Origin of the sequence: Rhizorhabdus argentea, assembly GCF_037861105.1 — a bacterium.
GTDB lineage: Bacteria > Pseudomonadota > Alphaproteobacteria > Sphingomonadales > Sphingomonadaceae > Rhizorhabdus > Rhizorhabdus argentea.
The window spans coordinates 1-56,243 of sequence record NZ_JBANFK010000004.1; the positions used below are offsets into that span (position 1 = coordinate 1).

Below are 56,243 nucleotides of genomic sequence, written 5' to 3' on the forward strand. Positions count from 1 at the left end.
TCGGCTCGTCTCCGCATCGTCGCGAAGATTGAATCAGACCCTCAACACCACTTCAAGGCAGTTTTTCAACAGAATCGGGCGCGAAGCGGACGTTGACGCTGGATGCATCCTCAAATCGTTGGCTAAACAGCGACTGCTTTGCCGATGATAAGGAGAGCATGGGGACACAGGGCGGCCGAACCGGTCGGGTAGAGCGATATCTTGCTTGCCGGCCTGGCGGATAGACCCACTCGACCCGGCAGCGGCTCTTGGCCCGTCCGAGACACAGGGTTGGCGCTTGCTCTCGAAGGAGGAGGGCTGAAGAACAGTACTCGCCGCTAATTTCTATTCGCGTCGCCAAGCTTCCCGCGCCGAATGTTCGCTTTTCGTTCTTGAATTTCGGGCCCGCTTTTGCTAAGCAATTCGGGTACCAATGACAAACCTCCAGCGCCATCTCAGCAATCCGACATTCCTCCCCGATGGGCTGCTACCCCCGCGGGTCCGGTGCCTGTCGGTCGCGCCGGTGCCGTTCTCCCCGCGCCGTTCGCCGGGCTGGCAGGAGGCTGGAAAACAAAAAAACAAAAAAACGAGCGAACAACCCCATGCACCCGGACTCGCTGTCACTTTTACGAGACATGTCCCGTCCGCCGATCTTCGCTATAGCGGCCCGATGACCGCCTATCTCACCCGCCCCGACAAGCCCGCGCTCGCCTATCGCTATCGGCCGGGCCGCGGGCCCACCATCGTCTTCCTGCCCGGCTATATGTCCGACATGGAGGGCGAGAAGGCGACGGCGCTCGATGCCTGGGCCGGGCGCGAGGGGCGGGCGATGCTGCGGCTCGACTATTCGGGCTGCGGGGCCAGCGAGGGGCGGTTCGCCGACTTCACGCTCGATCACTGGCGCGACGATGTGCTCGATGTCGTCGCGGCGTTCGCGCCGGGCGGGCCGCTGGTGGTGGTCGGCTCGTCGATGGGGGGCTGGCTGGCGCTGCTGGTGGCGCTGGCGCTGCCGGGGCGGGTGCAGGCGCTGGTCGGCATCGCCGCCGCGCCTGATTTTACCGACTGGGGCTTTTCCGAGGACGTCGTCGCGCTGCTGCGCGAGGAGTCCAGGATCGAGCAGCCGAGCGACTATTCCGGCGAGCCCTATGTGACGACCTACGCCTTCTGGGAGTCGGGCCAGGCCAACCGGCTGCTCGATGCGGAGATCGGCTATGACGGGCCGGTGCGCCTGTTGCAGGGGCAGCAGGACGATACCGTTCCCACCTCGATCGCGCTGCGGCTGTCGCGGGCGATCCGTTCAGCCGATGTGCAGACGATCCTGGTCAAGGACGGCGACCATCGCCTGTCGCGGCCGGGGGATATCGCCCTGCTGCTGGGCGTGGTCTCGCACGTGATGGAGCCCTGATGCTGATCCTGCTCGCCCTTGCCGCCGCTGCCGCCGTCCCGCCGCCGCCCACCCAGGCGGAGCATGATGCTCGCGGCGCGAAATGCGCTGCGCTAGCCAGGAACGATCCGGCCAAGGCGGAGAGCGAGGCGCGCAGCTGGATCGCCAGCGGCGGCGGCATGGCGGCGCGGCAGTGCCTGGGCGTCGCGCAGTCGGGCCTCGAGCAATGGCCGGCGGCGGCGGCGACCTTCGAGGGCGCGGCCAAGGACGCGCAGATCGCACAGAATCCGATGGCGGTGGTGCTGTGGATGCAGGCGGGCAACGCCGCGCTGGCGGGCGACGAGCCGGCCCGGGCGCGCGCCGATTTCGACAAGACGCTGGCGCTGCCGGGCCTGTCCGACGAAATGAAGGGCGAGGTCTATCTCGATCGCGCGCGCGCCGGCGTGTCGGTCAACGATCTGCCCGGTGCCAAGGTGGATCTCGAACAGGCGACCAAACTGGTGCCGCGCGATCCGCTCGGCTGGCTGCTGCGCGCCAATCTCGCCCGCAAGATGAAGGACATGCCGCTGGCGTTCAGCGCGATCCGCGAGGCCGCGACGCTGTCGCCCGGCGACCCCGCGATCAGCTACGAAGCCGGCAACATCGCCGCGGCGGCGGGGCAGATCGATGACGCCAAGGCGGCGTGGACCCGGGCCGCGCAGGCCGCGCCCGACAGCGACGCAGGCCAGGCGGCGGCGCTGGCGCTCAAGGGCGCGGCCGGGCCGCACCCATGAGCTTTATATGTTGTGGGCCCTCAGACGCCGGGCGGTCATCATCCGCTGCCCTTGGCTTCCTCGCAATAAGCGCGGGCGGCCGTTCGGCCTTGCGGGTCGCTGACGTGCCCCGACGCCGAGCTCTGCGTCGGAGCCTGTCGAGGCTCCGCAAGGCCGAACGGCCGTCGCGCCTTATTGGCGCGAAGCCAAGCAGGACGGATGTCCTGCGCCCGGCGTTTGAGGGCTCAACAAAAACCTCATCGGCCCGTCGCTCCGCCACCGGCAACGCAGCGTTCGCTCTACGGTTTGCATCGCCGATCTCGGTCCCTAGATAAGGCCGATGAAATATCTCCACACCATGATCCGGGTCTCCGATCCCCAAGCCACAATCCGCTTCTTCGAGCTGATCGGCCTGCGCGAGGTGAAGCGCTTCGACAATGACGCCGGCCGCTTCACGCTGATCTTCCTGGCGGCGCCCGGCGACGAGGGCGCGCAGGTCGAGCTCACCCATAATTGGGACGAGAAGGGCTATGACGGCGGACGGAACTTCGGCCACCTCGCCTATCAGGTCGATAATATCTACGAGACCTGCCAGCGGCTGATGGACGGTGGGGTGACGATCAACCGGCCGCCGCGCGACGGGCATATGGCGTTCGTCCGGACCCCCGACAATATCTCGATCGAGCTGCTCCAGGACGGCAGGCTCGACCCCGCCGAACCTTGGGCGTCGATGCCGAACACGGGCAGCTGGTGACGTGACGGTTGAGATCCTCCGCCTGCCCGTGCTCAGCGACAATTATGTCTGGCTGATGCACGATGCCGCGTCCGGCGAGACGGTCGTGGTCGATCCGGCGGTGGCGGAGCCGGTGCTTGAGGCGGCGGCGGCGCGCGGCTGGACGATCGGCCAGATCTGGAACACGCACTGGCACGGCGACCATATCGGCGGCAATGCGGCGATCAAGGCGGCGACCGGCTGCATCGTCAGCGGCCCCGCCGCCGAAGCCGCCAAGATCCCGACGCTCGACGTGCCGCTGCGCGAGGGCGACACCGTCCGGATCGGCGCGATCGAGGGGCATGTCATCGAGGTGCCCGCGCACACCGCCGGGCACATCGCGATCCATGTGCCGGAAGAGCGCGTCGCGTTCGTCGGCGACACCCTGTTCGCGATGGGCTGCGGCCGGCTGTTCGAGGGGACGCCCGCGCAGATGTTCGCCAACATGGCGCGGCTGTCGGCCCTGCCGGCCGAGACGCGGGTCTATTGTGCCCACGAATATACCCAATCGAACGGCCGCTATGCGCTGGTCGCCGAGCCCGACAATCTGGCGATCCGGCAGCGGATGATCGAGGTCGACGCCGCCCGCGCGGCCGGCGAGGCGACGGTGCCGAGCACGATCGCGCTCGAACGCGCCACCAATCCGTTCATGCGCGCCGCCAGCATCGAGGAGCTGGCCGGCCGCCGCGCCGCGAAGGACGTCTTCAAGGGCTGACGGCTCCGGGGCGGCTCAGTCCCGCAGCAGCTCGTTGATGCCGGTCTTCGAGCGGGTCTGCGCATCGACCCGCTTGACGATCACGGCGCAGTACAGGCCGGGGCCACCGTCCTTGCCCGGCAGCGTGCCGGGCACGACCACCGCGTAGGACGGCACCCGGCCGACGAATATTTCGCCCGTGGCGCGGTCGACGATCTTGGTCGAGGCGCCGAGATAGACACCCATCGACAGCACCGCGCCCTCCTCGACGATCACCCCCTCGGCGACCTCCGAGCGCGCGCCGATGAAGCAGCCATCCTCGATCACCACCGGCCCGGCCTGGAGCGGCTCGAGCACGCCGCCGATGCCGACGCCGCCCGACAGATGGACGTTCTTGCCGATCTGCGCGCAGCTTCCGACCGTCGTCCAGGTGTCGACCATGGTGCCCTCGCCGACGAACGCGCCGAGATTGACGAAGCTCGGCATCAGCACCGCGCCCTTGGCGATATGTGCGCCGCGCCGCACGATCGATCCCGGCACAGCGCGGAAGCCGGCGCTGCGATACTCGGTTTCCCCCCAGCCGGCGAACTTCGACGGGACCTTGTCCCACCAGCTCGATCCGCCGGGTCCGCCGGGGATCAGCTCCATGTCGTTGAGGCGGAAGGAGAGCAGCACCGCCTTCTTGAGCCATTGGTTGACCGTCCAGCCGTCAGGCCCCTTCTCGGCGACCCGACGTTCGCCCGAATCGAGCAGGCCGAGCGCCGTTTCCACCGCGTCGCGCACCGCGCCCTTGGTCGAGAAGCCGATTGCATCGCGCTCGTCCCAGGCCTGTTCGATGGTGGTCTGCAGGTCGCCGCTCATTCCATACCCCCTGTGATTTCGTGCAGCCATTGGCCGACATCATGGATCTCATAGTCGATGAAGCTCAGGTCGGCTTCGTGGTTGCCGAGCTCGGAGCCGTTGTTCACCCACACCGTGGTCATGCCGATCGCCTTGGCCGGCTTCAGGTTGCGCGCCATATCCTCGACGAACAGCGACGTGGTCGGCTCGATCCCGAACGCCTTCACCATCGACTCGTAGCTCGCGACATGCGGCTTGGGCTGGTAGGCGCAGGCGTGGATGTCGTGGATCGCCTCGAAGCTTTTCGACAGGCCGAGCCGTTCGAGCACCCGCCCCGCATAGACGGCATCGCCATTGGTGAAGATCAGCTTGCGTCCGGGCAGCTTGGCCACCGCCTCGACCAGCCGCCGGTCTTCCTCGAGCGCGTCCATCTCGACATCGTGGACGAAGGCGAGGAATTCATGCGGATCGATTTCATGGTTCTTCATCAGCCCGGACAGGGTGGTGCCATGCTCGCGAAACAGCCGCTTCTGGATCTGGTGCGCCTCGTCGGCATCGACGCCGAGCAGCCGCTGGACATAGAGCCCCATCCGAACGTCGATCAGCCCGAACAGATCGGCCGTCGCGGGGTAGAGCGTGTTGTCCAGATCGAAGATCCAGGCGTCGATATGATCGAGGGCGGCAAGCATGGCGGGCGAGTAGACGTTGGGGGAAGGCGAGGCAACCATCCCGGATCGTCATTCCAGCGAAAGCTGGAATCTCAGGAGATCAGGAGCCGTCCTTGCCGCACGAGATCCCAGCCTGCGCTGGGATAACGAGGCGCATCCGTCAGACCGTAAAGCTCTCGCCGCAGCCGCAGCTGCCCTTCGCGTTGGGGTTCGCGAACACGAAGCCGGCCGAGAAATCATCCTCGACCCAGTCCATCTGCGATCCGATCAGGTAGAGGATCGAGCCGCCGTCGACATAGAAATCGCCGCCTGGCGTCACGATCTTCTCGTCGAACGGATCCGCGGTGCTGACATAGTCCACCGAATAGGCCAGGCCCGAGCAGCCGCGGCGCGGCGTCGACAGCTTGACGCCGATGGTCCCCTCGGGGGTGGACGCCATCAGATGCGCGATGCGCGCTTCGGCCGAGGCTGTGAGCGTCAGCGCGGCGGGACGGGCGCGGGTGGTGGTTGTCGTGGTCATTCCATCAACTCCATCTCCGCTCATCCTGAGGAAGGACTGAGCCTGGCGAAGGCCCGTCTCGAAGGATCCTTCGAGATGGCATTTCGACTTCGCTCAATGGCTCCTCAGGATGAGCGGATATCAAAACCTTAAAGCATTCCAAGTTCCAGCTTCGCCTCATCGGACATCTTCGCCGGATCCCATGGCGGATCCCAGACGAGGTTGACCTCGGCCGATCCGACCCCTGGCACCGCGCCGACGCGCAGCTCGACTTCGCCGGGCATCGATTCGGCCACCGGGCAATGCGGCGTCGTCAGCGTCATCGTCACGACGACATGGCTGTCGGGAGTGACGTCGACGCCGTAAATCAGGCCCAGTTCATAGATATTCACCGGAATCTCGGGATCGTAGATTTCCTTGAGGGCATCGATCACGCCCTCGTAGAGATCGCCACCCGGCTCGGCCGCGCCGGCTGCCGCCGGCTTCTGCGCCAGGAAGCCTTCGAGATAGTCGGGCTTGTGGCCCACATCGTCGAGATCGACGCGCGCCTTGGGCGGCGCCGCGACGGCGGTGACCTCCTCGATCTCGATCTTGCCCGGTTCGTTCATTGGCTGGCCCTGCTCGCTATCTGGCATCATCCGAAAATCCGCGTCACCCGTTCGATTCCCCGCAGCAGCGCCGCGACATCGCTTTCGTCATTGTAGATGCCGAAGCTCGCGCGCGCGGTCGCGGGGATATCGAGGTGTTCCATCAACGGCTGGGCGCAATGGTGCCCGGCCCTGATCGCCACCCCTTCCTCGTCCAATATGGTGCCGATGTCGTGCGGATGCACCCCCTCGATCGCGAAGGAGACGATGCCGGCGGAATCCTCCGGCCCGAACAGCCGCACGCTGTTGATCGCCGACAGCGCGTTGCGCGCGTGCGTTACCAGCGCGACCTCGTGGGCGTGGATCTCCGGCAGGCCGATCGCCTCGACATAATCCATGGCGGCATGGAGGCCGAGCGCGCCGACGATGTTCGGCGTGCCCGCCTCGAACCGCTGCGGCGCGGGCGCCCAGGTCGTCTTCTCGAATGTCACCTTGTCGATCATCGATCCGCCGCCCTGCCAGGGCGGCATCGCGTTCAGCAGCGCGCCCTTTGCCCAGAGCGCGCCGATGCCGGTCGGTCCGTAGAGCTTGTGGCCGGAAAATGCGTAGAAGTCGCAGCCGATCGCCTGCACGTCGACGGCGATCCGCGGCACCGCCTGGCATCCATCGAGCAGAATCTTCGCGCCCACAGCCTGGGCGAGTTCGGTCGCCCGCCGTGCATCGAGCACCGAGCCGAGCACGTTGGACACATGCGCAAACGCCACCAGCTTGTGGCGCTCGGTCAGCATCGCCTGGGCCGCGTCGAGGTCGATCCGGCCGTCCTCGGTCAGCGGGCAGACGTCGATCGCGACACCGGTGCGGTCCTGGATCAGCTGCCAGGGCACGATGTTCGAATGATGCTCGAGCTTCGACAGCAATATGCGGTCGCCGGGTCGGAGATTGGCGACGCCCCAAGTCTGCGCGACCAGGTTGATCGCCTCGGTCGCGCCGCGGACGAACACGACCTCGTCCGAGCTGTGGGCGTGGAGGAAGCGCGCGACCCGCTGGCGTGCGGCTTCATAGGCGATCGTCATGTCGGCCGAGCGGCGATAGACGCCGCGATGCACGGTCGCATAATCCTGGCCATAGGCCTGGTTGATCGCGTCTATTACCGCCTGCGGCTTCTGCGCGGTCGCCGCGGTGTCGAGATAATGCCAGCCCTCGGGGATGGCCGGAAAATCCTTCGTCCACGCGTTCATGCGCGCCCCTCCAGCCAGCGCTCGGCCTCGGCCTGGAACAGGTCGCGGGCCCGTTCCTCGCCAATCCGCGAGATGGCATCGGCGATGAAGGCCTGGGTCAGCAGCGCCCGCGCGCGATCGGGAGTGATGCCGCGCGACATCATGTAGAACAGCGCGCGCTCATCGAGCTCGCCGACGGTTGCGCCATGCGCGCATTTCACGTCGTCGGCGAAGATCTCGAGCTCGGGCTTCAGGTTCACCGTCGCGGTGCGCTTGAGCATCAGCCCGCGCAGGCTCTGCTCGCCGTCGGTCTTCTGCGCGTCGCGCGCCACCTCGACGCGTGCCGCCATGCTGACGGTTGCCTTGTCGTCGGCAACGGCGCGCCACAACTGGCGGCTGGTGCCTTCTTCGCGGGCATGGCGAATCACGATCGCCGCCTCGTGGCGCTGCTCGTCCCGCGTGAGCAAGGCGCCGCCATGCTCGGCATAGGCCCCCGGTCCGTCGAGCAGGATCGCCCCGTCGATGCGGCTGCTGCCCTGTCCTGCGCCAAGCACCGTTGTGACGAGGCTCGCCCCCGCCTCCAGTCGCGCTTCGTCGCGCAACGAGGTAAAGCCGGAGGATTGCGAAATGCGGATCGCCCGCATCAGCCGCGCCGAGCGGCCGAGCTCGATGCTGGTGAGCCGGTTGGCCCAGCCATCGCCGACATAGGTCTCGACGATGCTCGCCTGCGCATCCTCTGCCATGACGATTCGTGCGGGCAGGTGGTTCGCGCCGCCGGTCGCCACATGGACGATCTCGATCAGGTCCTCTGCCCCGTCCTCGTGGATCGCGAGCGTCCAGCCGGGGCCGGTGGCAAGTGTCGCCAGCGGATGCGCCGAACTGATCCCGGTCGGGCCGATCGCGGCGGGTCCGGGGCGGCTGCGTGCCTCATCGAACCTGCCGTCGATGAACAGCAGGCGTGGGCCATCGCCAATCCAATGTGCGTCGAGATCGCGGGCGCCGCCGGTGGCGGCAGCGGCTGCGAGCTCGGGCAGCGCCGACAGATCGGACCAGCGCCACGCTTCCTCGCGTTGAGAGGGGAGCGCCAGGTTCACGCCGCGATCGCTCCGTAACCCTCGCGCTCGAGCTCGTGGGCCAGTTCGGCGCCGCCGGTGCGGACGATGCGACCGCCGGCAAGGACGTGGACGAAATCGGGTTTCACATAGTCGAGCAGGCGCTGGTAATGGGTGATTAGCAGCACCGCCTTGTCGGGCTTGCGCATGATCATGTTGATGCCGCCGCCGATGGTGCGCAGCGCATCGATGTCGAGGCCCGAATCGGTCTCGTCGAGGATCGCCAGCTTGGGGTCGATGATCCCCATCTGCACCATCTCGTTGCGCTTCTTCTCGCCGCCCGAAAAGCCGACATTCACCGGCCGCTTGAGCATGTCCATGCTGAGGCCGAGCGCATCGGCTTGCGCCTTGGCGCGCTTGAGGAAATCGCCGCCCGACAGCGGCTCCTCGCCGCGCAGCCGCCGCTGGGCGTTCAGGGCCTCGCGCAGGAACTGGACATTGGAGACGCCGGGGATCTCGACCGGATATTGGAAGCCGAGGAACAGCCCGGCCGCAGCACGCTCATGCGGCGCCTTGTCGAGCAGATCCTCGCCGTCGAAGATCGCGCTGCCCTCGGTCACCTCATAGCCGGGCCGCCCGCTCAGCACATAGGAGAGCGTCGACTTGCCTGCGCCATTCGGCCCCATGATCGCATGGATCTCGCCGGGGTTGAGCGTCAGCGACAGCCCCTTGAGGATCGGCTTGCCGTCGACTTCGGCGTGAAGGTTTTCGATTTTCAGCATTCTTACTTCCCGGCGTCATGCCAGCGCAGGCTGGCATCCATGTCTCTTTCCACGAACGGCACCTCGAAAGGCGACAGCCATGGACCCCAGCCTCCGCTGGGGTGACGGTTTATCTTGTGGGAATCAGCCAACCGAGCCCTCCAGGCTTATGCCCAGCAGCTTCTGCGCCTCGACGGCGAACTCCATCGGGAGTTGCTGGAGCACCTCCTTGGCGAAGCCGTTGACGATCAGTGCCACCGAGGCTTCCTGGTCGAGGCCGCGTGACATCGCGTAGAAGAGCTGGTCGTCGCTGATCTTCGAGGTGGTCGCCTCATGCTCGATCTGCGCCGAGGGATTCTTCACCTCGATATAGGGCACGGTATGTGCGCCACACTTGTCGCCCAGCAGCAGCGAATCGCACTGGGTGTGGTTGCGCGCATTCTCGGCGGTCGGGCCGACGCGGACGAGGCCGCGATAGGTGTTGTCGCTGCGGCCGGCCGAGATCCCCTTGGAGACGATCGTCGAGCGGCTGTTCTTGCCGAGATGGATCATCTTGGTGCCGGTGTCGGCCTGCTGGCGGTTGTTGGTGACGGCGACCGAGTAGAATTCGCCGACGCTGTTCTCGCCGGCGAGCACGCAGCTCGGATATTTCCACGTGATCGCGCTGCCGGTCTCGACCTGGGTCCAGCTCACCTTGCTGTTCTTGCCCTGGCACAAGGCGCGCTTGGTCACGAAATTATAGATGCCGCCCTTGCCCTCGGCATCGCCCGGATACCAGTTCTGGACGGTCGAGTATTTGATCTCGGCATCATCGAGCGCGACCAGCTCGACCACGGCGGCGTGGAGCTGGTTCTCGTCGCGCATCGGCGCGGTGCAGCCTTCGAGATAGGAGACATGGCTGCCCTTGTCGGCGACGATCAGGGTGCGCTCGAACTGACCGGTATTCTCGGCGTTGATCCGAAAATAGGTGCTCAGCTCCATCGGGCAGCGCACGCCCTCCGGGATGTAGACGAAGGTGCCGTCGGAGAAGACTGCACAGTTCAAGGTGGCGAAATAATTGTCGTGCATCGGCACGACCTTGCCGAGCCACTTGCGCACCATCTCGGGATATTCGCGGATCGCCTCGCTGATCGACCGGAAGATGACGCCGGCCCGCTCGAGCTCGGCGCGGAAGGTGGTGGCGACCGAAACCGAATCGAACACCGCGTCGACCGCGACCTTGCGTGCGCCCTCGACACCGGCGAGCACCTTCTGCTCCTCGATCGGAATGCCGAGCTTCTCATAGACGCGCAGGATCTCGGGATCGACCTCGTCGAGCGATCCGAGTTCCTTCTTCGCCTTGGGCGCCGCATAATAATAGGCGTCCTGGTAATCGATCGGCGGCACGTTCAGCTTGGCCCAGTCGGGCGGCGTCATGGTCAGCCAGTGGCGATAGGCCTTGAGCCGCCAGTCGAGCATCCATTCGGGCTCGTTCTTCTTCGCCGAGATAAAGCGGACGGTGTCTTCGGACAGGCCCTTGGGCGCGAAATCCTGCTCGATGTCGCTGGTGAAGCCCCACTCGTAATTGGAGGCCTTGTCCGCGGCGTCGATCGCGGCGCGGTTCTTTTCGGTGCGAGTGTCGGTCATGCCGATACTCCCGTAGAATCACCCGACAGCATTGCAAGGCTGACTCCTCCGAGCGCACCGCGAATCGTATCGTTGACCACCGCCCAGTGCGGTTTGACCAGGCACGAGCCCTCGAGCCCGCAGTCGTGCCGGTGATCGTCGACGCAGGCGGTCATCGCGATCGGTCCCTCGACGGCCTCGATGATGTCGGCCAGGCTGATCTCGTTTGCCGGACGGGCGAGGCGGACGCCGCCGCCGGTGCCGCGCGCCGAGGCGAGCAGGCCTGCCTGCGCGAGTCGGCCCATGAGCTTCTGCGCGGTGGGCAGCGGCACGCCGGTTTCGTCGGCTATCAGCGTCGCCGTGAGCCGCTCGCCCGGCGCATGGCGCGCGGCGGCGGACAGCATCACGACCGCATAATCGGCTAAGCTGGACAGGCGCATGACGAGCTCGACTTTCAATCGGATTGATTCGGTCCGATTGGGCAGATGGCCCCGCCCCGGCCCGGCGTCAAGGGCCGCGGCCCGCAATGGGGTAGCCAGCGCGTACGATGTCCCGGCCGCGTTGGGCGAACACGACCGGGACATCTCGGGTCCCGGATCGGATCGACCTGGGGCACGATCGCGTACATTGCCTTCGGGGGGATGGACGCTGCAGGGGTAACGAGCAGCGGCGCCGGTTTAATCCCGCGCAGGCTTAATTTCGGAATCGGCAGATTGCTTGGTGCGGGCGCGCTCCGTTGTCAGCCGGGCAGCGCTGCTCTATGGCCCGCGCCGATATGACCGAGCAGATCATCATCGCCGTTCCAAAGGGCCGCATCCTGAAAGAGGTGCTCCCGCTGTTCGCCGCCGTCGGCATCCTGCCCGAGCCGGCGTTCGGCGACGAGGACAGTCGGCTGCTGCGCTTTGCCACCAACCGCGCCGATATCGGCCTGATCCGGGTGCGCGCGTTCGATGTCGCGACCTTCGTCGCGCATGGCGCCGCGCAGCTCGGCATCGTCGGCTCGGACGTGCTGATGGAGTTCGACTATTCGGAACTCTACGCCCCGGTCGACTTGAATATCGGCCATTGCCGGATCTCGGTCGCCGAACCGGTGGCGATGGCGGCCAGCGACGACGTGCGCGAGTGGAGCCATGTCCGCGTCGCCACAAAATATCCCAACATCACCCGCCGCCATTTCGAGGCGCGGGGCGTGCAGGCCGAATGCGTCAAGCTCAACGGCGCGATGGAGATCGCGCCGGTGCTCGGCCTGTCGAGCCGGATCGTCGATCTGGTCTCCACCGGCCGCACGCTCAAGGACAATGGTCTTGCCGAGGTCGAGAAGATCGCCGACATCTCGTCGCGGCTGATCGTCAACCGCGCGGCCTTCAAGACCCGCGCGGCCGAGATTGCGCCACTGGTCGAGGGGTTTCGCCGTGCGGTCGAAGCCAATGGGATGGAACGCGATGCCGCTTCGGCTCGATAGCCGCGATCCCGGCTTCGCGAAGGCGTTCACGGCGTTGGTCGAGGGACGGCGCGAGGTCGACGAGGACGTCTCGCGCGACGTGACCGCGATCATCGCCGCGGTGCGGGCGCAGGGCGACGCCGCGCTCGCCGATTACACGCGCCGCTTCGACCGGCATGATCTCGACGCGTCGGGTTGGCGAATCGACCGCGCCGAATGCGACGCCGCGCTGGCCGGGCTCGATCCCGAACTGCGCGCGGCGCTCGACCTGGCGGCGGAACGGATCCGTGCCTATCATGCCGAGCAGCGTCCCGCCGACAGCGCCCGCACCGACGCCGCCGGGGTGCGGATGGGTGCGCGCTGGGGCGCCGTCGAGGCGGCGGGGCTATATGTGCCCGGCGGCCGGGCGGCCTATCCCTCGTCAGTGCTGATGAACGCGATCCCGGCAAAGGTCGCTGGCGTCGACTGGCTGGTGATGGTGACGCCGACGCCCGATGGCGTGGTCAATCCGCTGGTCCTCGCTGCGGCGGCGCTGGCCGGTGTGGACGAGGTGTGGCGTATCGGCGGCGCGCAGGCGATCGCGGCGCTCGCTTATGGCACCGATCGGATCAGGCCGGTCGATGTGATCGTCGGCCCCGGCAATGCCTGGGTGGCCGAGGCCAAGCGCCAGCTTTACGGTGTGGTCGGGATCGACATGGTGGCGGGCCCATCCGAAATCGTCGTCGTCGCCGACCGCGACAATGATCCTGCCTGGATCGCGGCGGACCTGCTGAGTCAGGCGGAGCATGATCCGACCAGCCAGTCGATCCTGATCACCGACGATGCCGCCTTCGCCGATGCCGTCACCGTCGAGGTGGAGGCGCAGCTCGGCCGCCTGCAGACCGAGCCGACGGCGCGGGCCAGCTGGGCGGCCAACGGCGCGATCGTTACCGTCGCCAGCCTCGACGAGGTGCCGGCGCTGTCCGACCGGCTCGCGCCCGAGCATCTCGAACTGGCGGTCGCGGATCCGCAGGGCCTGTTCGACCGGGTTCGCCATGCCGGCTCGGTCTTCCTCGGCCGCCATGCGCCGGAAGCGGTCGGCGATTATGTCGCCGGGCCGAACCATGTGCTTCCCACCGGCAGGCGCGCGCGTTTCGCCTCGGGCCTGTCGGTGCTCGATTTCATGAAGCGCACCAGCTTCATCGCGCTCGATTCTGCCGCGATCGCGGCGATCGGGCCGGCGGCGGTGGCATTGGCCCACGCGGAGGGGCTGCCCGCGCACGCCGCCTCCGTCGCGGCACGACTGGAACGATAGAGACTATGGCAAAGATCAACGAACGTTCGCGCTCGCGCAGCGCCGCCCGGCTCGCCGCCGCGCAGGCGCTCTACCAGCAGGAAATGGAGCAAACCCCGCTCGCGAGCCTGCTCGACGAGTTTCACCAGCATCGGCTCGGCGCGACGATCGAAGATGTCGAATATGCCGCGGCGGAAGTCAGCTTCTTTGACGACCTGGTCAAGGGCGTCGATGCCCGCCGCGCCGAGATCGATGCCGCGATCACCGCCCGGCTCGCCAGCGGCTGGACGCTCGAGCGGCTCGACCGCCCGATGCGCCAGATATTGCGCGTCGGCGCCTATGAACTGATCGCCCGGCCCGATGTGCCGACCGCGACCGTGATAAGCGAATATGTCGATGTCGCGGATGCTTTCTACGATCGACGCGAGAAGGGCTTCGTCAACGGACTGCTCGACGGCATCGCGAGAGACGTCCGCGCTTGATCGAAGGCGCCGCGATCGTCCACGATCCGTTCTTCTGGCTGCTCGGCATACCGGCAGTCATCTTTATGGGCCTCGGCAAGGGCGGCTTCATCGGAGTCGGCACACTGGCCATCCCGCTGATGGCGCAGGCGGTGCCGCCGGTGCAGGCTGCCGCGGTGCTGCTGCCGCTGCTCATCGTCCAGGATGCGGTGGGCGTCTGGTCGTTTCGCGGGAGCTGGGACCGGCGCGTCATGGCCGTCATGCTGCCGGGGGCGGTGATCGGCATCGGCCTGGGCTACTGGTTCGCCGCGAGCCTGTCCGAAGCCTGGGTGCTGGTCGCGGTGGGGCTGATTTCCTTTCTGTTCGGGCTGCAACGACTGTGGGTCGAGCGGGGCGGGAAGGCGGCGCCGTCACACCGGTTGCCCGATTGGATGGGCGCGGTCTGCGGGTTCGGATCGGGCCTGTGCAGCCAGATTGCGCACGCCGGTGGACCACCATATCAGTTGTGGGTGATGCCGCAGCGGCTGGATCGCGACACCTTCGTCGGCACCACCGTGATCTTCTTCGCGGTGATGAACTGGATCAAGGTGCCCGCTTATGCCGCGCTCGGACAGTTTTCCACGGCGAACCTGCTCGCGTCGGCGGCGCTGCTGCCGGTCGCGATCGTCTCGACCTTCGCCGGCGTGTGGCTGGTGCGCAGGGTCGACGGCGAGCGCTTCTACACGATCATCTACTGGCTCACCATGCTGCTCGGAGCGAAGCTGCTGTGGGATGGGGCGGTTCAGCTTGCCGCTTGACTTGATACGGCCCGGGGTTTCTCCCGAGCATCGGTCACAGCGATGATGCGAACAGCCATGAGCGATGAGAGACGCCTGATCGATGCCCTGCGCGGCCTGGCCACGCATCCCGGCGCGCGCGCGCTGCTGGACGATGCCGCGGTGTTGCCTGCGCCGATCGGCCGTGATCTCGTCTTCACCCACGACATGCTCGTCGAGGGAGTCCATTACCTGCCCGGCGATCCGCCCGGCGACGTCGCGTGGAAGCTGCTGGCCGTCAATCTGTCGGATCTCGCGGCGAAAGCGGCCGAGCCGATCGGCGTGCTGATGGGCTATGGCCTGACTGGCGCACGCGACTGGGATGCGGCGTTCGTCGCCGGCCTTGAGCGCGCGCTCGCGCATTTCGGCGTGCCGCTGCTCGGCGGCGACACGGTCGCGCAGCCTTCGGGCGATGCGCGGGTGCTGGGGCTGACCGCGATCGGGCAGGTTGCCCCTGGCGGCGCGCCCGACCGGCGGGGTGCGCAACCGGGTGATCTGCTGTTCGTCACCGGTACGATCGGCGATGCCGGCCTGGGCCTGCGCATCGCATCGGGCGAGATCGAGGGACCGCGCCGCCTGCTGAAGGCTTATCGGCTGCCGATGCCGCGCCTCGTCGAGGGGCGGGTGCTTGGCGGCCTGGCTCATGCCATGGCCGACGTCTCGGACGGGCTGCTGATCGATGCGCAGCGCATGGCCGCCGCCTCGGGTCTCGCCGTCGAGATCGATCTCGATGCGCTGCCCCTGTCGGCGGAGGCGCGCGGCTTCGGCGAGGATCGCGGGGCGCGGCTCGCCGCGGCCACGGCCGGCGACGATTACCAGCTGCTCTGTGCCGTCGCGCCGGACGACCGTGCGACAGTTGCGGCCATTGCGATGGAGATTGGCCGTTTCGCGGACGGCGCGGGGCTACGCGTCCAGGATCGTGACGGTGCCGTGCCGCTGCCGGCCAATCTGGGTTACGAGCATGGCTGAACCGTCGCTGAAGGCCTGAATTACGGGCCTTGCGGCGCGCGGACATCCCGGACATACAAGACGCCCACGTGTCTCGAGGTCGAAAAAGGGCGGAAAAGCCCGATCCGAGCGCGAACGGGAGCGAAGGGAGTCAGGATGCTCATCATAGACGTCGCGATCGGCTGCGGGCTGCTCGCCATATTATACGGGCTGTTCACCAGCCGTCAGGTACTGGCTGCATCGGCCGGCAACGAGAAGATGCAGGACATCGCCGCCGCCATCCAGGAGGGCGCGCAAGCCTATCTCGGGCGGCAATATCGCACCATCGCCATCGTCGGCGTGATCGTTGCGGCGCTGGTCTTCTATTTCCTCGGCTTCACCTCGGCCACCGGCTTCGTGATCGGCTCGCTGCTTTCCGGTACTGCCGGCTATGTCGGCATGAACATCTCGGTGCGGGCGAACGTCCGCACTGCCGAAGCTGCGCGGACCAGCCTGCAGAGCGGCCTCACCGTCGCCTTCCGGGCCGGTGCGGTCACCGGCGTGCTCGTCGCGGGCCTCGCGCTGCTCGCGATCGCGGTGTTCTACTGGTATCTCACCGGGCCGCGCGGCTACGCTCCCAATGACCGGGTCGTCATCGACGCGCTGGTGGCGCTGGCGTTCGGCGCCTCGCTGATCTCGATCTTCGCGCGTCTCGGCGGCGGCATCTTCACCAAGGCCGCCGATGTGGGCGCCGACCTGGTCGGCAAGGTCGAGGCCGGCATTCCCGAGGACGACCCCCGCAACCCCGCCACCATCGCGGACAATGTCGGCGACAATGTCGGCGATTGCGCCGGCATGGCCGCCGACCTGTTCGAAACCTATGTCGTCACGGTCGGTGCCACCATGGTGCTGATCGCGCTGCTCGTTACCGGTGATGCGGCATGGATCGGCAAGCTGATGTCGCTGCCGCTGCTGATCGGCGGCGTCTGCATCATCACCTCGATAATCGGCACCTATATGGTCCGCCTCGGATCGAGCCAGTCGATCATGGGCGCGCTCTACAAGGGCTTCTGGACCACCGCGATCCTGTCGGTTCCGGCAATCTACTTCGCCACCGACTGGGTGCTCGGCGACATGACCGGCGTGGTCGGCGTTGGCGACACCAGCTTCCCGATCATCAACATCTTCTATTCGGCGCTCGTCGGCTTGGGCGTCACCGGCCTGCTGGTGTGGATCACCGAATATTATACTGGCACCAACTATCGGCCGGTCCGCTCGATCGCCAAGGCGTCCGAGACCGGCCACGGCACCAACGTCATCCAGGGCCTCGCGATCAGCCTCGAGTCGACCGCACTGCCGACGCTGGTGATCTGCGTCGGTATCGTCGTCGCCTATCAGCTGGCGGGCCTGATCGGTATCGCCTTCGCAGCGACCGCGATGCTTGCCCTGGCCGGCATGGTCGTGGCCCTCGATGCCTATGGTCCGGTTACCGACAATGCCGGCGGCATCGCCGAGATGGCCGGGCTCGACGACAGCGTGCGCGTCAAGACCGACGCGCTCGATGCGGTCGGCAACACCACCAAGGCAGTGACCAAGGGCTATGCCATCGGTTCGGCCGGCCTCGCCGCGCTGGTGCTGTTCGGCTGCTATACCACCGATCTGACGCATTATTTCCCGAATCTTGCGGTCAACTTCTCGCTCAGCAATCCCTACGTGATCGTGGGCCTGCTGCTCGGCGCGCTGCTGCCCTATATCTTCGGGGCGTTCGGCATGACCGCGGTCGGCCGCGCGGCCGGTGCGGTGGTCGAGGAAGTGCGCGCGCAGTTCCGCGAGAATCCGGGCATCATGGCCGGCACCAGCCGCCCCAACTATGCCCGCACCGTCGATCTCGTCACCAAGGCGGCGATCAAGGAGATGATCGTTCCCTCGCTGCTGCCGGTGCTCGCGCCGATCGCGGTCTATTTCGTGATCACGCAGGTCGCGGGACAGGCCAACGGCTTCGCGGCTTTGGGCGCGCTGCTGCTCGGCGTGATCGTCTCCGGCCTGTTCGTCGCCATCTCGATGACCTCCGGTGGCGGCGCGTGGGACAACGCCAAAAAATATATCGAGGACGGCAACCACGGTGGCAAGGGATCGGAAGCCCATAAGGCAGCTGTGACCGGCGACACCGTCGGCGATCCCTACAAGGACACCGCGGGGCCCGCGGTCAATCCGATGATCAAGATCACCAACATCGTGGCCCTGCTTCTGCTCGCGGCGCTTGCCCACGCGATGTGATCGGAAGCGGCAATTGCCGAAAGTGGCCCGTCCGGAGCAATCCGGGCGGGCTTTTTCATTCGTTCTCCCACTTGGCGAGCGGACTTTCGGATGTTGTTGCGCGATGAGGAAACCCGAGAGGACGGCAGCGAGTATAGGTCAGCCCCAAAAAGCCCGCCACCGATCGACAGTGAAGGAACCCGCTTGAGTTTTCGGGTGGTGCAGATTTCGATCTTGGGGCGTTTGTAGCCGGCGGTTGCAGTCAGCCAGCAGGTTTCCGCTTGTCACACAGGAAACCGCCCTCGACCGTCAGCATGGAGCCGGTATTATCGCCTGCGCCCTTGCCCGCGAATTAAAGCACTGCGCTCGCCAGGCCGTCGGGGCCGTCGCCGAGCGGCACCTTCTGCGATCTTCGGATCGTTGGTGCATCGCGATCGTGCGAGGAACACAAGCCACATATTGGACAAAGCGGACCATATACAGAAAACCGCGCGCCTTCCGACGCGCGGATCTGCTCTTCCAGATTGGTCTGGCCGAGTGGTCGCTATGCTGACAAACGTTCCTCGCGGCGTCGACGCGTCAAGCGCGTCGGGCGCCATCCGGCCGATGGAGGACTATGCTCCGGGCGCCAGCAGCTCGACGATGCGCATGTCGGTGCCGCCGCCCGGCGCCAGCGACTTTATGCAGACCTGAGTGGCACCCGCACTCAGATGCTCGTCGATGCGCTTGCGCAGCGCAGCCTCGTCGCCCCAGCCGATGACCGAGTCAATGAAGTGGTCGGAGCCGCCATCGACGAAATCCTCGTCCGCGAATCCGAGGGCTTTCCACGAGTTGCGGTAGTTCGGGAGACCAAGGTAAAATTGAAGCTCATTGCGAGCGATCGCCCGTGCCTTTGCGGGGTCGGTCTCGAGGACCAGCGGCTGCTCCACGCAGAGCAACTTGTCGGGACCAAGAATCGCGCGGGCCTGCGCGGTATGTTCGGGGGTCACCAGGTAGCTATGCGTGCCCTGCCCCAGCTCGCCACTGAGCGCGATCATCTTCTCGCGCAGACCAGCCAGAACGATCCTGGTCGGTTCAGCTGGCGGCAGGGCAAAATAAGGCGCCTTGGCGATCGCCTCCAGGTAGGAGCGCATCGCGGGAAGCGGCTTTTCATATTGATGGCCGCGCATGCCTTCCACCGCCTCGCGATGGGAAACGCCCAGGCCGAGGATGAAGCGCCCGCCTGATTGCTCGTTAAGCGCGTCGGCCGCGCACCGCATGGCGATCGGATCGCGGGAATAGATGCTGACAATGCCGGTCGCCACGTTCAGCTTGGTCGTGTTGGCGAGCAGCCACGACGAGGCGACCAAGGAGTCGCGTCCGAAGGCGTCCGGCATCCAGAGCGCAGAATAGCCAAGTTCCTCGACACGGCGGGCAAAGTTTGCGAGGCGCTCGGCTGACGCCGGCCCCATTTCACCCGACTTTTCGTTCTCGAAAAAATCGATCGGCCCATCAAGATGGGCCCAAACGCTAATGGTGCCAAGGGTCATTAATTTCTCCTAAAGATTTATGTTCGAAAATGTCCGAACGCCGCGTAGCACGCTGCGCTTTGCCTGAACAAGGGCACGGTGAAATCGGCTACTGCCGGATGGGTCCGGGCTCTTTATAACCAGCAAGCCCCCTCCCCGATCAGAGGAATGCCGGCAATACTCGCCTGCAATTAGCTGCGCATATCCAACCAAGCGCTCGGCGGGGAGGCGCGGCGGCATCATCATCATCGAGACGTGGTCGAGCGGCATGCGATCGATCGATCTTGTAGCAACAGTCTGGCTGCCTCGCGGTTCGCCTCCGCTATGGCCGGATCGCCCGTCGATTGTGCGATCACGATCGAGCCTTGGATGAGAGACAAGATCTGGACCACGGCTTTTTCAGGCTCCCGCAATGCCAAAGGCTCGATGAGCGACGCGACAAACTCACCTAAGCCCTTGAAATAGGCGGCGATGATTGCCTGTACATCCGGGGAGTTGGCGTCCGGTCCGAACTCGGCCAATCCCCTCACGAACGGACAGCCGCGGAAAGAATGCGCTTGAAAAGATTCCTCCAGCGCGTCGAAAATAGCGAGGACGCGCTCCAGCGGCGATAACCCGGCTCTTTCAGTCGAGGCCGCAAGCATCTGCAGCCAGGTGGTGTTTTTGTGACGCAGATAGGCAGCGACCAGTTTGGCCTTCGACGGAAAATGCTTGTAGAAGGTCATCTTGGCCACGCCGCTTTCGGCGATGATACGGTCGACCCCGACAGTGTGGATGCTGAGCCGGTAAAACAGGTCTGACGCTGTCTTCAATATGCGTTCCCGCGGGGCGAGTTCGTCAAGCGACTGCCCTTCCAGATCCACGAAATCCGATATGTCGCGCATTCCCATTGTGCCTGACTCAAATCACTCGCCGACGCATAGACAGACTAGTCTTTCCGTTTCCTTATTGCAAATACAGACAGGTCTGTCTACCTAGCCCCGACCCTTCAGAGAAGCGAAAGGATTTAGGATGAACGGAAAAGTCGTTGTCGTGACCGGAGCGAGCAGTGGTTTTGGGAAACTTACCGTGCTGGAGCTCGCGAGACGGGGACACACCGTGGTTGCGACCATGCGTGATGTCGAGGGAAGGAATAGTCAGGTCCGCAGCGAGTTGATCGATACCGCGAAAGCGGAAGGGAATGCGCTGCAGGTTCTTGAAATGGATGTCGCCGATGAAGCGTCCGTCAACACGGCGATCGACCATGTGATCAAGCAACATGGAAAGATCGATGCGCTGATCAACAATGCGGGAACGATGTTCGTCGGGGTGACGGAAGCCTACACCATCGCGGATGTCGAACGGCAATTTGCGGTCAACTTCTTCGGGGCCGTGCGCGCCGACCGCGCCGTTCTGCCGCATATGCGTGCCGCCGGCAGCGGACTTCTCGTCCATGTCACGTCATTGATGGGCCGCGTGATCTTTCCGTTCTTCGGTGTCTATTCCGCGAGCAAGTTTGCGCTCGAGGCCCTTGCCGAGTCCTATCGCTATGAACTGTCGAGTTTCGGCGTCGACTCGGTAATCGTCGAGCCAGGGCCATTCCCAAGCAACCTGCTCCCCTCCAGTCCTGAGCCATCCGACGAAGGCGTGCTGGCAACATATGGACCGGTTGCGGGGATCCCAGGCCAAATCAAAGACAGCTCGAACCAGCCACAAGATGCTGCCAATCCGCCACGACCCCAGTTGGTCGCTGATGCGATCGCACGGCTGGTCGAGGCGACCGAACGGCGTCCATTGCGGACCGTCGTCATGCCTGACGGCATGGATCTTGGCGTGGCAGGGCTGAACGAGGCCGTCTCTTCCATTCAGAATAACATGCTCAGCGCACTCGGCATGGGGAGCATGATCTGAAACGCCGACTGCGGCATGTGATGCCACCTGCCGCAGTCGCATGACCCTGACCGATCGCCAGCGCGAGGCGCTGCTCCGCCTGCCGGTCGGCCAAGGTGAATTTCTGCGGCATCACATCATTGGCAAGCGGATGAGTTCGGGTTCGCCTCGACACGGACGCCGTCATCAGACGATCGCGAGTCCAATCATAGATAATCCCTGAAAAAGGCCTGGATGTCTGGCAGAAGCAGATCGGGCTGCTCCAATGCGGCGAAATGGCCGCCGCGCGGCATCTCTGTCCAACGGCGGATATCATATTGACGTTCGGCCCAGCTGCGGGGCGGTCGTGCGGGGAGCAACTCTCCAGGAAATATCGCCGCTGCCGTCGGCACAGCGATCTTGTGCAATGGGCGAAGTGCCCCGCCGAGCTCGCGGATGAATCCTTCATAGAAGCGGATGGACGTGTCGATGGTGTCGGTGAAGGCGTATAGCGAAACGTTCGCGCAAAGCTGATCGAGCGTGAATGCGTCGAGAATATCGCCGTCATTGTCGCTCCACGCGTAAAATTTCTCGAGGATCCAGGCGGCAGTCGCCAGTGGGTTGCCTGCCAGCGCAAAGGCGACCGTGTTGGTCTTCAAGCTCTGCAGGTTCATGTACCCGAATTCTGCCGCCGCGACCTTGCCGCATTCCTCCGCATAGGCAGCTTCCTCGGCGCTCAGCTCGTCTTGCGGGCTCATGGCGACGGGAAAGGTATTGAGATGCATGGCAGCGACGTGAGCCGGGAAGCGCGCCGCCATATGGATGTTCACGATCGCACCGAAATCGCCGCCCTGCACTCCGAACCGCTGATAACCCAGGACATCGACCATGAGCGTTCGCCAAAGGTCGGCGGTCATCACCGGTCCCATGACATGACCATCCGGAAAGTCCGACGCCGCAAAGCCCGGTGCGGACGGGATAACCACGCTGAAGGCGTCCGCAGCGCGGCCGCCATATCGCGAGGGATGCGTCAGGGGTCCGATCATCGGCAGAAATTCGAGTACCGAACCTGGCCAGCCATGAGTCAGTAGCAAGGGGCGGGGAGCAGCGCCTTCACCGCGAACATGGTAGAAATGGACGTTGAAATCGCCGATGCCGACACGGAATTGCGGCCAGCTGTTCAGCTCGGCTTCCGTTTTACGCCAGTCATAGTCATTGGTCCAATAATCCACGAAGCGACGCATGAAATCATGGCTGACGCCAAAGCCCCATCCGCCATCGCCGAGACGGCGCGGCCAACGTGAACGCCGTACCCGCTCAAGAACGTCTTCGATGACGTCGTCTGCAATATGAAAGCTGAATTCTTGGATTGGCATCGACGGCTCCAGGGTGGCTGTTATAGGAAACACGCAAGGATTGCCGAGCCTAGGCAGGCAGAAGTCCTGCCTCGCGATAGCTCTCAATCGCCGAATCGTAAAAGCAGATATCTGACCGGCTCCTCGCCAGGAGTTGCGCACCGGCGATCGCCGCGAAAATAGCGCGGGCCCTCCGTTCGCTATCCTCGGCGGCAACGAGGGACGCGGCGGACAGATGTCTACCGATCCATGCGATATTGACCTCCGCAAAGCTTTGTACCTCCTTCGCCACGGCGTCCGGCAGGTCATCATATTCGGCGGCCATGAAGCTGCCGAGGCACATCCGGTTCTCGTTCTGAAGCGCCGTGCGGAACGTCTCGGGATACCGGCGCAGACATTCGATCGGATCGGGCGTTTCGTCCGACAGGGCTTGCAGAGCCGCCGCCGCATCGTCGCGATAACGCCTCGCCACCGCTGCACCGAGATCGGCCTTGCTGGGGAAATAATAGTGGATGCTCGCCGCTTTGATGCCGACATCCTTCGCAAGATCGCGAAAGTTCAGGCCACCATAGCCATGCGCCTGCGCCGTCCGCCTGGCAGCGCCCAGAATCAGCTCCCGGGTGTTCGTGTTCATGCCGATACCTCTCACGCTCCACTGCCTGCCAAAAGGCAGATAGCCATTGACGCGCCGATCACGATAGTCATAGTGCATCTATCAACTGGCAGATAGGTGACTTTGGTCATGAAGATACACGATACCGCCATGGGTGTTTATCCTGCGCGCGTGCGCATCGCTCTGGCTGAGAAAAACATGCAGTCGCGCGTTGAGTTCGTGCCGGTCGATCTTCTGAAGGGTGAGCACAAGGCACCGGAATTCCTGACCAAGAATTATTCCGGTACGTTGCCGGTGCTCGAACTCGAGGACGGCACCTTCATCGCCGAGTGCACGGCCATCACCCAATATCTCGACACGCTTGATGGCAGCCCCACGCTCACCGGCAAGACGCCGAAGGAGCAGGGTGTGATCCACATGATGAGCAAGCGGGCCGAACTGGAATTGCTTGATGCCATCAGCGTCTATTTCCATCACGCGACGCCCGGGCTCGGGCCGAATGTCGAACGCTACCAGAATGCGGAATGGGGCCTGTATCAGCGCGACAAGGCCTTGCGGGGTATGCGCTACTTCGACGGCTTGTTGCAACGTCAGCCGTTCGTAACCGGTGACGCTTTCTCCATGGCCGATATCACCGTCATCGCCGGTTTGATCTTCGGGGGCCATGTGGATGTGGCAGTACCGGCGGAGTGTGAGGCGCTTGTGGCATGGTATGCAAGGATGCAGGAACGCCCCAGCGTAAAAAACCGGGTGACGATGTCGGAGAAGGCAACGGCGTCCGCATGACGGGCAATCGATGGAGAACGAACGGTCCGCGGTCCTTCACTTCTCATCGACGTTTCACGGAGCCTTCTTGCGGATCAGGTAGCGGTAGACGCCGATCAGGTTGATCACCAGCAGGACGATGTTCTGCGTGCCGATCCCCTCTGCGTCCGGTTTCAGGAATCCCCAGGCGATCAGGGCGAGCGACGAGGTCACGAAGATCACGAAGGCGAAGCCGGTCCAGCGGCGGCCGAGATCGAGAGAGACGAGCAGCGCGGCGACCGCGCCGGCGACCGCTCCATACCACTGCAACATAGTGATCAGCACGATCAAAGCATCCTCTTGCCATTTGAAAGCGAACGGCCTCTAACCCGCGTGTTGCGGGTGCGTTCCAGAACCCGGTTCGACGGACCTCCCGGGCATGCACGACCAGCCGATCTTCTTCGATGCCTCCGGACGGCGGCGGCGGCGTTTTGCGCTGGCGCTGATCGCGTTCGTCCTGCTGGTGCTGCTGGCGATCGCCGCCTTCTTCGGCTCGATCGTCGAGGTCGAGCCGCAGCCGCCCTTGCCATTCGAGGTCGAGCGGCCGGCCATCTCTCCGGTCGCCGGGCACGACCGCGCGCTGGTCAAGACAAGCGCCCGCCCCATCAAGGATATGTGGCGCGATTTTCGCCACCTGATCGCAAGCGTGCGGCCCGCCCAGGGCCTGCCGCCGACCAGCTATGCCTTCCACGCGCCGTGGGACGACGCCTCCGCCGCCTCGCTCGCGCGGCATGTCGAGGATATCGACTGGCTGATCCCCGGCTGGATCTCGATCACCGGCCCCGATCACAAGGTGACCAGCTTCGCCGATCCGCGCGGCAAGGCGATCATCAGCCACGCCCGGCGCCGGCCGAAGCTGATGCCGATGGTGCAGAATGCCCTCGACGGCGCCTGGGATGGCCCGGGCATCGCGGCCCTACTGAGGGATCCGGCGCAGACCCGCGCCACGCTTGATCGGGTCGCGCAGCTGCTCGCCGCCAACCAGGCCAGCGGCATCTTCTTCGATTTCGAGGAGCTGCCGCCCGGCGCGCATCGCGCCTATCTCGCCTTCCTACGCCAGGCGCGGGCGCGCCTGCCCGGCATGACGATCGCCATCGCAGTGCCGGTCGCCGATCCGGACTGGGACCTCCGCGCCTATGCGCGGGTAACCGACCGGCTGTTCCTGATGGCGTATGACGAGCATTCGGAGCCCGGCGATCCGGGACCGATCGCCTCGCATGCCTGGTTCGCGGACTCGGTGGCGCGTGCGGTGCGCGGCCTGCCGCCCGAAAAGGTGGTCGTGGCGCTCGGCTCCTATGCCTATGACTGGGAGAAGAACGGCGACACCATTGCCCATTCGGTCGAGGATGCGTGGCTGACCGCGCACGAAAGCGGCGTGTCGCCGCACTACGATCCGGCGAGCGGCAACAGCAACCTCGCTTATGAGGAGGGCGGCGTCCGCCACGACATCTGGCTGCTCGACGCCGCGGCGATGCACGGCGAACTCACCACCCTGCGGACGCTCGGCCTCAACTCGGTGGCGCTGTGGCGGCTCGGGACCGAGGACCCGTCGATCTGGACCATGTTCGGCCGCAAGCCCGGGCCGACCCAGGCGAGCGCGATCGAGGCGATCCCCGCCGGCACCAATGTCGATATCGAAGGCTCGGGCGAGATATTGCGGATCGGGGCGGTGCCGGTGCCCGGCTATCGTCACGTCGCGACCGACAAGCAGGGCGCGATCACGAATGTGCGATTCGACCGGCTGCCCAGCCCCTACCAGATCCAGCGCACCGGCTATCGCCCCGGCCTCGTCGCACTGACCTTCGACGATGGCCCCGATCCGGTCTGGACCCCGAAGATCCTCGACATCCTCAAGGCCGAGAAGGTGCCCGCTACCTTTTTCGTGGTTGGCGAGAACGCGCTGACTCATCGCGCGCTGCTCGAGCGCGAGATCGCCGAGGGCCATGAAGTCGGCAGCCATACCTACACCCACCCCAACCTCGCCGAGGCGACGCCGGCACAGACCGCGCTGGAACTCAACGCCAACCAGCGGCTGTTCCAGGCTTATACGGGGCGTTCGCTGCGGCTGTTCCGCGCACCCTATTTCGGCGACGCCGAGCCTACCACCGCGGACGAGATAACCCCTGTCGCGGAGGCGCAGCGGCGCGGCTATCTGTCGGTCGGCCTGCATGTCGATCCTGACGACTGGAAACGCCCCGGCGTCGGTGAGATCGTCCAGCGCACGATCGACGGCGTCGAGGGTGGCAATCCCGATTTCTCGACTCAGATCGTGCTGCTCCACGATGCCGGCGGCGATCGCTCGCAGACCGTCGCGGCACTGCCGCTGCTGATTCGCGAGCTGCGTGCGCGGGGCCTTCGTTTCGTGCCGGTGTCGGAACTTGCTGGGCTTCCGCCCGCTCAGGTCAATCCTCCGATCTCGAAGGGCGACCGGTTCGCGGCCGAGACCGATCTCGCGCTGTTCAGCACGCTGGGCGGCATGACCATCGCCATCAAGTGGCTGTTCCTGGTTGCGATCAGCCTCGGCATCGCGCGCGCGGTGCTGCTGTCGGCGCTGGCGCTGGTCCAGGCGCGGCGCGAGGCGCGGACCGTCTTCCCGGCGATCGATCCCGACCGCTTCGTCACCGTGCTGATTCCCGCGTTCAACGAGGAGCGGGTGATCGAACGATCCGTGCGCCGCGTGCTCGACAGCCGCGACGTCGGCATCGAGGTGATCGTGATCGACGATGGGTCTAAGGACCGCACCAGCGCGGTCGTGCGGGAGGCGTTCGCCGATGAGCCGCGAGTGCGGCTGCTGACCCTGGAGAATGGCGGCAAGGCGCGTGCGCTCAACCGTGCGCTCGAACTGGTGCGCGGCGAGATCGTCATCGCGCTCGACGCTGATACCCAGTTCGAGCCGGCCACCATCGCTCGGCTGGCGCGCTGGTTCGGCGACGAGCGGCTCGGCGCAGTCGCCGGCAACGCCAAGGTCGGCAACCGAGTCAACCTCGTCACGCGTTGGCAGGCGCTCGAATATATCACCGCGCAGAATCTCGAGCGGCGTGCGCTCGCCAGGCTCGACGCGATGACGGTGGTGCCCGGCGCGGTCGGCGCATGGCGGCTGACGGCGATCCGCGGCGTCGGCGGCTATCCGCCCGATACGCTTGCCGAGGATCAGGACCTGACCATCGCGATCCAGCGCGCCGGTTGGAAGGTGCATTATGATCAATATGCGGTTGCCTGGACCGAGGCGCCCGAAAGCGTCCGCGCGCTCGCCAAGCAGCGCTTCCGCTGGGCGTTCGGCACGCTGCAATGCCTGTGGAAGCACCGCGCGGTGATGGCGAGTGGCCGGCCGCGCGGCCTCGCCCGGATCGGCCTGCCCCAGGCGATATTGTTCCAGATCATGCTCGCGGCAATCTCGCCGGTGATCGATCTGGCGCTGCTGCTCAGCCTGGTCGCCACCGGGTTCGAAGTGGAGGCGCATGGTTGGGCGCAGAACAGCACCGATATCGGCAAGATGCTGACCTATTGGCTGGTGTTCACCGCGATCGATCTGCTCGCCGGCTTCATCGCCTTCGCGCTCGAACGGCGCGAGCGTTGGCGGCTGCTGTGGCTGCTCGTGCCGCAGCGCATCGGCTATAGGCAGATCATGTATTATGTCGTGCTCAAGGCGCTCGCCCAGGCGATGCGCGGCCCGCGGGTGGGGTGGGGCAAGCTGGAACGGTCGGGGCGTGTCACCCAGAGCTGAGGCCGTGCGGCATCAACGCGCCCTGTTGGCGCTGCTGTGCATCGGCTTCGGTCTATTCCAGCTCTACGCCTTCCATTGGGGCGTCATCACGCCTGACACCGTCGTCCAGTACGGACAGGCGCTGAGCGGGCGCTATGACGACTGGCATCCCCCGGTCACCGCCTGGCTATGGCGGCAGCTGCTCCGGATCGGGCCGGGCGGGGCGCCGTTCCTGCTGCTCGACATCGCGCTCTACTGGGGCGCGATCGGGCTGATCGCGGACAGTGTGCGGGCGCGGCATGGCTGGCGCGCGGCGGCGCTGCCGATCCTGTTCGCGTTGCTGCCGATCCCGTTCGGACAGGTCGGCGCGATTCTGAAGGACCCGCTGATGGCGTGCCTGATGCTGATGGCGGCCGCGCTGCTGGTCCGCCGCGCTGCGGGCGGGCCGGCCTGGCTGGCGGCGATCGCGGTCCCGTTGATTCTGATCGCCGCGGCGACCCGCTTCAACGCGCTGTTCGCGGCGCTGCCGTTGCTGTTGCTCGCCCTGCCGACGCGCTGGACTGCGCATCCCCTGCGCCTGTGCGTCGCAGCGGCGGCCGCGCTGGCGCTGCTGTTGGCGAGCAACTGGGCGATCAACGAGGCGGCGCTGCGGCCCAGCCATTCGCATCCGCTCTATTCGCTGATCAACTTCGATCTGGCGGGGATCGTCGCGCAGGGTGGCGCCAATGGCTATCCGGGAATGAGCGACGCGCAGGCCCGCGCCGCCACTGCCCATTGCTATGAGCCTCGCAGCTATGGCCTCATGGACGAGGCCGGCTGCGGTGTGGCCGAGGACAGCCTCGCCGATCATGTCTCGCGCACCGGCGACAGTCCGATGGGTATCTGGCTCAATGCGGTAATTGCCGCGCCTGCTGCTTATACGCGGCATCGGCTCGCCCATCTCGACTGGAACTGGCGCTTCCTGCACACGCTGCCCGGCGATGCCGTCTATCTGATGAGCCAGCCCAACGATCTGGGGCTGCGTTTCACGCCCAACGAGGCGACCAGCGCGGTTGTCTGGGCGGCGCAATGGTTGGCTTGGTCACCACTGGGCCGCCCCGCCACCTGGCTCGCGCTCGCGCTGGGGCTGGTCATAGCAGCGCCACGCCTGCCCAGCCGGCGCATCGTCCTGGCGCTCGCAGCCTCGGCGCTGTTCTACGGCGGCGCCTATGGGCTGATCAGCGTCGCGCCCGATCTGCGCTATAATCTGTGGACGATGCTGGCCACCATGACCGGGCTGGCAATCGCCTTGGCGGAGCGGGCGGCGCTCGCATGGCGCCGGCGCCTTCTGGTCATCGTGCCGGTCGTCGCCGCCATGCTGGTGGAAACCATGGCGCTGCTGGGGATTAGCGGCTGATTTCGATTGCGGTATAGGGAGGCAGCGTGAACCTCTGGCGATCCAGTCGGTTCATGACAAGAATGGAGAGGATGGAACCGTGGACAATGACAGGCGAAAGCTTCGCGAAACCGTCGACCTGCTCGGCTTTCGCGCCCAGGCGACCGCAGTCGGGCTGGTGCAGCTGGCGGTGGAGCTCAAGGCCGTCGGCGTTCTCGACGCGGCCGCGGTCGGGCGGATCAAGGATGCCATTTGTGGCGATCTCATGCTGTCGCGCCCCAGCTGCGTCGAGCGTGCCGAATATGAACGGACGCTGCGACGCCGACTCGACGGATTGTTCGACGGCGGGGAGCGTATCGGCGCGGTGCCCCAGCTCGGGCAGAAGCAGGATGCGGCCTCTTAGCAAGTTGACTTCGCTCGCGCGATATCTGCAATTCGCCGATGCGCTTCTTCTCCGATAACGCCGCCAGCGTCTGCCCCGAAGTCATGGCGGCGCTCGTCCGGGCCAATTCGCCCGATACCGCCTATGACGGCGATGCGCTGAGCGCGTCGCTCGATGGCGCTTTCTCGGATCTGTTCGGCACCCAGGTCGCGGCGCTGTGGGTGTCGAGCGGAACCGCCGCGAATGCACTCGCGCTCGCCGCGATGGTGCAGTCGCACCAGGCGGTGATCTGCCATGCTGACGCCCATATCCAGGGCGATGAATGCGGCGCGCCCGAATTCTACACCGGCGGCGCCAAGCTGATGCTGGCGAGCGGCGCTGGCGCGAAGCTCGATCCGGCGGGGCTGGAGGCTCTCGCCGCCTCGGTCCGCACCGATGTCCACCAGGCCCAGCCGGCGGCGGTGTCGATCACCAACGCGACTGAATATGGGCTGGTCTACACCCCCGACGAGGTCGCCGCGCTCGGCGATGCGGCGAAGCGGCGCGGGCTCGGCCTGCATATGGACGGCGCGCGCTTCGCGAACGCCGTCGCCACGCTCGGCTGCTCGCCGGCCGATCTCAGCTGGCGTGCCGGGGTCGATGCGCTGAGCTTCGGCTTCATCAAGAATGGCGGCATGTCGGCCGAGGCGCTGCTGTTCTTTCGGCCGGAGCTTGCGCAGGCGACGCGTTACCGCCGCAAGCGGGCCGGGCACCTGCTGTCCAAAGGCCGTTTTGCGGCCGCACAGATATTGGCGATGCTCGATGGCGGCGTCTGGCTGCGCAATGCCCGCGCCGCCAATGCCGCCGCCGCGCACATCGCCAACGCGGCGCGCGATCGGCTGCTGCATGCGGTGGAGGCCAACGAGATATTCCTGCGGCTGACAGCGGCCGAGGCCGAGTCGTTGCGGGCGCAGGGTTTCGAATTCTACGACTGGACTCCCGGCGTCGCCCGGCTGGTGTGCAGCTGGGACCAGCCTGCCGCCGAGGTCGACGCGCTGGCTGCGGCGATCATGGCGCTGAGTTGATTGCGGCCGCTCTGCCCCGCGACCGCCGTGAGACAGCGATTATGGCGGCTTTTCAGCCGGCTTCCCGCCCGGTTAAACGTCATGCAGGAAGCTTGCCAGTTTCCTTGACCACCGGCTTTCGCTAATCAGGGCGACCTTAACCGCGCCGACAGGACAAGCCTGCATGAACGACACCGCCACGCTCGAGCGTCCGATCGGCCCCGAAACGGCGAGTGTCGCGCGCGGCCTTTCGGTCGTGTCGATTGCCAAGACTTACGACAAGCGCCAGGTGTTGTCGGACATTTCGCTGGATGTCGCGCGCGGCGAAGTCGTCGGGCTGCTCGGCCCCAACGGTGCCGGCAAGACGACCTGCTTCTATTCGGTGATGGGCCTCGTCAAGCCCGATGCCGGCCGCATCCTGCTTGACGGCGACGACATCACCACCCTGCCGATGTACCGACGGGCCATCCTGGGGCTCGGCTATCTGCCCCAGGAAACTTCGATCTTCCGCGGCCTCACCGTTGCGCAGAACCTGCTCGCGGTGCTCGAGCTGGTCGAGCCCGACAAGGCGCAGCGCGGCGAGCGGCTGGAGGAGCTGCTCCGGGAATTCCACCTGACCCATTTGCGCGATTCGCCGGCGATGGCGTTGTCGGGCGGCGAGCGCCGCCGCTGCGAGATCGCCCGCGCGCTGGCCGCAGATCCGTCGATCATGCTGCTCGACGAACCTTTCGCCGGGATCGACCCGATCTCGATCTCCGATATCCGCGAGCTGGTGCGGGACCTGAAGCGTCGCGACATCGGCGTGCTGATCACCGATCACAATGTTCGCGAGACGCTCGACATCGTCGACCGCGCCTGCATCATCTATGACGGCAAGGTGCTGTTCCAAGGCAGCCCTGCCGCTCTGGTGGCCGATCCCAATGTCCGGCGCCTGTATCTGGGCGAAGGCTTCTCGCTCTGACAATGTTCCCCCGAGCAGCATAAGCTATGGCGATCGGCCCACGCCTCGACCTCAGGCAAAGCCAATCGCTGGTCATGACGCCGCAGCTCCAGCAGGCGATCAAGCTGCTGGCGCTCTCCAACCTTGAGGTCGAGGCGTTCATCGCCGAGGAAATCGAGAAGAACCCGCTGCTGGAAGGCGGCGCGGCCGAGGCCCCCGAGAACCAGGGCGACGATCGTTCCGATAATGCCGACGATTTCGATGGCGACGGGTTCGATGATGGTGAGGATTTCGACGGCCCGACCGCCGACCGGCTGATCGAGGCCGGCGACGCCGTGGCCGACACTCCGCTCGACGTCGACTATGCGGCGGAGACCTTCCATCATGACAGCGCCTCCGATTCGATGCGCGGCATGGACGGCGGCCTCGGCCTCGAAGGCGCCGGTAATGGATCGGCCGAAGCACCGGATCTCGACGACTATGCGACGGCGACGCTTTCACTGCGCGATCATCTTACCGCCCAGGCCGGCGAGCTGCTGTCGGGATCGGATGTCGCCATCGCCGCGCAACTGATCGACCTGATCGACGAGGCGGGGTATTTCGAAGGCGACACCGCCGACCTTGCCCGCCAGCTGGACGTGCCGCTCTTCCATGTCGAGCGCGTGCTGGCCGTGATCCAGGCGCTCGATCCCACCGGGGTCGGCGCGCGGTCGCTGGCCGAATGCATCGCCATCCAGGCCCGCGAGGCCGACCGCTACGATCCGGCGATGGCGAAGCTGATCGACAATCTCGATCTGCTCGCGCGCGGCGCGATCCCGCAGCTCCGCCGACTTTGCGGGGTCGACGAAGAGGACATGGCGGATATGATCCGCGAGCTCCGCAACTATGATCCCAAGCCCGGCCTGCGCTTCGGCGGCGAGCCGGCGGCGCCGGTGACGCCCGATATCTTCATCGCGCGCACCGCCACTGGCTGGGCGATCGAACTCAATAGCGCGACCTTGCCCCGGCTGCTCGTCAACCGGGCCTATTACACCGAACTGGCGAGCGGGGCGCAGGACAAGGGCAGCAAGGCCTGGCTCAGCGAGTGCCTTGCTTCGGCCAACTGGCTGGTCAAAGCGCTCGACCAGCGCGCCCGCACGATCGTCAAAGTCGCCGGCGAGATCGTGAAGCAGCAGGAAGCCTTCTTCCTGCATGGCGTCGAGCATCTCCGCCCTCTGACCCTCAAGGCGGTGGCGGAAGCGATCGGCATGCACGAATCGACGGTGAGCCGTGTGACCTCGAACAAATATCTGATGTGCGAGCGCGGCCTGCACGAACTCAAATATTTCTTCACCAGCGGCGTCTCGGCGTCCGACGGGGGCGACAACGTCTCTGCCGAGGCGGTCAAGAGCCACATCGCCAAGCTGATCGCCGCCGAGGGCGACGACGTCCTGTCCGACGACAAGCTGGTCGACCTGCTCAAGGAGCGGGGCTTCGACCTGGCCCGGCGGACTGTGGCCAAATATCGCGAGGCGATCGGGCTGGGATCGTCGGTCCAGCGCCGGCGGCAGCGGGCGATGAAGGCGGCTTGAGACAAAACACCCTCCCTCCTCTGGAACGCCGTCATTCCGGACTTGATCCGGGATCTCGCTGCCTTCCTGACGCCGGTTGAGCGGCGGAACATAGGGGAAGACGTGGGATCCCGGATCAAGTCCGGGATGACGAAATTCAGATGCTGTAGCCCCTCTCTTGAAAGGGAGGGGTGAGTCAGGCTCACATCGGGATCAGCAATCCGGCCAGCGCCGCCGACATCAGGTTGGCCAGGCTCCCCGCCGCCAGCGCCTTGATCCCCAGCCGTGCGATCGTCGGGCGCTGGTTGGGCGCGAGGCTGCCGGCGGACGCCATCTGGATCGCGATCGAGGAGAAATTGGCGAAGCCGCACAGGGCGAAGGTGACCACCGCGACGCTGTGCGGGCTGAGCACGGCCTTGATCTGGCCGAGGTGGATATAGGCGACGAACTCGTTAAGCACGACCTTCTCGCCGAATAGTCCGCCGGCGATCTGCGCCTGGTCCCACGGGATGTTGAGCAGGACCATCACCGGCGCGAACAGCAGGCCGAGCAGCTGCTGGAAGCTGGCGTGCGGATAGCCGAACCAGCCGCCGACCGCACCGAGCACGCCGTTCGCCAGCGCCACCAGCGCGATGAAGACGAGCACCATCGCGCCCACCGCTACGGCGATCCTGAGGCCTGTCTGCGCGCCGAGCGAGGCGGCCATGATGATGTTTTCGGGCCGCGCGCCGGCCTCATGCGCTTCGGCGACGGCGATCGCTTCCCCTTCGAGCGGATCGCCGAGCGGCAGCTCGCCTTCGACGGTCCGCGGATCGGGCATGATGATCTTGGCCATCAGCAGCGCGCCCGGGGCCGACATGAAGCTGGCGGCGAGCAGCAGGTCGATGCTGATCCCCATCGCCGCATAGTCGGCGAGGATCGTGCCCGCGACGCCGGCCATTCCAGAGGTCATTACCGCGAACATCTGGTGCGGCTTGAGCCCGGCGAGATAGGGGCGGATCACCAGCGGGGATTCGCTCTGGCCGACGAAGATATTCGCCGCCGCGCAGAGCGATTCGACTTTGGAAACGCCGATCACCGCCTCGATCGCGCCGCCGACCCAGCGGATCACAAACTGCATGACGCCGAGATAATAGAGGATCGACACCAGCGATGCGAAGAAGATGATCACCGGCAGTGCGGCGATCGCGAAGCTGGTGCCGCCGATCGCGGGGCTGGCGATCGGCCCGAACAGGAAATCGGTGCCGGCCTGGGCATAGCCGAGCAGGCTCGACACGCCGCTCGACAACCAGCCAAGCGCGGCGCGTCCCCACGGCACATAGAGCACGAGAAGCGCGATCCCCGCCTGCAGTGCGAAGGCGGCACCCACCACGCGCAGGCGGATCGCCTTGCGGTTCGACGACAGCGCCACCGCCACTAGCAGGATGAGCGCGATGCCGGCGACGCCGGTCAGCAATTTGGTCATGCAGGGCATCTCGCGGCGCGGAGGGCTAAAGCCGCACCTTGGCGTCCGGGGCCTGGTGGTCAAGCGCCGCTTTTGTTGGCCCTGGGATCACGCGGCGGCTGGATGTGTCCCCAGCGGAGCGATGGCCGGCGCGACGACGGTCTTTCTAACGCCCCGCTCCTCCGCTAAGGGCCGCGCATGTCCACAGACTACAGCCCCGATCCGATCCTTCTGGCCAAGGCCGAGACCCTCACCGAGGCGCTGCCCTATATGCAGCGCTATGCCGGCGAGACCTTCGTCGTGAAATATGGCGGCCATGCCATGGGCGATCCCGAGCTGGCGCATGACTTCGCGGAGGATATCGTCCTGCTCAAGGCGGTGGGGATCAATCCGGTGGTCGTTCATGGCGGCGGGCCGCAGATCGGCAAGATGCTTAAGACGCTGGGGGTCGAGAGCAGCTTCGTCGACGGGCTGCGCGTCACCGACGCCGAAACCGCCAAGATCGCCGAAATGGTGCTGTGCGGATCGATCAACAAGGAGATCGTCTCCTGGATCGCGCATGCCGGCGGCCGTGCTGTCGGCATGTCGGGCAAGGACGGCCGCATGGTTGTGGCCGAGAAGGTGCGGCGCACCCGGCTCAACCCCGACACCAAACTCGAGGAGCCGGTCGACCTCGGCTTCGTCGGCGAGCCCGCGGATATCGACCGGCGGGTGATCGACACCATCTCCAAGGCCGGCATGATCCCGGTGATCGCCCCGATCGCGATCGGCGAGGACGGCCACACCTATAATGTCAACGCCGATACCATGGCCGGCGCGATCGCGATCGCGCTGGGCGCGGCGCGGCTGTTCCTGCTCACCGACGTGCCTGGCGTGCTCGACAAGGACAAGCAGCTGATCCGCGACCTGACCCCCGAGCAGATCGGCGACCTGCGCAGCGACGGCACGATATCGGGCGGCATGATCCCAAAGCTGGAAACCTGCGTCGACGCGGTGGAGGGCGGCGTCGATGCCGCCGTCATCCTCGACGGCCAGGTGCCGCACGCGATGCTGATCGAAGCCTTCACCCGCCGCGGCGCCGGCACGCTGGTGCGGATGGGGTGAAGAGGTTTTTGTCTAGCCCTCAAACGCCGGGCGGCAGGCGTCCGCCTGCCTTGGCTTCGCGCCAATAAGGCGCGACGGCCGTTCGGCCTTGCGGAACACTGGCGCGTTCCGACGCCGAGCTCATCGTCGGAGCCCGACCGGGCTCCGCAAGGGCGAACGGCCGCCCGAGCTTATTGCGAGGAAGCCAAGCAGCACGGATGTGCTGCGCCCGGCGTTTGAGGGCGAAACACAGACTCAATCGGCACACAGTGCCGATTGATACGGTCACGTCATTGCCGGTGGCGGCTTGCTTCACTACATGGCGGCGACACATTCGAAGGGGTTTAGATGCTTCTCCTCCTCCTGCAGATCGTTGACCTGCTGCTGAGCGTCCTGCGCTGGATCATCATCATCCAGGCGATCATGTCGTGGCTGGTCGCGTTCAACGTGATCAACACCTATAACGACTTCGTCCGCCAGGTGCTCTACGCGCTCGACAAGATCACCGAGCCGATCTACCGGCCGATCCGCCGGATCATGCCCGATTTCGGTGCGCTCGACCTGTCCCCGCTGGTGGCGCTGCTGCTGATCATCATCCTGCAGATGGTGATCGGCCATGCTGAAGCATCGGTGATGATGGCGGGCGTCTGAGCGCCTGGAGCATCGTTGCCGACGGCGTCATCCTCGCCGTCCGCGCCAGTCCCAAAGCCAGCCGCGACGCCATCGAGGCAGTCGTCACTGCCGATGACGGACGCGACTGGCTGGCGGTGCGGCTGACCGCCCCGCCGAGCGATGGCGCCGCCAACGCGGCGCTGATCCGGATGATCGCGAAGGCGCTGCGTGTCGCGAAGCAGGATGTGACACTGGCCAGCGGCGCGACTTCGCGGCTAAAGAGGCTCCATATCCGGGGCGAGCCCGCGGCGCTGGCCGCCGCCCTGGCCCATATCGTCAAGGACAAGGCATGAGCGCGGACATCATCGACGGCAAGGCGTTCGCGGGCGGACTGCGCGCACGGATCGCGGAAATGATCCCCGCCTTCCGCGCCGTGGCGGGTCGCGCGCCCGGGCTCGCGGTGGTGCTGGTCGGCGAAGACCCGGCAAGCCAGGTCTATGTCCGCTCCAAGCACAAGGCGACCGTCGAGGCGGGCATGGAGAGCTTCGAGCACCGGCTGCCCGCCGAGGCCGGCCAGGAGGAGCTGCTCGCGCTGGTGCGGCGGCTCAACACCGACGAGACCGTCGATGGCATCCTCGTCCAGCTGCCGCTGCCCGCGCATGTCGACGAGGATCTGGTGATCGCGACGATCGATCCCGACAAGGATGTCGACGGCTTCAATGTCATCAATGTCGGCCGGCTCTCGACCGGACTGCCCGGCTATGTCCCGTGCACCCCGCTTGGCTGCGTGATGTTGCTGAAGGATCGGCTCGGCGACCTGTCGGGGCTGGACGCGGTGGTGATCGGGCGATCGAACATCGTCGGCAAGCCGATGGCGCAGCTGCTGCTCGCCGAGAGCTGCACGGTGACGGTCGCCCACAGCAGGACGAAGGACCTGCCTGCGGTCGTGCGCCGCGCCGATATTGTGGTCGCCGCGGTCGGCCGTCCCGAGATGATCAGGGGCGACTGGATCAAGCCGGGTGCGACGGTGATCGACGTCGGCATCAACCGCGTGCCGGCCGCCGAAGCCGGCAAGACGAAGCTGGTGGGCGATGTCGCCTTTGCGGAGGCCGCTCAGGTCGCGGGGGCGATCACGCCGGTACCCGGCGGCGTCGGCCCGATGACCATCGCGGTGCTGCTGCGCAATACGCTGGTCGCCGCGCACCGCCGCGCCGGGGTGCCGCTGGCGAGCGGCGCGATCTGACGCTCATGACCTTCACCCTCTCCCGCCTTTCGCGGGCGATGGAGGATCTGCCGGCCTGAACACTGCTCCACCAAGCTTTCGTTCGGCGGGCGTCTCGCAAATCCTACTCCACCAGTCGCCACAATTTGAACGGCGAATTGGCCGGCAGCGCCACTGGCTTCAGCCAGGCCGGGACTTGGTCATCCATCATCTGCATGTAGAAGCCATCGCGCGCCTGCGCCCTGTAGATCGTCGATTCCGCCATGCCGGGGCAGAGCAGCAGCATCGTTGCACCGTGGTGCTTCATCACCGCATGGGCAACCTCGGGCGATGGCGAGCGGAACGCCTTCTGCACTTCCAGGATTATGTCGCCATTGCGGTGATAGGGGCCGGCGATCGCGCTGTGGTGGGTCATCGTGATTAGCCGCGGCCCCATGTCGATGAAGGTGAGCATCGTCGCGGGTGGCAACGCATCGAGCTGGCGCAGCGCCGGCAGCGTCGGACAGCGTCGGGCGCTTTCGGCGGCCTTGGCCGCGGCGCTTGCGCTGCGCACTTCCTTCGTGGTCGGCGGGATCATCGTCGCGAACTGCGCGAGCTGGCCCGACAGCGCGAAGAATACGAAGAGCGTGCCGCCGATCCGGACCAGCGACCAGCTCGATTCGAGCAGCCTCGGCAGCAGCAGCCATGCCAACGCCGTCGCCCCGAACACGCCCATCAGCTGCGCCTGCGGCCCGAAGCGCGATTGCCAGGCGAGGCCCAGCGTCGCGACGAGGCTGAGCAGCGCGATCGACATCCAGGCGCCGGCGGTCGGCGCGCGCCGCGCCTGCCAGGCTGCGATGACCGCGCCGATCGTCCCGATCACCGGTAGCCAGGCGGTGCCGAGCGCATCGCGCCACGGCTTGGTGTAGAGCGGCTTCACCTCGCGGATATTGTCGAACCACATCCGCCCCAACTCGGGCGAAATGCGCTCGGGGCGGCCTAGGCATTGCGGGAAGCTGATCGCGAAGAAGGCGGCGATCAGCACAGCGGCGGCGATCAGCAGGGCCAGCCGCAGCCCCTGGCTCTCGCTGCGCACGAAGCTCAGCCCGAGCAGCAGTGCGCTGGTGAGCAGCAGCGTCGCCAGATAGACCGGCGACAGCACGTCGCAGACCATCGCGCGGTTGTCATGGGAGGCGAAGGCGCCGAACGCGACCGCGCAGCCGCCGCCAAGCGCGATCGCATAGGCCGCCAGCCGGCCCGCCTCGGCCCGGTCGCCATTCGTGGCCCAGACCCAGCGCAGCGCGATCGAGGCGCCGGCGATCGCCATCATCGGGATCAGCTCGAGCCCGATGCCGAATGAGAAGGCGGTGGCGAAGCCGGCAAGCGCGCCGCCGCGCCGGCTATTTGGATCGGCCAGGCCCGCCACCACCAACATCAGCGAAGCGAGCTGCCAGCCATGATGATCGATCCGCAGCGGCATCCACATGAACAGGGTGGTCTGCGCGCAGAGCATGATCGCGAAGGCGATCGGATAGGCGCGCGGATGGATCAGCCGCCGCACCGCCAGGATCATCGCCCATAACGCCGGCCCCAGCGCCAGCATCGGCGCCACTGCGCAGGCGATCTGCTGCGCCATATAGTCGCCGACGATCGGGCGGAAGATTAGCAGAAGCGCCGCTATCGGCAGGTCGACGATCCGCGACCAATGGATGTTGAGGCCGTCGGGCGGCGCCAGCTTGTGCTGCCGCAGATCGAACCAGGCCTGCCCGTCGAGCCATGCCTTGACCTCGGCTAGCCGCATGTTGTCGTCGGTGTCGGCAAGTCCGAGCCAGCGGATCTGGCCCCATTTGTAGAACAGGAAATAGGCGCAGGTGCCGGCGAACAGCATCCAGAAGACCGTTCGCCAGCGGCGTTCGATCCACGCCATCATCTGCTCTTCGAAGTCGTCGCCGTCCCGCATCGCGCCCGCTTAGGGCCCCGGCCGGCCGGCCGCAACGCTCGAGCCCGGAGGAGGATCATTTTTGATCGGCCGCCGAATCGAATTGACCGCCGGGCGGCGCTCAGCCAACGGCGCAGGACCGCCGCGATCGTTCCGGTGCCGTTTCGGATGGCGGCGTTTATGCCCGGCGATCCGCACATGGATACGGGGACCGGACTGGCAATTTCCATCCCCGGGAGCGCTCCTCCGGGGTTCCCTTGGCCCGGCGAGCCCTTTCGCCAGACGGATTGGGGCACCTCGCAGCTTGAGGCGTCGGCGCTTTTATGGAAGAGCGCGGGCGATGCCTCGGATGCCGATCATGACCCGCGAGCGGATTACATTGCTCGGCCAACTGGTCCGCTACGCCGTCACGGGCGTTTTCTCGTCGCTGGTCAATATCGGCATCTATCATGTGCTGGTGAAGGTGGGCGGGCTCGACCCCAATCTTGCCTGGACGATCGGCTTCGTCGGTGCGGCGAGCACCGGCTATGTCATCCACGGCCAGTGGAGCTTCAAGGGCCATGGCAGCCGCGACCGGCAGGTGCAGCGGATCGTCCGCTATGTCATCGTGTCGCTGATCAGCTTTGCGTGCAACAGCCTGTGGGTGTGGCTGCTCGTCCAGCATCTGGACCTTCCGCTGTGGGCGCCCTATCCGCCGGTGTTGTGCGTGACTCCACTCCTGGTCTTCTGGCTGAATCGCCAATGGGTATTCGAATGAGCGCGCAGCCGGCCGATGCGCCGCTGCTGTCGGTGATCGTCCCCGTCAAGGACGAGGAAGAGGCGATCGCCCCTTTCGTCGCGCGCATGACGCAGGTGCTGGAGGCGTTGCGCGATCCCGAGGGCCAGCCCGCCGGCTGGGAGATAGTGTTCGTTGACGACGGCAGCACCGACCTGACCATGGCGGCAATCCTTGCCGCGCACGACGCCGATCCGCGCATCGGCGCACTGTCGTTGTCGCGCAACTTCGGCAAGGAGGCGGCGCTGTCGGCGGGGCTGGACAATGTCCGCGGCGAGGTGGTCGTGCCGATCGACGTCGACATGCAGGACCCGCCCGAGGTGATCGGTGCGATGATCGACAAATGGCGCGAGGGTTACGAGGTCGTCTATGGCGTGCGTCGCAATCGCCTGACCGACAGCCTGCCGAAACGGCTAACCGCCGATCTCTACTATCGCGCGCATAACTGGCTCTCGATGGACAAGATCCCCGAACATGCCGGCGACTTCCGCCTGCTCGATCGCAAGGTGGTCGAGGTGATCAAGCGCATGCCCGAGCGCAACCGTTTCATGAAAGGGTTGTTTGCCTGGTCGGGCTTTCGCCAGACGGCGGTCGATTATGATCGTGTCGAGCGCGCGGTGGGCAATACCAAGTTCAATTATTGGAAGCTGTGGACGCTCGCGATCGACGGTATCACATCGGCCTCCACCGCTCCGTTGCGGGTCTGGTCCTATCTGGGCGCGGTTATCGCGCTGCTTGCTTTGGTCTATGCGGTGTTCATCGGGATGAGGACGCTGATCTTCGGCGCGGACGTGGCAGGCTATCCGTCGCTGATGGTCGCGATCCTGTTCATGGGCGGCGTGCAACTGCTGTCGCTCGGCATCCTGGGCGAATATGTCGGCCGTATCCTGGTCGAAACCAAGCACCGCCCGATCTACATCATTCGCCAGCGGATCGGCTGCCCCGAGCCGGCCGACCAGAGGATCGCCTGATGGATCGCGCCGCCTATGACCGCATGGCCGAGATCGATCGCGACCATTGGTGGTTCGTCGCGCGCCGCCGAATCATCGCCCGCCTGATCGAGCGGCACCGGCCCAAGGCCGGACCGCTGAAGATCCTCGAGGTGGGCGCGGGCACCGGCTCCAATCTCGAGCTGCTCAAGCAATATGGCGAGGTCGATGCGATCGAGCCCGACGACGGCGCCCGTGCCTTTGCGGAGCAGAGGAGCGGCCTCACGATCAAGGGCGGCTATCTGCCGCATGTCGCGCTCGACGACGGCGCCTATGACCTGATCGTTCTGCTCGACGTGCTCGAGCACATCCCGGGCGACGTCGAGGCGCTCGCCTATCTCAAGGGCAAGCTGGCGCCGGGCGGACGGATCATCGTCACGGTGCCGGGCAGCCCCTGGATGTGGAGCGCGCACGACGTCGCGCACCATCATCAGCGCCGCTATACCGACGCCAGCCTGTCGCGCGTGCTCCGGGAGGCGGGACTGCGCCCGCGCTTCACCACCCACTTCAACAGCCTGCTGTTCCCGTTGATCGCCGCGATCCGCTTGGCGGGCAAGCTGCTGCGCCGCGAGGGCGGCGACGACGCGATGCCATCGAGGCCGGTCAACGCCGCGCTGACGGCGATCTTCGGCGCCGAGCGTCACTGGGTGGCGACGCTCTCCATTCCCTTCGGCGTGTCCATGGCGAGCGTCGCGGAGCCGGTGATCCGGTAGAGCACGCCGCGCTCGCCGCCGTTCCACACCATCTTGAGGGTCGGGTCGTTGGCGGGCCAATGGTCCTGGGACGCGTTGATCAGCCACAGATAATCGAAGGCCTGGCGCGGAAACAGCGCGATCGAGCTTTCGATCGAGCGCGCGGTCGGCGCGCGGCAGCGGCGCGGCCGCATCACCTGGGTCGGATCCTCGGCATAGCCCTTGGCCGGCGCATATTTGATGCTGAGCAATTGCGCGCCGGGCATCGTCCACTGGCCGTTGACGAAGGCCTCGCGCCGCACGATCGCCATCGCGCCGAGATGCTCCAGCCGCGGCGATTCCCACAGGGACAGGCAGGGCAGGTCGACCAGTGCGAACACCCGGCTCTGCGGCTCGACATGATCGAGTGCGGCGAGCTGCTTCTCCTGCCAGGTCGAGAAGGCAATGAAGCGATCGGTCGACTGGTAGACGCGAAATCCGAAGATGATCAGCGCCAGGGCGGCGATGGTGTTAAGCGCGGCCCGGTTAGTGAAGGCTGGTACCACCCCGATCACGCCGATCGCGATCACATAGGGCGCCAGCCGCATGTCGGCATAAGCGGAGCCGATGACGATCCGCGGCATCAGGATATAGGCGATGATCAGCACCAGCAGCGCGACGCCCAGGGTGCGGCGCATCCGGAAGCCATATTGCTGCCAACCGATCGAGCTCATGCCAAACAGCACGAGCAGGATCAGCGCGCTGACCAGCGCGATATCGAACTGCATCCAATGGTTGCGCAGCGACGAGACCAGATAGACATATTTGGCGATCCAGTTGAACCAGTCGACGGTCTCTCCCGCGACATTGCCCGATCGCCACGCCAGCATCAGCAGCAGCGGCGGCGCCAGCGGCAAGCAGTGCATCGCGCCACGCCACAGCGATTCGCCATAGCCGCGCCCCTCGACGTCGCGCATGCGCACGATCTCGGCGGCGAAGGCGAGCAGGCCGAGCACGCCCCAGGCGAAACCGTGCCCCAGCCAGATCAGCGCGGCGATCGGCACGAACAGCGCGGCGCGCAACCGTATCCGACCGATTCGCGCCAGATAGAGCCACAGCGCGAACGCGTTGAGCGTCAGTGCCATCGCCAGCACATAGTTGATGAAGCCCCACTGGAACGGCCAGCAATAGGCGAATGGCGCGACCAGCCCGGCGGTCGCGGGCAGGCGGCCGTGCACTTCGCGCGCGACCAGCAACAGGCCGGTGATGGTGAGCGGCGGCACCATCATCACGATCAGCTTCACGCCCAGTTCGAGCCCGAAGATCTTGGCCATCGGCACGATCAGCAGATCGACGCCGAGATTGCCCATCAATGCCCACTGGAAATTGAAATAGCGGGTGAGCAGCGGCGAGGAGGCATCGGCGATCTCGACCCGGTAGCGCCCCATATGACCCATCAGGTCGATCAGCGGCGGCACCTGCGGCTGGATCAGCGGGATGATCGATATCAGCGCGAGAAGGGCGATATACCAGCTACGCGTCCACCAGCCGGACGGCGGCGTTACAGGCGGTGTGGACCGGAACATCGGACCCGCCCTTATGGGGAGCGGGGGGACACCGCAAGAGGCCTCAGCCCGGGGTCCGCCTCCACAGCCTCAGCCTACTGCCTTCGAGTGCCACCGGCTGGAGCCATGCCGGCGCCCGCGCCTTCAGCAGATCGGACATCAGTCCTTGTGGTGCGGCCCGGCTGTAGATCATCGCCTCGTTGCCGTCGGGATCGATCAGCACATAGTCCATGCCGTGCTGGACCATCATCCTGCGCGCGGCCTCCGGCGAACCGATAAACGCATCGATCACCCGCCGGATCGCCTGCGGATCGCGATGATGGCTGCTGCCGGCGAAGCTGTGCGGCGTCATCACCAGCAGCCGCGGGGTGAGATCGAGCCCCGTCAGCATATAGCTGCGCGGCAAGCGGGCCAGCGCATCGAAGCGTGCGCAGGGCGTCGGGCGGGCAGTCGGCGCCGTCGCCCCGCTGTTGCCGCGGTCGATACCCGACAGCGCGACGGTGCCGATCAGCACCGCGCCGACAGGCGACAGTGCCATGATCGCGCAGGCCGATGCCGCTACGCGCAGCAGCACATGGCGCCAGCGGCCGATAGCGTCGAGCAGTCGCGTCAGCAGGAAGGCAGCGCCCGGCAGCGCGCAGCCATGTGCGAAGGCTCCGGCGCGCTGTACGAGCAGCGACAGTGCAAAGGCGGCGAGCAGCAGCGCAAGCATCGTCAGCCAGTCATGCGCGGCGCGGCGCGTCGCTGCAGAGCGCCAGGCCAGCAGGGTGCCGAGCAGGCCCACCGGCGGGAAGCCGACCAGCAGCACGCGGTTGTCGATCGGCTGCTTCCAGACCGGCAGTCCTTCGAGCACATTGTCATACCAGTAGAAGCGCACCACCGGATCGAGCGCCGCGAACGGCCCGTGCAGGCACGCTGGCGCGGTAACGGCAAGCAGGGCTAAACCCGCAACGCCGGCCGCGGCGACAAGGGCGACACGCATTGCCATGCCGTAGCGTGAGGCCAGCGGCACGAGCAGCGCCGCGAGTGATGGCGTCAATATCATCGGTCCGAACCATGCCGGACTGACGGCATCGCAATAATTGCGCTGATACGCCGCGGGGCCGTGGAACAGGATGAACAGCGCCATGCCGGATGTCGCGAGCGCGGCGGCGAAGGTCTGAAATCGCCCTTCCTCGTCATTCCGGCGGAAGCGAGCATCTGCGACGAACCGAATCGCCAGCAGCGCGGCGATCGCCGCCACCATCGGCAGCGCCTCGAGCGAGATCGCCAGCCACAGGGCCGCCGCCGCGCCTGCGATCATCCCGCCGCGCCGCGGCCGCGGATCGAAGCAGGCGGCGATGGTGAACAGGCCGAGCATGGTCTGCCAACCGTGATGGTCGATCCGTAGCGGCATGATGTGGAACAGCATCAGCGGTGCCGCTGCTGCCAGCATCGCCGTGATCAGCGCCGTGCGCCGGTCGGCGATCCGCGATCCGATCATGGTCAGCGCCGCCAGCGAGCCGCCGAAGATCAGCAGCGGCACGGCGCTGATCGCGACACGCTCCGCCAGCATGACGCCCAGTATCGGCCTGAGCGTCAGGATCAGCGCCGCGATCGGTAGGTCGACGATCCGGGACCAGTGCATCGGCACGCCGTTCGGTGGATCGATGCGATATTGCGAGACGTCGAAAAAACTCTGCCCGCCGAGCAGATCGCGGACCTGCTGGAGACGGAGATAATCGTCGGGATCCCACATGCTGAGAGCGGCGATATGATCCCGGGCGATGACAACCAGGATCGCACTGGCGAGCAGCCAGACGGCGAAGACGGAAAGACGCAGGCGGGCGGCTGTCATGCTATTCCCCCTGCCTTTCAAGGGAGGGGAAAAGAAGGCAGCTCACGCGGCGTGCTTGGCTGCGATCCGTGCTGGCACCAGCCGTTCAGATCGCAGCGCCGCTGCCACGCCGGCATCGTCGCCCTCGGTGCCGGCCTCGTGATATTCGGCGTCCTCGTTGACTGCCCAGACATCGTGCCGCCGCGTCCCGGCGGCGATGTTCCGCGCGGTGAGCATCGCCGTCATCATCGCGTGGTCCTGGTTGTTGTAGCGATGCATGCCGTTGCGGCCGACGAAGTGCAGCGTCGGATAGCGCGCCTCCAATTCCTCGCGCACCGCGGCGACATTGTCGGCATAGCCATCGTCATAGACCGGATAGGCCTTCTCCTGTCGCACGACTGCGCCGCCCACCACCTGACTGGCGTCGCACAGCCCGAGCTGGACAAGTTCGCGCGTCGCGAGCGCGATCAGGTCCGCGTCGGACGAAGACCACAGTCCGTCGCCCTCGAAGCAGAAATATTCGAGACCGACGCATGCGAGGCTTTCGTCGGGCACCATTTCCGGCGACCAGCTGCGGAAATTCTGGATGCGGCCGACCTGGACCTTGTCGTCGTGAATATAGATCCAGTTGTCGGGGAAGAGATCATCCGAGCGGATCATGAGGGCGACGGTCAGGAAATCGCGATAGCCGAGCGCCATTGCCCTGGGCAGGCTCGCCGGCACCGGATGGACCCGTGCCGCCAGCTCGCGCATCGGCGCCGAGCTGATGACGTGATCGGCGGTCAGCATCGTCAGCCGGCCGTCCTGTCCCAGGGCGGCAACGCGCCAATAGCCAGCCGTCGTATCCCATGACAGCTGATGGAGCTGGTGCCCCATCAGCAGGCGATTGCCCTGTTCGAGGATGCGGTCGCGCGCCGCATCCCACATCATGCCGGGGCCCTTGCGCGGATAGCGGAAGTTTTCGAGCAGAGTCTTGGCCTGCATGCCGTCATTGGGCCGCTTGTTGAGCCCGAGCGAACGCCGCATCCCGTCGAGCACCGCTCTGCCGAGGCTCAGCCCTTTGATGCGCTGGGCGGCCCAGTCGGCCGACATCTCGTCGCACGGCATGCCCCACACTTTCTCGGTGTAGGTCTTGAAGAAGATGCCGAACAACCGTGCGCCGAATTGATTGACCACCCACTGCTCGAAGCTCTTCACCTACTTGTGGGGAAACAGTTTCCAGCGGAAGAAGGATGCCATGCACAGGCTCGACTGCCACAGGCCGAGATTGCGCAGCGCCTCGAACGCGCGCAGCGGATAGCTGTAATATTTGCCGCGATAATAGATTCGGCTCATCCGCGGTCGCTCGATGAAGCCGTCGGGCAGCAGCTCGTTCCACAGATCGACCACTTCGCGCGACTTGGAGAAGAAGCGATGTCCGCCGATATCGAAGCGAAAGCCCTGATGCTCGACCGTCCGGCTGATGCCGCCGACCTGCACCGGATCCTTCTCGACAAGGGTGACGCTGAACCCCTCCTTGCCGAGTATGTAGCCGGCGGTAAGCCCCGCCGGCCCTGCGCCGATGATCGCAACATCGACGTGATTCGTGGCGCGCGGCATGTACTTCCCTCATCGTCCGGACCTCGGTCGACAGTGAAGCGAAGCGGTTAGAGCATGGTTAACGGGCGTCCATGACCTTGAATTTCTAGGGATGAGCCCCATTTCGTAAGCGCTGGCGGCTGCATGCAGCCGCCACATCGCATTCGCAGCACTGGCTCCCGGGTGTGAGAGCGAGGATTTCCATCGCGCCAGCCAAGGGGACTCGCATGCAACTCTCATCAAGCTTCTGCCGGACGCAACAGGCCTTCCATCAGCAACGCGCCGATCTTTCCGCTCTGGAGAATGTGAAGCAGGTCGCAGGCAAGGCAGCCATCGCCTGGGGCCTTGAGGCACAGGTTGCGGAGTCGCGCGAAGCGCGCCGCGAACGCGCCCGCCTCGCGGCAGAGACGTCGGGTGGCATCGATCCGTTCGACGACGAGGATAGCCCTATATTCCGCGACGATCCCGACGCCTGATCGCCCGCTGCAATGGCGCTGCGCACCACCCGATCGAGCGTCACCTTCACCGCGCCCTTCGACCTGACGGGAATAGCCGGGACATTCCCGGCCGGCATCTATGATGTCGAAACCGAGGAAGAGATCATCGAAGGGATGTCTCATACCGTCTATCTGCGCGTCGCTACCCTGCTCTACGTCCGGACCGTTGGCATGACGCGCACCCTGACGGTCGACCCGCAGGCGCTGCAGGATGCCCTGCATCGGGATGGCATTACGGCGGCGGAGTATAACGGCGGGCTCGGTTAGCCACGGCCACGTCGTCCCGACGGAGTCCGGGATCTCAATAGAGGCTCGCTGCGTCGTCTCCGTCCCAGACGACCGAGATCCCGGCCTCCGCCGGGATGACGATCTAGCCAAAGACAAGGCCGGCCCGCCTTGCAGCGGACCGGCCCCTGTCTTCGGAACGGCGTCGCTTACGCGGCCAGCTTGCGCAGCACGTAGTGGAGGATGCCGCCGTTGAGGAAATATTCGAGTTCGTTGACCGTATCGATCCGGCAGAGCGTCTCGAACGTCTCGGTGGAGCCGTCGGCGCGGGTGAGCTTCACCGACACGGTCTGGCGCGGGCGCAGGCCCGCGACATTCTCGATGGTGAAGGTCTCGGTGCCATCGAGCTTGAGCGTCGTGCGATCGGTACCCTCGGCGAACTGCAGCGGCAGCACGCCCATGCCGACCAGGTTCGAGCGGTGGATGCGCTCGAAGCTCTCGGTGATGACCGCGCGAACGCCGAGCAGGTTGGTGCCCTTCGCCGCCCAGTCGCGCGACGATCCGGTGCCATATTCCTTGCCCGCGACGACCACGAGCGGAGTGCCCTCGGCTTTGTACTTCATCGCGGCGTCGTAGATCGCCATCACTTCGCCGGTCGGGATGTGCTTGGTCATGCCGCCTTCGATGCCGGGGATCATCTGGTTCTTGATGCGGATGTTGGCGAAGGTGCCGCGCATCATCACGTCATGATGGCCACGGCGTGCGCCATAGCTGTTGAAATCCGCCTTCGACACCTGATGCTCGGTCAGGAAGCGTCCCGCCGGGCTGTCGACCTTGATCGAGCCTGCCGGGCTGATGTGGTCGGTGGTGATCGAATCGGCGAAGATCGCCAGCGGCCGTGCGTCGATGATGTCCTGCACCGGCGCTGGCGTCATCGACATGCCCTCGAAATAGGGCGGGTTGGCGACATAGGTCGATCCGGCGCGCCAGGTATAGGTGTCCGAACCCTCGACTTCGATCGCCTGCCAGTTCTTGTCGCCCAAGAACACATCGGCGTAGCGCGTCGAGAACATCTCCGAGTCGATCGCGGCCGCGACGGTGTTCGCCACCTCGGCGGTCGTCGGCCAGATGTCCTTCAGATAGACAGGCTTGCCGTCGGTCGACTCGCCGATCGGTTCGACGGTGATGTCCTTGGCGGTGGTGCCGAAGATCGAATAGGCGACAACCAGCGGCGGCGATGCCAGATAATTGGCGCGCACGTCGGGCGAGACGCGCCCTTCGAAGTTGCGGTTGCCCGAGAGCACCGCCGAGGCGACCAGGTCGTTACCGTTGATCGCCTTCGAGATCGGCTCGGCGAGCGGTCCCGAATTGCCGATGCAGGTGGTGCAGCCATAGCCGACCAGGTTGAAACCGACCGCGTCGAGATCCTTCTGCAGGCCGACCCGCTCGAGATAGTCGGTGACGACCTGCGATCCCGGAGCGAGGCTGGTCTTGACCCAAGGCTTGGCCTTGAGGCCGAAGGCGTTGGCCTTGCGCGCGACCAGGCCGGCGGCGACGAGCACCGACGGGTTGGACGTGTTGGTGCAGCTAGTGATCGCGGCAATCACGACGTCGCCATGGCCGATCTTGAAGTCTTCGCCTTCGACCTCGACGCGCTTGTCGCCCTCGTCACCCTTTTTGTAGCCCGACGCGAGTTCATTGTTGAAACCCTCGTCGACCGAGCTGAGCAGGACGCGGTCCTGCGGGCGCTTCGGGCCGGCCATGGACGGCTGGACGGTAGACATGTCGAGCTCGAGATTGTCGGTGAACACCGGATCGGGCGCAGTCGCGTCGCGCCAGAAACCCTGCTCCTTGGCATAGGCCTCGGTCAGCTGGATCGTCTCGGCGGGGCGGCCGGTGAGGCGCATGTAAACGAGGGTCGCGTCATCGATCGGGAAGAAGCCGCAGGTGGCGCCATATTCCGGCGCCATGTTGGCGATCGTCGCGCGGTCGGCGAGCGACAGAGAGTCGAGGCCGGGGCCGTAAAACTCGACGAAGCGGCCGACCACGCCCTTGGCGCGGAGCATCTGGGTGACGGTCAGCACCAGATCGGTGGCGGTGATGCCTTCGGTCAACGTGCCGGACAGCTTGAAGCCGACCACTTCAGGGATCAGCATCGATACCGGCTGGCCGAGCATCGCAGCTTCGGCCTCGATGCCGCCGACGCCCCAGCCGAGCACGCCGAGACCGTTGATCATCGTCGTGTGGCTGTCGGTGCCGACGCAGGTGTCGGGATAGGCGACTGCGGTGCCCGAGCCATCGGCCGAGCTCCACACCGCCTGGGCGAGATTCTCAAGATTGACCTGGTGGCAGATGCCGGTGCCCGGAGGCACGACCTTGAAGTTGTTGAGCGCCTTCGAGCCCCAGCGGAGGAACTCGTAGCGCTCGCCGTTACGGGCATATTCGAGCGCGACATTCTCGTCGAACGCCTTGGGCGTGCCGAAGCTGTCGACCATCACCGAGTGGTCGATGACGAGATGGACGGGCACCAGCGGATTGATCTTCTGGGCGTCGCCGCCGAGCTTGTTCATCGCATCGCGCATCGCAGCCAGATCGACCACGCAGGGCACGCCGGTGAAATCCTGCATCAGCACGCGCGCCGGGCGGTACTGGATCTCGCGGTCGGACTTGCGCTCCTTCTGCCAGTCGATGATCGCCTTGACGTCCTCGACGGTGACGGTGACGCCGTCCTCGAACCGCAGCAGGTTTTCGAGCAGCACCTTCATCGAGAAGGGCAAGCGCGAGATATCGCCGAGCTGTCCGGCCGCCTTGGCGAGCGAATAATAGGCGTAATGCTTGCCGTCGACGTTGAGGGTTGAGCGGGTTTTGAGAGTGTCCTGACCGACGGCCGTCATTGCTGTAGCCCCTATGCTGCATATGCGAGAGTCGAGGGGGCTATAGCGGGCGCTTTCGGCAAGCGAAAGGGGCGGCGGCCGTCATTATCCGCCTTCGATGGGACGGCCCAGATCGGCGAATGCCTGCGCCACCGCCTGGGCGCTCGACAGAATGCCGATCGCGCCATCGATGCCGCATAGTGAGCATAATATCGCATGCGAGCGGGACGGCTGCTCGCGCGAGATAATGGCTGCGCGGAGCAGCATCGACTCGGCCACCGTCATCCGGCAGCAGCAGGACGGCGCGATCATGATCGATCGTTGCGAAGCGCGCGCCAGCTCCGCCATCAGCGCGCGCATCAGCACCAGCGGCCTGCGGAAGGACAAGCCGAAGGTGCCGATCATCATGTTGGCGGCATGCGCATCGCCGAGCCCACCCACGCCGATGCGCCGCACGGCCTGGAGAAAGATTCGGGCGCCGCTGTCGCCGGGTGCGCCATGCGGCAGCAGGCTGGCAGCGGATGTCGCGGGCTCGGTCATGGTCTCTCCTCCTCGATGTGAGCAGAAGAGCATTGATGCTATTGCGAGTCAATCGCAATTAACATCATATGCATCGCTCCGGCGAGGTCGAGTCTCTGTCGCGAGGGGCGTCAGTCGACGATCGTGCCGTTGAGCGCCAGCGCCTGCCCGGCCAGATAAAGCGATCCTGCGATCAAGACGGTTGGCGGTGTACCGGCATGGCCGCGCGCCACCGCGGCGAGCGCGCTCTCCAGATCCCTGGCCGGGGTCGCGCGGAACCCGGCGAGCCCGGCGATCTCCGCCAGTTCGGCCGGCGCGTGGTCGGCGTGGCCGTGCACCGGGACCATGTGGAAGTGTGCGTGGAGCTGCCCCATCGCGGCGAGGAAGCCGGCGGCATCCTTGTTCTTCAGCAGACCCATGACGATGTGCAGCGGCCGATCGACCGCGACGTGGCTGCGCAGGAAATCGCCGATTACCCGGCCTGCCGAAGGATTGTGGCCGCCGTCGATCCACAGCTCCGTCCCCGGCGGAAGCTTTTCGACAAGTGCGCCGCCGCGGACATGCTGGAGCCGGGCCGGCCAGTCGGCCCAGCCCATCGCCGCGCGCAGCGCCGAGGCGGGGACGGCGAGCGCGTCCTGATGTCGGAGCATGGCGACGGCGAGCCCCGCATTCATCGCCTGGTGCTGCCCGGCAAGGCCCGGCAGCGGCAAATCGAGCTTGCCCTCGCTGTCGCGATAGTGGAGCCGGCCCTGATAGGCGGCGGCATCCCAGGATCCGCCCTTCACATGCCAGATAGCGCCCGCCGCGTCGATCGCATGGCCGACTCGATTGGCGATCGTGGCCGGATAATGGAGCGTGACGATGGGCACGCCGCGCTTGGCGATGCCGGCCTTTTCGGCGGCGATGTCCTCGATGCTGTCGCCCAGGAAACTCTGATGATCGAGCCCGAGCTGGGCGATTCCACAGATCAGCGGCGCGGGGATGATGTTGGTGGCGTCGAGCCGTCCGCCCAGCCCGACCTCGACGATGGCGGCGTCGGCCGGCGCGCGCGAGAAGGCGAGCAGCGCGGCCGCGGTGGTAACCTCGAAGAAACTCGCGAAGATGCCGTCGGCGACATCGAGCACCTCGGCGAGCAGCGGCGCGAGCTCGGCGTCGGCGATCAGCTCGCCGGCGATGCGGATGCGTTCGTTGAAGCGGATGAGATGCGGGCTGGTGAAGACATGGCAACTCATCCCCGCGGCCTCGATCGCGGCACGCAGATAGGCGCAGGTCGAGCCCTTGCCGTTGGTACCGGCGACGTGGAACACTGGCGGAAGCTTCCGCTCCGGATGATCGAGCCGCTCCATCAGCCGGGAAATGCGCTCGAGCCCGAGGATGTCGGCGCCGGGGGAGAGCAGCGTCAACCGATCGAGCTGGGCCTGGACGGCCGGGTCGGTAGAGGAGGCGTGGTCGGCCATGCGGTGGAGGCGCTTCCTGACGTGCTTCGTCATCCCGGCGAAGGCTGGGATCTCAGGAGATAATGTGCTCTCTGTCGTCCGAAATTCCAGCTTTCGCTGGAATGACGAGGAAGAAGACGGATGGGTTCAGCAGCCGTCTAGGCCGCCTTCTTCCCGGGACAGAGGAAGTCGATCAGCCGCGCCAGCTCGGCGCGCAGGCTGTGGCGATCGATGACCATGTCGAGCATGCCGTGGTCGAGCAGATATTCGGCGCGCTGGAAGCCTTCGGGCAACTTCTCGCGGATCGTCTGCTCGATCACCCGCTGTCCGGCGAAGCCGATCAGCGCGCCCGGCTCGGCGATCTGGATGTCACCCAGCATGGCGTAGGAGGCGGTCACTCCGCCAGTGGTAGGATCGGTCATCACCACGATATAGGGCAGCCCGGCCTCGCGCAGCTTCGCGATTGCCACGGTGGTGCGCGGCATTTGCATCAGCGACAGGATGCCCTCCTGCATGCGGGCACCGCCGGCCGCGGTGAAGATGATATAGGGGCATTTGTCGGCAATCGCGGCGTCAATGCCGGCAACGAACGCGCTGCCGACCGCAAGACCCATCGATCCGCCCATGAAGGCGAAGTCCTGCACGCCGACCACCGCCTTGAAGCCCTCGATCGTGCCGCGGGCGTTGATCAGCGCATCCTGCTCGCCGGTCGTGGTGCGGGCCGTCTTGATGCGGTCGCTGTAGCGCTTGGTGTCCCTGAACTTCAGCGGGTCCTCGCGAACCTGCGGGCTCGGCAGCACGGTGTGGACGCCACCGTCGAACAAATGGTCGAAGCGCTCGCCAGGGCCGATACGGCCATGATGGTTGCACTTCGGGCAGACCGACAGGTTCGCCTCATATTCCTTGGAAAAGATCATCTGCTGGCAGGCCGGGCATTTGTGCCAGAGATTGTCGGGGCTCTCGCGCTTGGCGATGAACGGGATCTTCTTGCGGACACTGTCTAGCCAACTCATGCGGCTTTCTCCCTGGTGGCGCGGCGAACGGCTGCGCTCAAGGTGGAAATGAAATCGCGGACCAGCGGTGCCGCGCCGGCGCCATGCTCGCCGACCAGTTCGACGATCGCGGAGCCGACGACGACACCATCGGCGACCCGGCCGATCGCCTCGGCCTGCTCGGCGCCGCGCACGCCGAAGCCGACCGCCACCGGGAGGTCGGTGGCGGCCTTGAAGCGCGCGACTGCCGATTCGATGCTGGCCTGGCCGGCCTGCTGCATGCCGGTGATGCCGGCCACCGAGACATAATAGAGGAAGCCCGAGGCCCCATCGAGTACCGTGGGCAGGCGGGCCGCATCGGTGGTCGGCGTGGCGAGGCGGATCGGGTCGAGCCCCTTTGCGCGCAGCGCGGGGCCGAGATCGTCCTGCTCAGGTGGCGTGTCGACGCAGATCACGCCATCGACGCCGGCCGATGCGGCGGCGTGTGCGAACCAGTCCGCGCCGCGCCGGAGCATCGGATTGGCATAGCCCATCAGCACCAGCGGCACCTGTGGGTGGCGGCGGCGAAAGCCGGTCGCGATGCCCAGCAGATCGGCGGTGGTGGTACCCGCCCCCAGTGCGCGCAGATTGGCGCGCTGGATCGCCGGGCCGTCGGCCATCGGATCGGTGAAGGGCATGCCCAGTTCGATCACGTCGGCGCCGCCCTCGACGAGAGCGTCGAGAATCGCGCCTGTGTCCGCCGGTGTGGGATCGCCGCCGGTGACGAAGGCGATCAGCGCGGCGCGGCCCTCGGCGCGGGTGCGGGCGAAGGTAGCGGCGAGCCGGCTCAATTCCGCGCTTCCAGCAGCTTGGCGACGGTGGCCATGTCCTTGTCGCCGCGTCCCGACAGATTGACGACAATAAGCTTGTCGCGGCCCATCGTCGGCGCGACCTTTTCGACTGCGGCCAGCGCATGCGCGGATTCGAGCGCCGGGATGATCCCTTCGAGCTTGGTTAGCCGCACGAAGCTGGCGACGGCTTCATCGTCGGTGATCGGGGTGTACTCGACCCGGCCAATATCGTGCAGCCAGCTATGCTCGGGGCCGATCCCCGGATAGTCGAGCCCGGCCGAGATCGAATGGGCCTCGGTGATCTGGCCGTCCTCGTCCTGGAGCAGATAGGTGCGGTTGCCATGCAGCACGCCCGGCGAGCCGCCGCCGATGCTCGCGGCGTGGCGGCCGTTCATGCCCTCGCCCGCCGCCTCGGCGCCGAGCATCTTGACCTCGGCGTCGTCAAGAAAGGGGTGAAACAGACCGATCGCGTTCGAACCGCCGCCCACCGCCGCGACGAGCAGGTCGGGCAGCCGTCCCTCGGCCTCGAGGATTTGCTCGCGCGTCTCATGGCCGATGATCGACTGGAAATCACGGACCAGCTCGGGATAGGGGTGCGGGCCCGCCACTGTGCCGATGATGTAGAAGGTGTCGTGGACGTTCGCGACCCAATCCCGCAGCGCCTCGTTGAGCGCATCCTTGAGCGTCTGCGCGCCCGAGGTGACGGGCACGACTTCGGCACCGAGCAGCTTCATGCGGAAGACGTTGGGCTGCTGCCGCTCGACATCGACCGCGCCCATGAAGATCGTGCAGGGCAGGCCGAAACGCGCCGCGACCGTCGCGGTGGCGACGCCATGCGATCCCGCGCCGGTCTCGGCGATGATCCGGGTCTTGCCCATCCGGCGGGCGAGCAGGATCTGCCCGATGCAGTTGTTGATCTTGTGCGCGCCGGTGTGGTTCAGTTCCTCGCGCTTCAGGTAGATCTTGGCGCCGCCAAGATGCTCGGTCAGCCGCTCGGCATAATAAAGCGGGCTGGGGCGGCCGACATAATGCGTCATCAGGTCGTCGAACTCGGCCTTGAACGCGGGATCGGTCTTCGCCGCGCGATATTCGCGCTCGAGATCGAGGATCAGCGGCATCAGCGTCTCGCTGACATAACGGCCGCCGAACTGGCCGAAATGCCCACGCTCGTCGGGGCCGCTGCGCAGAGTGTTGGGAATGGCGGTCATAATGATGCGATCCGTTGAAGAAAGGCGGCGATCTTGTCCACATCCTTGATCCCGGGTGCGGTTTCCACGCCGGAGGAGATGTCGATCAGCCGCGCGCCGGTGATTGCCGCCGCGCGCTCGACATTGCCGGCGTCGATCCCGCCCGACAGCGCCCAGCGCTGGGGATGCGCGAAGCCGTCAAGCAGCGTCCAGTCGAACCGCAGGCCCATGCCGCCGGGCAGCGTGCCCGCCGGCGTCTTCGCGTCGTAGAGAATCAGGTCGGCGATCGTGGCGTGCGACCGCGCCGCTTGCAGATCGGTGCGGGTGCGGACCGGAACCGCTTTCCATAGGCCGATCTTCGGATGGCGGGCGCGCAGTCCGGCGACACGTTCGGGTGGCTCGCTGCCATGGAGCTGGAGCGTGTCGATCCCGCCGACCAGGATCGCATGATCGATCAGGGCATCGTCGGCATCGACGAACACGCCGACCTTGCCGATCTGGGGCGGCACGATCGGGACAAGTGACGCCACCTGCTCGGCGGTGATATTGCGAGGACTTTTCGGAAAGAAGACGAACCCGACATGGCTGGCGCCAAGCCGCACTGCCGCGCCTACCGTTTCGGGAGTCGAAAGCCCACAAATCTTGGCGCTGACGCGATTCATGCGGGGCATGTCGGCCTTGCAAAGGGCAAGGTCAAGGACAGTTCAAGTTCCTCCCCGTGCGGGGCAGGAATGGCGCCTAATCCACCGCCTCGGCGATCTGGGTCAGATAATCGGGGTCGACGATGCGGATCTTGCCCTGGGTCAGCTCGATCACCCCTTCGGTTGCCCAGGCGGCGAGCTGGCGGTTGATGTTTTCGCGGCTGATGCCGACGAAGCTGCCGAGCTCCGACTGGCTGAGATCCCGC

53 protein-coding genes and 1 pseudogene (1 of these 54 running past the window's edge) are annotated in these 56,243 nt (G+C 65.8%); 27 read left to right on the plus strand and 27 right to left on the minus strand.

The window, feature by feature from the left end; all coding sequences use genetic code 11:
• Window positions 1–649: 649 nt before the first annotated feature.
• The 4 genes from AAC645_RS04450 (at window position 650) to gloB (ending at window position 3,602) form a co-directional block, all read left to right on the plus strand.
• Window positions 650–1,384 (plus strand): alpha/beta hydrolase, encoded by a 735-nt coding sequence (locus tag AAC645_RS04450; protein ID WP_340314169.1) that lies wholly within the window; start codon window positions 650–652, stop codon window positions 1,382–1,384.
• Complete coding sequence (locus AAC645_RS04455; RefSeq protein ID WP_340314171.1) at window positions 1,384–2,136, plus strand: tetratricopeptide repeat protein; 753 nt, start codon at window positions 1,384–1,386, stop codon at window positions 2,134–2,136. The genes AAC645_RS04450 and AAC645_RS04455 overlap by 1 nt, the downstream gene beginning before the upstream one ends.
• A gap of 319 nt (window positions 2,137–2,455) precedes the next feature.
• On the plus strand, window positions 2,456–2,869 hold the full coding sequence (locus AAC645_RS04460) for a VOC family protein (protein WP_340314173.1): 414 nt from the start codon (window positions 2,456–2,458) through the stop codon (window positions 2,867–2,869).
• A gap of 1 nt (window position 2,870) precedes the next feature.
• A complete protein-coding gene (gene gloB / locus AAC645_RS04465; RefSeq protein ID WP_340314174.1) occupies window positions 2,871–3,602 on the plus strand; it encodes a hydroxyacylglutathione hydrolase in 732 nt (243 codons plus the stop codon).
• A gap of 15 nt (window positions 3,603–3,617) precedes the next feature.
• Here gloB and dapD read toward each other — a convergent pair whose 3' ends face one another.
• The 9 genes from dapD to AAC645_RS04510 form a co-directional block, all read right to left on the minus strand.
• Window positions 3,618–4,442 carry a 2,3,4,5-tetrahydropyridine-2,6-dicarboxylate N-succinyltransferase gene (dapD, locus tag AAC645_RS04470; protein ID WP_340314175.1) on the minus strand — a complete coding sequence of 275 codons (825 nt, stop codon included), beginning with the start codon at window positions 4,440–4,442 and terminating at the stop codon, window positions 3,618–3,620.
• Entirely contained in the window at window positions 4,439–5,110 is a 672-nt protein-coding gene (locus tag AAC645_RS04475; RefSeq protein ID WP_340314551.1) for a pyrimidine 5'-nucleotidase, read from the minus strand. Before AAC645_RS04475 ends, dapD begins: the two co-directional genes overlap by 4 nt.
• 139 nt (window positions 5,111–5,249) lie before the next feature.
• Entirely contained in the window at window positions 5,250–5,609 is a 360-nt protein-coding gene (locus AAC645_RS04480; protein ID WP_340314176.1) for a HesB/IscA family protein, read from the minus strand.
• A 128-nt stretch (window positions 5,610–5,737) separates the two neighbouring features.
• Window positions 5,738–6,196, minus strand: a complete 459-nt coding sequence (locus AAC645_RS04485) for an SUF system Fe-S cluster assembly protein (RefSeq protein ID WP_340314552.1) — start codon at window positions 6,194–6,196, stop codon at window positions 5,738–5,740.
• Window positions 6,197–6,222: 26 nt separating this feature from the next.
• Window positions 6,223–7,413, minus strand: a complete 1,191-nt coding sequence (locus AAC645_RS04490; protein ID WP_340314177.1) for a cysteine desulfurase — start codon at window positions 7,411–7,413, stop codon at window positions 6,223–6,225.
• The gene (locus AAC645_RS04495; RefSeq protein ID WP_340314178.1) at window positions 7,410–8,486 is read right to left on the minus strand and encodes a SufB/SufD family protein; all 1,077 of its coding nucleotides are present in this window, start codon (window positions 8,484–8,486) and stop codon (window positions 7,410–7,412) included. Before AAC645_RS04495 ends, AAC645_RS04490 begins: the two co-directional genes overlap by 4 nt.
• Window positions 8,483–9,226, minus strand: a complete 744-nt coding sequence (gene sufC / locus AAC645_RS04500) for a Fe-S cluster assembly ATPase SufC (RefSeq protein ID WP_340314179.1) — start codon at window positions 9,224–9,226, stop codon at window positions 8,483–8,485. Before sufC ends, AAC645_RS04495 begins: the two co-directional genes overlap by 4 nt.
• Before the next feature lie 123 nt (window positions 9,227–9,349).
• Window positions 9,350–10,831, minus strand: a complete 1,482-nt coding sequence (sufB, locus tag AAC645_RS04505) for a Fe-S cluster assembly protein SufB (protein ID WP_340314180.1) — start codon at window positions 10,829–10,831, stop codon at window positions 9,350–9,352.
• On the minus strand, window positions 10,828–11,250 hold the full coding sequence (locus AAC645_RS04510) for an SUF system Fe-S cluster assembly regulator (RefSeq protein ID WP_340314182.1): 423 nt from the start codon (window positions 11,248–11,250) through the stop codon (window positions 10,828–10,830). Before AAC645_RS04510 ends, sufB begins: the two co-directional genes overlap by 4 nt.
• A 335-nt stretch (window positions 11,251–11,585) precedes the next feature.
• On the opposite strand from AAC645_RS04510, the gene hisG reads away from it, so the two are divergent.
• From hisG to AAC645_RS04540, 6 genes are all read left to right on the plus strand, one after another.
• On the plus strand, window positions 11,586–12,272 hold the full coding sequence (gene hisG / locus AAC645_RS04515) for an ATP phosphoribosyltransferase (RefSeq protein ID WP_340314553.1): 687 nt from the start codon (window positions 11,586–11,588) through the stop codon (window positions 12,270–12,272).
• Entirely contained in the window at window positions 12,253–13,545 is a 1,293-nt protein-coding gene (hisD, locus tag AAC645_RS04520) for a histidinol dehydrogenase (RefSeq protein WP_340314183.1), read from the plus strand. The genes hisG and hisD overlap by 20 nt, the downstream gene beginning before the upstream one ends.
• A 5-nt stretch (window positions 13,546–13,550) precedes the next feature.
• On the plus strand, window positions 13,551–14,006 hold the full coding sequence (gene nusB / locus AAC645_RS04525) for a transcription antitermination factor NusB (protein WP_340314184.1): 456 nt from the start codon (window positions 13,551–13,553) through the stop codon (window positions 14,004–14,006).
• A gap of 65 nt (window positions 14,007–14,071) precedes the next feature.
• Complete coding sequence (locus AAC645_RS04530; RefSeq protein WP_340314554.1) at window positions 14,072–14,782, plus strand: sulfite exporter TauE/SafE family protein; 711 nt, start codon at window positions 14,072–14,074, stop codon at window positions 14,780–14,782.
• Window positions 14,783–14,839: 57 nt separating this feature from the next.
• Complete coding sequence (gene thiL, locus AAC645_RS04535) at window positions 14,840–15,769, plus strand: thiamine-phosphate kinase (RefSeq protein ID WP_340314185.1); 930 nt, start codon at window positions 14,840–14,842, stop codon at window positions 15,767–15,769.
• Window positions 15,770–15,904: 135 nt separating this feature from the next.
• Entirely contained in the window at window positions 15,905–18,004 is a 2,100-nt protein-coding gene (locus AAC645_RS04540; protein ID WP_340314186.1) for a sodium-translocating pyrophosphatase, read from the plus strand.
• 593 nt (window positions 18,005–18,597) lie between these two features.
• Here the strand turns inward: AAC645_RS04540 and AAC645_RS04545 are convergent.
• Together AAC645_RS04545 and AAC645_RS04550 are read right to left on the minus strand one after the other, a co-directional pair.
• Window positions 18,598–19,512, minus strand: a complete 915-nt coding sequence (locus AAC645_RS04545; RefSeq protein ID WP_340314187.1) for a TIGR03620 family F420-dependent LLM class oxidoreductase — start codon at window positions 19,510–19,512, stop codon at window positions 18,598–18,600.
• Window positions 19,513–19,736: 224 nt separating this feature from the next.
• Window positions 19,737–20,375 carry a TetR/AcrR family transcriptional regulator gene (locus AAC645_RS04550; RefSeq protein ID WP_340314189.1) on the minus strand — a complete coding sequence of 213 codons (639 nt, stop codon included), beginning with the start codon at window positions 20,373–20,375 and terminating at the stop codon, window positions 19,737–19,739.
• A 127-nt stretch (window positions 20,376–20,502) separates the two neighbouring features.
• Between AAC645_RS04550 and AAC645_RS04555 the strand changes: the two genes are divergently transcribed.
• Complete coding sequence (locus tag AAC645_RS04555) at window positions 20,503–21,381, plus strand: SDR family oxidoreductase (protein ID WP_340314191.1); 879 nt, start codon at window positions 20,503–20,505, stop codon at window positions 21,379–21,381.
• Between the two features lie 185 nt (window positions 21,382–21,566).
• Here the strand turns inward: AAC645_RS04555 and AAC645_RS04560 are convergent, their stop codons facing one another.
• Window positions 21,567–22,715: an epoxide hydrolase family protein gene (locus AAC645_RS04560; protein WP_340314192.1), complete on the minus strand. Its 1,149-nt coding sequence runs from the start codon at window positions 22,713–22,715 to the stop codon at window positions 21,567–21,569.
• Window positions 22,716–22,764: 49 nt separating this feature from the next.
• Window positions 22,765–23,328, minus strand: a complete 564-nt coding sequence (locus AAC645_RS04565) for a TetR/AcrR family transcriptional regulator (protein ID WP_340314193.1) — start codon at window positions 23,326–23,328, stop codon at window positions 22,765–22,767.
• 108 nt (window positions 23,329–23,436) lie between these two features.
• Here AAC645_RS04565 and AAC645_RS04570 point away from each other — a divergent pair, with 108 nt between their 5' ends.
• Window positions 23,437–24,093 (plus strand): glutathione S-transferase, encoded by a 657-nt coding sequence (locus AAC645_RS04570; RefSeq protein ID WP_340314195.1) that lies wholly within the window; start codon window positions 23,437–23,439, stop codon window positions 24,091–24,093.
• A gap of 54 nt (window positions 24,094–24,147) precedes the next feature.
• Here AAC645_RS04570 and AAC645_RS04575 read toward each other — a convergent pair whose 3' ends face one another.
• Window positions 24,148–24,384 (minus strand): hypothetical protein, encoded by a 237-nt coding sequence (locus AAC645_RS04575; RefSeq protein WP_340314556.1) that lies wholly within the window; start codon window positions 24,382–24,384, stop codon window positions 24,148–24,150.
• A gap of 106 nt (window positions 24,385–24,490) precedes the next feature.
• Here AAC645_RS04575 and AAC645_RS04580 point away from each other — a divergent pair, with 106 nt between their 5' ends.
• The 6 genes from AAC645_RS04580 (at window position 24,491) to rpoN (ending at window position 33,125) form a co-directional block, all read left to right on the plus strand.
• The gene (locus AAC645_RS04580) at window positions 24,491–27,835 is read left to right on the plus strand and encodes a polysaccharide deacetylase family protein (RefSeq protein ID WP_340314197.1); all 3,345 of its coding nucleotides are present in this window, start codon (window positions 24,491–24,493) and stop codon (window positions 27,833–27,835) included.
• 4 nt (window positions 27,836–27,839) lie between these two features.
• On the plus strand, window positions 27,840–29,210 hold the full coding sequence (locus tag AAC645_RS04585) for a hypothetical protein (protein ID WP_340314199.1): 1,371 nt from the start codon (window positions 27,840–27,842) through the stop codon (window positions 29,208–29,210).
• A 79-nt stretch (window positions 29,211–29,289) separates the two neighbouring features.
• Window positions 29,290–29,592 (plus strand): hypothetical protein, encoded by a 303-nt coding sequence (locus tag AAC645_RS04590; protein WP_340314201.1) that lies wholly within the window; start codon window positions 29,290–29,292, stop codon window positions 29,590–29,592.
• Between the two features lie 38 nt (window positions 29,593–29,630).
• The gene (locus tag AAC645_RS04595) at window positions 29,631–30,635 is read left to right on the plus strand and encodes a threonine aldolase family protein (protein WP_340314202.1); all 1,005 of its coding nucleotides are present in this window, start codon (window positions 29,631–29,633) and stop codon (window positions 30,633–30,635) included.
• Window positions 30,636–30,798: 163 nt separating this feature from the next.
• Window positions 30,799–31,575: an LPS export ABC transporter ATP-binding protein gene (lptB, locus tag AAC645_RS04600; protein WP_340314203.1), complete on the plus strand. Its 777-nt coding sequence runs from the start codon at window positions 30,799–30,801 to the stop codon at window positions 31,573–31,575.
• A gap of 26 nt (window positions 31,576–31,601) precedes the next feature.
• Window positions 31,602–33,125 carry an RNA polymerase factor sigma-54 gene (rpoN, locus tag AAC645_RS04605; protein WP_340314204.1) on the plus strand — a complete coding sequence of 508 codons (1,524 nt, stop codon included), beginning with the start codon at window positions 31,602–31,604 and terminating at the stop codon, window positions 33,123–33,125.
• Between the two features lie 181 nt (window positions 33,126–33,306).
• Here the strand turns inward: rpoN and AAC645_RS04610 are convergent, their stop codons facing one another.
• Window positions 33,307–34,569, minus strand: a complete 1,263-nt coding sequence (locus AAC645_RS04610) for a NupC/NupG family nucleoside CNT transporter (RefSeq protein WP_340314205.1) — start codon at window positions 34,567–34,569, stop codon at window positions 33,307–33,309.
• A gap of 177 nt (window positions 34,570–34,746) precedes the next feature.
• Here AAC645_RS04610 and argB point away from each other — a divergent pair, with 177 nt between their 5' ends.
• The 4 genes from argB (at window position 34,747) to folD (ending at window position 37,486) form a co-directional block, all read left to right on the plus strand.
• Window positions 34,747–35,652: an acetylglutamate kinase gene (gene argB, locus AAC645_RS04615; protein WP_340314206.1), complete on the plus strand. Its 906-nt coding sequence runs from the start codon at window positions 34,747–34,749 to the stop codon at window positions 35,650–35,652.
• Window positions 35,653–35,979: 327 nt separating this feature from the next.
• Complete coding sequence (locus AAC645_RS04620; protein WP_340314207.1) at window positions 35,980–36,282, plus strand: YggT family protein; 303 nt, start codon at window positions 35,980–35,982, stop codon at window positions 36,280–36,282.
• A gap of 29 nt (window positions 36,283–36,311) precedes the next feature.
• Window positions 36,312–36,596 carry a DUF167 domain-containing protein gene (locus tag AAC645_RS04625; protein WP_340314558.1) on the plus strand — a complete coding sequence of 95 codons (285 nt, stop codon included), beginning with the start codon at window positions 36,312–36,314 and terminating at the stop codon, window positions 36,594–36,596.
• Complete coding sequence (folD, locus tag AAC645_RS04630) at window positions 36,593–37,486, plus strand: bifunctional methylenetetrahydrofolate dehydrogenase/methenyltetrahydrofolate cyclohydrolase FolD (RefSeq protein WP_340314208.1); 894 nt, start codon at window positions 36,593–36,595, stop codon at window positions 37,484–37,486. Before AAC645_RS04625 ends, folD begins: the two co-directional genes overlap by 4 nt.
• A 103-nt stretch (window positions 37,487–37,589) precedes the next feature.
• Here folD and AAC645_RS04635 read toward each other — a convergent pair whose 3' ends face one another.
• On the minus strand, window positions 37,590–39,404 hold the full coding sequence (locus AAC645_RS04635; RefSeq protein WP_340314209.1) for an AcrB/AcrD/AcrF family protein: 1,815 nt from the start codon (window positions 39,402–39,404) through the stop codon (window positions 37,590–37,592).
• 319 nt (window positions 39,405–39,723) lie between these two features.
• On the opposite strand from AAC645_RS04635, the gene AAC645_RS04640 reads away from it, so the two are divergent.
• From AAC645_RS04640 to AAC645_RS04650, 3 genes are read left to right on the plus strand one after another with little or no spacing between them, the layout of a single operon-like run.
• Window positions 39,724–40,140 carry a GtrA family protein gene (locus tag AAC645_RS04640; protein WP_340314210.1) on the plus strand — a complete coding sequence of 139 codons (417 nt, stop codon included), beginning with the start codon at window positions 39,724–39,726 and terminating at the stop codon, window positions 40,138–40,140.
• Window positions 40,137–41,129: a glycosyltransferase family 2 protein gene (locus tag AAC645_RS04645; protein WP_340314211.1), complete on the plus strand. Its 993-nt coding sequence runs from the start codon at window positions 40,137–40,139 to the stop codon at window positions 41,127–41,129. The genes AAC645_RS04640 and AAC645_RS04645 overlap by 4 nt, the downstream gene beginning before the upstream one ends.
• Window positions 41,129–41,860 (plus strand): class I SAM-dependent methyltransferase, encoded by a 732-nt coding sequence (locus tag AAC645_RS04650; RefSeq protein WP_340314213.1) that lies wholly within the window; start codon window positions 41,129–41,131, stop codon window positions 41,858–41,860. The genes AAC645_RS04645 and AAC645_RS04650 overlap by 1 nt, the downstream gene beginning before the upstream one ends.
• Here AAC645_RS04650 and AAC645_RS04655 read toward each other — a convergent pair.
• The 3 genes and pseudogenes from AAC645_RS04655 to AAC645_RS04665 form a co-directional block, all read right to left on the minus strand.
• Window positions 41,788–43,404 carry a hypothetical protein gene (locus AAC645_RS04655; RefSeq protein ID WP_340314214.1) on the minus strand — a complete coding sequence of 539 codons (1,617 nt, stop codon included), beginning with the start codon at window positions 43,402–43,404 and terminating at the stop codon, window positions 41,788–41,790. The genes AAC645_RS04650 and AAC645_RS04655 overlap by 73 nt on opposite strands.
• Before the next feature lie 43 nt (window positions 43,405–43,447).
• Window positions 43,448–45,220, minus strand: coding sequence for a hypothetical protein (locus AAC645_RS04660; RefSeq protein ID WP_340314215.1), 1,773 nt, complete (start codon window positions 45,218–45,220; stop codon window positions 43,448–43,450).
• Window positions 45,221–45,262: 42 nt separating this feature from the next.
• Window positions 45,263–46,798: pseudogene (locus AAC645_RS04665) on the minus strand (NAD(P)/FAD-dependent oxidoreductase).
• A 206-nt stretch (window positions 46,799–47,004) separates the two neighbouring features.
• Between AAC645_RS04665 and AAC645_RS04670 the strand changes: the two are divergent.
• Both AAC645_RS04670 and AAC645_RS04675 read left to right on the plus strand, forming a co-directional pair.
• Complete coding sequence (locus tag AAC645_RS04670) at window positions 47,005–47,253, plus strand: hypothetical protein (RefSeq protein WP_340314216.1); 249 nt, start codon at window positions 47,005–47,007, stop codon at window positions 47,251–47,253.
• A gap of 12 nt (window positions 47,254–47,265) precedes the next feature.
• A complete protein-coding gene (locus tag AAC645_RS04675) occupies window positions 47,266–47,541 on the plus strand; it encodes a hypothetical protein (RefSeq protein ID WP_340314217.1) in 276 nt (91 codons plus the stop codon).
• A gap of 167 nt (window positions 47,542–47,708) precedes the next feature.
• Here AAC645_RS04675 and acnA read toward each other — a convergent pair whose 3' ends face one another.
• From acnA to AAC645_RS04715, 8 genes are all read right to left on the minus strand, one after another.
• A complete protein-coding gene (acnA, locus tag AAC645_RS04680; RefSeq protein ID WP_340314218.1) occupies window positions 47,709–50,393 on the minus strand; it encodes an aconitate hydratase AcnA in 2,685 nt (894 codons plus the stop codon).
• Between the two features lie 84 nt (window positions 50,394–50,477).
• On the minus strand, window positions 50,478–50,912 hold the full coding sequence (locus AAC645_RS04685; protein WP_340314219.1) for a DUF6628 family protein: 435 nt from the start codon (window positions 50,910–50,912) through the stop codon (window positions 50,478–50,480).
• Window positions 50,913–51,022: 110 nt separating this feature from the next.
• Window positions 51,023–52,348 (minus strand): bifunctional folylpolyglutamate synthase/dihydrofolate synthase, encoded by a 1,326-nt coding sequence (locus AAC645_RS04690; protein WP_340314221.1) that lies wholly within the window; start codon window positions 52,346–52,348, stop codon window positions 51,023–51,025.
• A gap of 137 nt (window positions 52,349–52,485) precedes the next feature.
• A complete protein-coding gene (accD, locus tag AAC645_RS04695) occupies window positions 52,486–53,340 on the minus strand; it encodes an acetyl-CoA carboxylase, carboxyltransferase subunit beta (protein WP_340314223.1) in 855 nt (284 codons plus the stop codon).
• A complete protein-coding gene (gene trpA / locus AAC645_RS04700; protein WP_340314226.1) occupies window positions 53,337–54,149 on the minus strand; it encodes a tryptophan synthase subunit alpha in 813 nt (270 codons plus the stop codon). Before trpA ends, accD begins: the two co-directional genes overlap by 4 nt.
• The gene (gene trpB / locus AAC645_RS04705; protein WP_340314228.1) at window positions 54,146–55,357 is read right to left on the minus strand and encodes a tryptophan synthase subunit beta; all 1,212 of its coding nucleotides are present in this window, start codon (window positions 55,355–55,357) and stop codon (window positions 54,146–54,148) included. Before trpB ends, trpA begins: the two co-directional genes overlap by 4 nt.
• Window positions 55,354–55,998, minus strand: coding sequence for a phosphoribosylanthranilate isomerase (locus tag AAC645_RS04710; RefSeq protein ID WP_422785797.1), 645 nt, complete (start codon window positions 55,996–55,998; stop codon window positions 55,354–55,356). The genes trpB and AAC645_RS04710 overlap by 4 nt, the downstream gene beginning before the upstream one ends.
• Before the next feature lie 76 nt (window positions 55,999–56,074).
• Window positions 56,075–56,243: the 3' portion of a Crp/Fnr family transcriptional regulator gene (locus AAC645_RS04715; protein ID WP_340314232.1), read on the minus strand. The gene runs 518 nt beyond the window's last position; 169 of the gene's 687 nt are visible here — the last part of the coding sequence; its start codon lies off the right edge, out of view; it ends in the stop codon at window positions 56,075–56,077.

Bases quoted from the DNA above. Each gene is read 5' to 3' on its own strand.
- sufC (WP_340314179.1), bottom strand. From the start codon at position 9,226: ATGCTGAAAATCGAAAACCTTCACGCCGAAGTCGACGGCAAGCCGATC.
- AAC645_RS04560 (WP_340314192.1), bottom strand. From the start codon at position 22,715: ATGCCAATCCAAGAATTCAGCTTTCATATTGCAGACGACGTCATCGAA.
- AAC645_RS04510 (WP_340314182.1), bottom strand. From the start codon at position 11,250: ATGCGCCTGTCCAGCTTAGCCGATTATGCGGTCGTGATGCTGTCCGCC.
- trpB (WP_340314228.1), bottom strand. From the start codon at position 55,357: ATGACCGCCATTCCCAACACTCTGCGCAGCGGCCCCGACGAGCGTGGG.
- AAC645_RS04635 (WP_340314209.1), bottom strand. From the start codon at position 39,404: ATGCGGGACGGCGACGACTTCGAAGAGCAGATGATGGCGTGGATCGAA.
- AAC645_RS04690 (WP_340314221.1), bottom strand. From the start codon at position 52,348: ATGGCCGACCACGCCTCCTCTACCGACCCGGCCGTCCAGGCCCAGCTC.
- nusB (WP_340314184.1), top strand. From the start codon at position 13,551: ATGGCAAAGATCAACGAACGTTCGCGCTCGCGCAGCGCCGCCCGGCTC.
- AAC645_RS04550 (WP_340314189.1), bottom strand. From the start codon at position 20,375: ATGCGCGACATATCGGATTTCGTGGATCTGGAAGGGCAGTCGCTTGAC.
- AAC645_RS04640 (WP_340314210.1), top strand. From the start codon at position 39,724: ATGCCTCGGATGCCGATCATGACCCGCGAGCGGATTACATTGCTCGGC.
- dapD (WP_340314175.1), bottom strand. From the start codon at position 4,442: ATGAGCGGCGACCTGCAGACCACCATCGAACAGGCCTGGGACGAGCGC.
- AAC645_RS04610 (WP_340314205.1), bottom strand. From the start codon at position 34,569: ATGACCAAATTGCTGACCGGCGTCGCCGGCATCGCGCTCATCCTGCTA.
- AAC645_RS04685 (WP_340314219.1), bottom strand. From the start codon at position 50,912: ATGACCGAGCCCGCGACATCCGCTGCCAGCCTGCTGCCGCATGGCGCA.
- accD (WP_340314223.1), bottom strand. From the start codon at position 53,340: ATGAGTTGGCTAGACAGTGTCCGCAAGAAGATCCCGTTCATCGCCAAG.
- AAC645_RS04490 (WP_340314177.1), bottom strand. From the start codon at position 7,413: ATGAACGCGTGGACGAAGGATTTTCCGGCCATCCCCGAGGGCTGGCAT.
- AAC645_RS04555 (WP_340314191.1), top strand. From the start codon at position 20,503: ATGAACGGAAAAGTCGTTGTCGTGACCGGAGCGAGCAGTGGTTTTGGG.
- rpoN (WP_340314204.1), top strand. From the start codon at position 31,602: ATGGCGATCGGCCCACGCCTCGACCTCAGGCAAAGCCAATCGCTGGTC.
- argB (WP_340314206.1), top strand. From the start codon at position 34,747: ATGTCCACAGACTACAGCCCCGATCCGATCCTTCTGGCCAAGGCCGAG.
- AAC645_RS04540 (WP_340314186.1), top strand. From the start codon at position 15,905: ATGCTCATCATAGACGTCGCGATCGGCTGCGGGCTGCTCGCCATATTA.
- AAC645_RS04595 (WP_340314202.1), top strand. From the start codon at position 29,631: ATGCGCTTCTTCTCCGATAACGCCGCCAGCGTCTGCCCCGAAGTCATG.
- AAC645_RS04565 (WP_340314193.1), bottom strand. From the start codon at position 23,328: ATGAACACGAACACCCGGGAGCTGATTCTGGGCGCTGCCAGGCGGACG.
- AAC645_RS04485 (WP_340314552.1), bottom strand. From the start codon at position 6,196: ATGAACGAACCGGGCAAGATCGAGATCGAGGAGGTCACCGCCGTCGCG.
- hisD (WP_340314183.1), top strand. From the start codon at position 12,253: ATGCCGCTTCGGCTCGATAGCCGCGATCCCGGCTTCGCGAAGGCGTTC.
- AAC645_RS04660 (WP_340314215.1), bottom strand. From the start codon at position 45,220: ATGACAGCCGCCCGCCTGCGTCTTTCCGTCTTCGCCGTCTGGCTGCTC.
- hisG (WP_340314553.1), top strand. From the start codon at position 11,586: ATGACCGAGCAGATCATCATCGCCGTTCCAAAGGGCCGCATCCTGAAA.
- AAC645_RS04530 (WP_340314554.1), top strand. From the start codon at position 14,072: ATGGGCCTCGGCAAGGGCGGCTTCATCGGAGTCGGCACACTGGCCATC.
- folD (WP_340314208.1), top strand. From the start codon at position 36,593: ATGAGCGCGGACATCATCGACGGCAAGGCGTTCGCGGGCGGACTGCGC.
- thiL (WP_340314185.1), top strand. From the start codon at position 14,840: ATGAGCGATGAGAGACGCCTGATCGATGCCCTGCGCGGCCTGGCCACG.
- AAC645_RS04650 (WP_340314213.1), top strand. From the start codon at position 41,129: ATGGATCGCGCCGCCTATGACCGCATGGCCGAGATCGATCGCGACCAT.
- AAC645_RS04455 (WP_340314171.1), top strand. From the start codon at position 1,384: ATGCTGATCCTGCTCGCCCTTGCCGCCGCTGCCGCCGTCCCGCCGCCG.
- lptB (WP_340314203.1), top strand. From the start codon at position 30,799: ATGAACGACACCGCCACGCTCGAGCGTCCGATCGGCCCCGAAACGGCG.
- AAC645_RS04710 (WP_422785797.1), bottom strand. From the start codon at position 55,998: ATGAATCGCGTCAGCGCCAAGATTTGTGGGCTTTCGACTCCCGAAACG.
- sufB (WP_340314180.1), bottom strand. From the start codon at position 10,831: ATGACCGACACTCGCACCGAAAAGAACCGCGCCGCGATCGACGCCGCG.
- AAC645_RS04450 (WP_340314169.1), top strand. From the start codon at position 650: ATGACCGCCTATCTCACCCGCCCCGACAAGCCCGCGCTCGCCTATCGC.
- AAC645_RS04620 (WP_340314207.1), top strand. From the start codon at position 35,980: ATGCTTCTCCTCCTCCTGCAGATCGTTGACCTGCTGCTGAGCGTCCTG.
- AAC645_RS04670 (WP_340314216.1), top strand. From the start codon at position 47,005: ATGCAACTCTCATCAAGCTTCTGCCGGACGCAACAGGCCTTCCATCAG.
- AAC645_RS04460 (WP_340314173.1), top strand. From the start codon at position 2,456: ATGAAATATCTCCACACCATGATCCGGGTCTCCGATCCCCAAGCCACA.
- AAC645_RS04545 (WP_340314187.1), bottom strand. From the start codon at position 19,512: ATGACCCTTGGCACCATTAGCGTTTGGGCCCATCTTGATGGGCCGATC.
- AAC645_RS04575 (WP_340314556.1), bottom strand. From the start codon at position 24,384: ATGTTGCAGTGGTATGGAGCGGTCGCCGGCGCGGTCGCCGCGCTGCTC.
- AAC645_RS04480 (WP_340314176.1), bottom strand. From the start codon at position 5,609: ATGACCACGACAACCACCACCCGCGCCCGTCCCGCCGCGCTGACGCTC.
- AAC645_RS04655 (WP_340314214.1), bottom strand. From the start codon at position 43,404: ATGTTCCGGTCCACACCGCCTGTAACGCCGCCGTCCGGCTGGTGGACG.
- AAC645_RS04675 (WP_340314217.1), top strand. From the start codon at position 47,266: ATGGCGCTGCGCACCACCCGATCGAGCGTCACCTTCACCGCGCCCTTC.
- AAC645_RS04645 (WP_340314211.1), top strand. From the start codon at position 40,137: ATGAGCGCGCAGCCGGCCGATGCGCCGCTGCTGTCGGTGATCGTCCCC.
- acnA (WP_340314218.1), bottom strand. From the start codon at position 50,393: ATGACGGCCGTCGGTCAGGACACTCTCAAAACCCGCTCAACCCTCAAC.
- AAC645_RS04475 (WP_340314551.1), bottom strand. From the start codon at position 5,110: ATGCTTGCCGCCCTCGATCATATCGACGCCTGGATCTTCGATCTGGAC.
- AAC645_RS04580 (WP_340314197.1), top strand. From the start codon at position 24,491: ATGCACGACCAGCCGATCTTCTTCGATGCCTCCGGACGGCGGCGGCGG.
- AAC645_RS04570 (WP_340314195.1), top strand. From the start codon at position 23,437: ATGAAGATACACGATACCGCCATGGGTGTTTATCCTGCGCGCGTGCGC.